Source organism: Benzoatithermus flavus (assembly GCF_037908215.1).
Lineage (GTDB): Bacteria > Pseudomonadota > Alphaproteobacteria > Geminicoccales > Geminicoccaceae > Benzoatithermus > Benzoatithermus flavus.
The window spans coordinates 1-55666 of sequence record NZ_JBBLZC010000016.1 but is presented as its reverse complement, the minus strand read 5'-3'; the positions used below and the strand labels follow the sequence as shown (position 1 = coordinate 55666).

Below are 55666 nucleotides of genomic sequence, written 5' to 3'. Positions count from 1 at the left end.
CGATAAGACCGAGGTGACGATCTACTGCATAGCGCCCAAGGGCGAATCGCCCGAGGCGCGCGCACACCGCATCCGCCAGTACGAGGATTTCTTCAACGCTTCCGGCATGGCAACCCCGGATGATCTCGAGGAATTCCGGGCCTGCCAGTTCTCCTACCACGCGCGGGCAGCGCGCTGGAACGACCTGTCCCGTGGCGCCAAGCACTGGATCCACGGCCCCGACGAGGCGGCGAAGGCGATCGGTCTGAACGCGCTCATGAGCGGGGTCAAGACCGAGGACGAGGGCCTGTTCGTCCTCCAGCACCGCCACTGGCACGAAACCATGCGGCGGGCGCTGGTCGCCGAAGGCAAGAGCAGGACGGCCTGAGGGGGAGCAAAGACCATGACCACGATGCGCACGACGGTCCAGAACCCGGCGGCCGGAGCCATGCTCTCGATCGAGGACGTCCGGCAGTTCCTCTACCGCGAGGCCCGCTGCCTCGACGACAAGGACTGGGACGGCTGGCTCGCCTGCTACGCGCCCGACGCCGAGTTCTGGATGCCCGCCTGGGACGACGACGACCGGCTCACCCAAGACCCGCAGAGCGAGATCTCGCTGATCTGGTACGGCCACAAAGGCGGGCTCGAGGACCGGGTGTTCCGCATCCGCACCGAGCGCTCCAGCGCCACCAGCCTGCCGGAGCCCAGGACCTCGCACAACATCAGCAATGTCGAGATCCTGGAGCAGAGCGAGGGCGTCTGCAGCTTGCGCTTCAACTGGGTGACCTTCAGCTACCGCTACAAGACGACCGACATCTATTACGGCACCTCCTGCTACACGCTCGACACCACCGGGCCGACACCGCTGATCAAGCGCAAGAAGGTAGTGCTCAAGAACGACTACATCCACCACGTCGTCGACATCTACCACATCTGACGGGCGCAAGAGGAAGGAAAGAAAGATGGGCCATACCGTTGCGCTCAACTTCGAGGACGGCGTCACCCGCTTCATCGAGTGCCGCACCGGCGAGACGGTCGCCGACGCCTCCTACCGGGTCGGGATCAACATCCCGCTCGACTGCCGCGACGGAGCGTGCGGCACCTGCAAGTGTCGGGTCGAGTCCGGCACCTATGACCCGGGCGAGTATATCGAGGATGCGCTGAGCGAGGAGGAGGCGGCCGAGGGCCTGGCGCTCGCCTGCCAGATGCGCCCACAGACCGACCTCGTGATCAGCGTCGCGGCCTCCTCCGAGGTCTGCAAGACCCGGGGTCAGAGCTTCGAGGCACGGCTCAAGTCGGTGGAGCGGCTCTCCGCCACCACGATCGCCTTCTCGCTCGAGGGTGCCGGAGCGGTGACCTTCTTGCCCGGCCAGTACGTGAACGTGCAGGTTCCCGGCACGGATCAGCGACGCTCCTACTCCTTCAGCTCGCCGCCCGGGGCCGAGACGCTGTCCTTCCTGGTCCGCGACATCCCGCCCGGGCTGATGAGCTCCTTCCTGCGCGAGCGGGCCGAGCCCGGCATGCCGATGAGCTTCGTCGGTCCCGCCGGCAGCTTCTATCTGCGCGACATCCGGCGCCCGCTCCTGTTTCTCGCGGGCGGCACCGGCCTCGCACCCTTCCTCTCGATGCTGGGGAAGATCGCCGAGACCGGCAGCGCGCATCCGATCCATCTCGTCTACGGTGTCACCAACGACGAGGACTTGGTCGGTGTCGACCGGCTCGAGGACTGCGCCGCCCGGATCCCCGGCTTCACCTTCGCGACCTGCGTCGCGGCCGAGGGCAGCGCGCACCCGCGCAAGGGCTACGTCATGGCCCACACCGAGCCCGAGCGACTCAACGGCGGCGAGGTCGACGTCTACCTGTGCGGCCCGCCCGCGATGGTGGACGCGGTCCGCGTCTGGCTGGGTCAGCAGGGTGTTTCGCCCGCCAACTTCTACTACGAGAAGTTCTCGCCGAGCGGTGCCGTCACCGCCATCGGCGAGAGTCACCGGCCGGCGGCGTGAGGCGGCGATGAGAACCTACGAGGGACGCTTCGCCGGCAAGGTCGCGCTCGTGACCGGGGCGGCGCAGGGGATCGGCCGGGCGGTGGCGCTGCGGCTGGCGCGCGAAGGCGGCAAGGTGGTCCTGGTCGACCGCTCGGAGCTGGTCCTGGAGGTGCAGGGCGAGATCGGGGCGGGCGGCGGCGAGGCGCTCGCGGTCACCGCCGACCTCGAGGCCTTCACCGGCGCTGCCGATGCGGTTGCGCAGGCGCTGCGCCGGTTCGGCCGGATCGACGTCCTGGTCAACAATGTCGGCGGCACGATCTGGGCCAAGCCTTACGCGCGCTACGAAGAAGCGCAGATCGAGGCCGAGGTGCGGCGCTCGCTGTTCCCCACACTCTGGTGCTGCCGCGCCGTGCTGCCGGCTATGCTCGCGGGAGGCGGCGGCGTCATCGTCAACGTCTCCTCGGTGGCGACCCGCGGCATCAACCGCGTGCCCTACGCCGCGGCGAAGGGCGGGGTGAACGCGATCACCGCCTGCCTCGCCTTCGAGCACGCGAAGGACAACATCCGCGTGTGTGGCGTGGCTCCGGGCGGCACCGAGACGCCGCCGCGGCGCATACCGCGCAACGCGACGCCACGCTCGCCCGAGGAGGAGGGCTGGATGCGCGAGGTCGTGGAGCAGACGGTCTCCTCGAGCCTGATGAAGCGCTACGGCACCACCGACGAGCAGGCGGCAGCGATCCTGTTCCTGGCTTCCGACGAGGCCTCCTACATCACGGGCGTCACCTTGCCCGTGGCCGGTGGCGACCTCGGCTGATCGACGGCGGCCGGGCCGTACCCGGCGAACATCCATACTGCCCGCCAAGAGAAGGGGGCAGCCACGGAGAGGCAAGACGATGGACGAGACTCTGTTGAACACCTCGCATGTCCAGGAGCTGCTGACCAGGGTCAGCGGTCTCGACAACGACAAGGGCGACGCGCGCCTGAAACGGATCGTGCACCGCGTCGTCTCCGACCTGTTCCGGACGATCGAGGACTTCGACGTCCAGCCCGACGAGTTCTGGTCGGCAATGAGTTATCTCACCCGGCTCGGCCAAGCCAACGAGGTCGGCCTCCTGGTGCCGGGGCTCGGCATCGAGCACTTCCTGGACCTGCGGCTCGACGAGGCCGAGAAGAAGGCCGGGCTCGAAGGCGGTACGCCGCGCACCATCGAGGGCCCGCTCTACATTGCCGGCGCCCCGCTCTCGAAGGGTGAGGCACGGCTCGACGACGGCAGCGAAGAAGGCGAGATCCTGTTCATGGAAGGGCAGGTCCGCGACACCGAGGGCCGGCCCGTGACCGGCGCCATCGTCGACGTCTGGCACGCCAACACCAAGGGCGGCTACTCGTTCTTCGACCCGTCGCAGCCCAAGTACAACCTGCGCCGGCGCATCGAGACCGATGCGGAAGGCCGCTACCGCTTCCGCTCGATTCTGCCCTCGGGCTATGCCTGCCCGCCGAACGGCGCCACGCAGCAGCTCCTCGACCAGCTCGGGCGCCACGGCAACCGGCCCGCGCACATCCATTTCTTCGTCTCGGCCCCGGGCTACCGGCAGCTCACCACCCAGATCAACATCGAGGGTGACGAGTACCTGCACGACGATTTCGCCTTTGCCACCCGGGACGGGCTGGTGCCGCCCGTGCGCCGCAGCACGGACCCGGCGGCGATACGGGCGCGCGGCGTCGATGCGCCGTTCGTCGAGATCACCTTCGACTTCGTCCTGAACCGGGCCGTCGAGGGTGCGCCCGACACGGTGGTGCACCGTGCGCACGCCGAGGCGGCCTGACGGCCCGTTCCCATCCAGCACATGAAGGCCAGCATGGACCACAGTCCCATCACCGTTCCGGCCGACCTCGGGCGCGACCTCGCGGTCGCCTCGATCCGCAGCACCATCGTCGACGTGCCGACGGTGCGCCGGCACAAGCTCTCCTCCCTCTCCGTGACGGCGCAGAGCTACGTCGTCCTCGAGGTCCGGCTCGCGAATGGTGTGGTAGGTGTCGGCGAGGCGGCGACGCTAGGCGGCCCCCGCTGGAGCGAGGAGAGCGTGGAGGCCATCAAGGCCAACATCGACGCCTATCTCGCACCGGCCCTCCTGGGGTTGCGGGCCGACTGCCTCGAGGTCGCAGGCGCCAGGATGGATGCGGCCGCCAAGCGCAACAGCGCCGCCAAGGCGGCGCTGGAGACGGCGCTTCTCGATGCCGTCGGCCACGCGCTCGGCGTGCCGGCGGCACTCCTCATGGGCGGGATCGTCCGCGACCGGGTCCCTGTGTTCTGGACCCTGGCCTCGGGCGATCCTTCGCAGGAGATCGAGGAGGCGGAAGGGAAGCTCGCCGCCCGGCTCCACGACCGGTTCAAGATCAAGGTCGGTGCGCAAGCGCCCGAGAAGGACCTCGCCCGCCTGCGCCGCCTCACCGCGGCGCTGGCGGGCCGGGCGACGCTGATCGTGGACGCGAACCAGGCCTGGGACGAGACGATGGCGGTGCGCTGTCTGCCGGTGCTCGCCGAGCTCGGCGTGATCCTGGTCGAGCAGCCGCTCCCGGCCTGGAACGTGGCCGGGATGGCACGGGTGCGGGGGCGCTCGACCGTGCCGCTGATGGCGGACGAGTGCGTGTTCACACCCCACGACATGCTGGCCGTAGCGCAGGCCGCAGCGGCCGACGTCGTCTCTCTGAAGCTCGTGAAGCACGGTGGCCTTCTGGGCCTGCGCAAGGTCGCCGCCGTGGCCGAGGCGGCCGGCGTCGGCCTCTATGGCGGCTGCCTGCTCGAGAGCTCGATCGGGGCGGCCGCACATCTCCAGGCCTTCGCTACCTTGCGCGATCTCGGCTGGGGCTGCGAGCATTTCGGGCCGCAGATCCTGACCGACGACCTCGCCGTGGCGCCGCTGCGCTTCGAGAACTTTCACGTGCATCTGCCCCAAGGACCCGGGATCGGCGTCGAGCTCGACCGGGACAAGCTGCGCCGCTACGCGCGCGCGTGAGGATGCCATGCTCTATTGTGTCGAGATGGACGTGCGCGTGCCGCACGACGTGGATCCGCAAGTGTTCGAGCGCCTGAAGGCCGAGGAGAAGGCCAGGGCGCAGGAGCTGCAGCACCAGGGCAAGTGGCGCCATCTCTGGCGGGTGGCCGGCCGCTACGCCAACATCAGCATCTTCGACGTGGAGAGCCACGACGAGCTCCACGCCATCCTCTCGGGGCTGCCGCTGTTCCCGTTCATGGAGATGCGCGTCACCCCGCTAGCCCGCCATCCCTCCGCCATCGACTGAGGCCGAAGAGCCGCCCCGGTGCAGCACGCCTGCGCCGGGACAAGCAGCGGGATCGAAACGTCACCTTCGCATGAGCCGCGCAGGAGGACGGGCCCGGGCGGCCCGGCGCCTTCCTGCGCCCCGGGCAAGGCAGGGAGAGCCAGCATGGTGACAGAGCCGCACCGTCGACGTCCTCGACTTCATCACCGAGCATACCGGCCGCAGGCTGTCGCCGCTCCAGATCCGAACGCTTCTCTTGTGCTTCGCGATCGTCGCGATCGGCGGCTTCGACACCGGGGCCATCGGCTTCGTCGCTCCGGCGCTCGTTCCTGACCACCGTCATGTTCTGCGGCTTCACGCTGGGCTCGGCCTTCGGCGGCCTCGCCGCGGGCCAGCTCGTGGCCGATTACGGCTGGCGCTCGGTTCTGTTTCTGGGTGGCGTCGCCCCCCTGGCCGTGGTACCGGCCCTGTGGCTCTGGCTGCCGGAATCGGTACGCTGCCTCGTCCTCAAGAACGCCCCGCCCGCGCAGGTCGCGGCGATCCTCTCGAGGATCGCTCCCGTGGCCGACCTCGATGGTGCGACCTTCACCGGGGTCGAGCGCGCGGAAGGCTCGCCGGCCGTCCTTGGCGTTCGCGAACGGCCGGCAGCACGACCTCGATACCCGGGCGGCATGGAAATCCATCAAGACGGTCTTGGATCTGCCGTGCGGCATCGGCCATGGATGGAGCGGGCCGGGGCAGGGGGCGACGACGCCCGTCGGCCCGCGGGCAAGCTGTGAGATCAGGGAAGCGGGTGCGCGATGATCGTTTGCATGTGCAACGGACTCAAGGACAGCGTATGCCGGACGACGGCCGCGGATGGGCGCTGTCGTGGGGTGGGGTGCATCTACCGGTTGAACGGTGCGCGTGTCCGCTGCGGGCGGTGCCTGCCGATGATGCGGACCATCTTCGCCGCCTACGCGCCCGAGGGGCTGCAGGCCGAACGTCGGGCCCGAGCCGGAACGGATGAGATGGTGAGGGCTCGAGCATGAGGAAGGTATACGAGGATGCGCAGGCCGCGCTCTTCTCGGGCCTTTTGCGCAACGGGATGACGATCGTGACCGGCGGCTTCGGCCTGTGCGGCATCCCCGAGTGGGGGTGAGCATCGAGGAGGTCGGGGCCAGGGACCGCCGCCCCGGTCGAGGACGCCCGCCAGGCCGCCTAGGGCACATTCGAGGCCGATTCCGGCTTGGCGGCTGCTGCTTCCCCGCTGCGCGCCCGTGCTAGGCGGCGGCGCGCACGGCGTGGACCGCGATCGCGGTGTCCTGGGCGCCGGTGCCGGTGAGATCGCAGACCGTGATCTCGTCCGCCGAGCGGCGGCCCGGCTTCAGCCCGGCTACGATCTCGCCCAGCTCGTCGATGGGACGATCGGAGGATATGGTGCCGGCGGCGAGCGCGGCCCGAAGTTCGCCCAGGCGCTCGCACTGGCTCCGGCGGTCGACGACCACCCGATCGGCGCGGCTCAGGATCTCGGGATCGAGCTCCTGCTTGCCGGGCGCATCGGAGCCCATGGCCGTGACGTGCAGGCCCGGATGCAGCCAGTCGGCCAGGATCACGGGCTCGCGCGCGGCCGTGGTGGTGACCACGATGTCGGCCTCGCGAACCACCTGCTCGGCCGGGGCTGCGGTGACCGGCAGGCCGAAGCCGGCCTTGAGCTCGCCCGCCAAGGCCGCGGCCTTGGCGGGATCGCGGCCCCAGAGCAGCACCCGCTGAATCGGCCGCACCAGCCGGAGCGCTTCGAGCTGGAGGCGCGCCTGCAGCCCGGTGCCGATGATGCCGGCGATCCGGGCATCGGGACGCGCCAGCCGGTCGGCGGCGATGGCGCCGGCGAGCGCCGTGCGCACGTCGGTGAGATAGCCGTTGTCGAGCAGCACCGCCTCGACCCGGCCGGTCTCGGCCGAGAGCAGGGTCATCATGCCCGAGAGGCTCGGCAGGCCGCGCTTCGGGTTGTCGAAGAAGCCGGTCGAGACCTTGAGTGCCATCGACGGCAGGCCGGGCACGTAGGCGGTCTTGACGTCCATCTCGGCGTGGCGCTCGGGCAGGTCCAGGTGCAGGACCGGTGGCATGACCACGCCGCCTCGCCCCAGGGCCGCGAAGGCCGCTTCGACCACGGCCATCGCCTCGTGGCTGATCTTGACCCGAGCGCGCAGTGCCGCCTCGTCGAGCACGACGATATCCATGCCCGTTCCTCCCGATCCTCAGATGGCCGGCGCCGTCAGGAGCAGCTCGTGGCCCTCGCGCCTGAGCTCGTCCGTCACCTTGTCCACGGCGCGCCTGGCGATCGCCACGATCTCCTCGCATTCCGCCGGTGTCACCACGAGCGGCGGCGAGAAGCCCAGAATGTCGCCGTGCGGCATGGCACGTGCGATCAGGCCCTGCTCGAGGGCGGCCGCCGACACGCGGGCACCGATCTTGAGCGCCGGATCGAAGCGCTGCTTCTTGCCCCTGTCGGCCACGAACTCGAGCGCCGCCATCAGGCCCACGCCGCGCACCTCGCCGACGAGCGGATGATCGGCGAAGGTCTCGCGCAGGCATTGCTGGAAGTGGGCGCCGGTCCGCGCCGCGTTGCCGGGCAGGTCCTCGCGCTCGACGATGTCGAGGACGGCGTTGGCCGCGGCAGCACCCAGGGGATGGCCGGAATAGGTGTAGCCGTGGCTGAAGGCGCCGAGCTTGTCGGTCGCCTGCTCGAGCACGCTGCAGACCTTCTCGCCGACGATCACCGCCGACATCGGCACGTAGGCGCTGGTCAGGCCCTTGGCGAGCGTGACCAGATCGGGCTCGATGCCATAGGTGGTGCAGCCGAACATCTCGCCGGTGCGGCCGAAGCCCGTGACCACCTCGTCGGCGATCAGGAGTACGTCGTACTTCTTCAAGACCGCCTGGATCGCCGGCCAATAGCCCTTGGGCGGCGGGATGATGCCACCGGTGCCGAGCACGGGCTCGCCGATGAAGGCCGCTACCGTGTCGGGGCCCTCCTCGAGGATCATCGCCTCGAGCTCGCGCGCGCGGCGCGCCGAGAAGTCCTCCTCGCTCTCGCCGGGCTCGGCACCCCAGTAATGATGCGGCGCGCCGGTGTGCCGGATCGGGCCGAAGGGCAGGTCGAAGGCGGCGTGGTAGAAGGACAGACCGGTGAGCCCGCCGGACATCACCGAGCTGCCGTGATAGCCGCGCTCGCGCGAGATGATTTTCTTCTTCTGCGGCCGGCCCAGGATGTTGTTGTAGTACCAGACCAGCTTGACCTGGGTCTCGTTGGCATCCGAGCCGGAGAGGCCATAGAACACCTTGGCGGGCGTGCCCGGGGCCATCCGCACCAGCCGGTCGGACAGGCGGATCAGCGCCTCGGTCGAGTGTGCCGCGTAGGTGTGGTAGTAGGCCAGCTTTTTGGCCTGGGCGTAGATCGCCTCGGCCACCTCGTCGCGGCCGTAGCCGATGTTGACGCAGTAGAGCCCGGCGAAGCCGTCGATCAGCTCGCGTCCCTTCCGGTCCCGGATGCGGATCCCTTTCCCGCCCGTGACGATGCGGGGATCGCCGAGAGCACCCGAGGCATAGGTCTCGAGCGGCGTGAAGGGATGCAGGACCGTCTGCCGGTCGAGCTCCTCGAGGGAGGGATTGCGCAAGGTCGTGTCGGTCATGGGTCGTCCTTCCCTCAGGCGAGGCCGCCGAGGCAGAGATATTTGAGCTCGCTGTAGTCATCGAGGCCGTGCCGCGAGCCCTCGCGGCCGAGGCCCGACTGCTTGGTGCCGCCGAACGGGATCGGCGCACCGGTGAACTTCGGGGTGTTGATAGCGACCATGCCGTAGTCGAGAGCGCCGGCCACGCGCATCACGTTGCGCAGGCCCGAGCCGTACACATAGGCGGCAAGGCCATAGATCGTGGCATTGGCGCGGGCGATCACCTCGGCCTCGTCCTCGTAGCGCAGGATCGCCGCGACCGGGCCGAAGGTCTCCTCGTGCGCGATCAGCATGCCGTCGGTGACGTCGGCCAGGACCGTCGGCGTGTAGAACCTGCCGCCGAGCGGATGCCGCGTCCCGCCGACCACCAGCCGGGCACCCTTCGCCACCGCGTCGGCGACATGCGCCTCGCACTTTTTAACCGCCTTCTCGTGCATGAGCGGGCCGATCTCCACACCCGGCTCGAGGCCGGGGCCGACCTCGAGCGCGGCCGTCGCCGCCGCGAAGCGCTCGACGAAGGCATCATAGAGCCGGGCCGGTACGTAGATGCGGTTGGCAGCGAGGCAGTCCTGGCCCGAGGTCGCGAACTTGGCGGCGATGGCACCCTTTACGGCCGCATCGAGGTCGGCATCCTCAAGCACGATGAACGGCGCGTGCCCGCCCAGCTCCATCGACATCTTCTTCACCGTGCCGGCACACTGCTCGAGGAGCTTGCGGCCGATCTCGGTCGAGCCCGTGAAGCTCAAGGCGCGCACCATCGGGCTTTTGGTCAGGACGTCGCCGATGGCGATCGGATCGCCGGTGACGATCGAGAGCACGCCCTTGGGCAGCCCGGCCTCCTCGGCGAGCACCGCCAGCGCCAGGGCCGAGAACGGCGTCTCGGAGGCGGGACGGACCACCATGGTGCAGCCCGCGGCGAGCGCTGCGCCGGCCTTGCGGGTGATCATGGCCGAGGGGAAGTTCCAGGGCGTGATCGCGGCGGCGACCCCCACCGGCTCGCGCACCACCAGGAGCGTGCTGCCGGGCAGGTGCGAAGGGATGGTCTCGCCGTAGGCGCGCTTTGCCTCCTCGCCGAACCAGTCGAGGAAGCTCGCGGCATAGTCGATCTCGCCGCGCGATTCGGCGAGCGGCTTGCCCTGCTCCAGGGTCATGATCCGGGCGAGGTCCTCCTTGTGCCGCAGCATCAGCTCGGCCCAGCGGCGCAGGATGGCGCCCCGCTCCCTGGCGGGCGTCGCACGCCAGCCCGGGAAGGCGCGCTCGGCAACCTCCACCGCACGCTCCGTCTCGCGCGTGCCCATGTCGGGCACCGTGCCGATCAGGCTGCCGTCGGCCGGGTTCTCGACCGCGAGACGTCGGCCGTCCGCGGCATCGCACCAGATGCCGCCGATGAAGGCGCGGTCGCGTAAAAGCTCGGGCCGCTGCAGCCCGTCGATCCGCGGCGTGGCCAAGCCCGCCACGCCCGCCCTGGCATCGATACCCGTGATCTCCATCGTTCCGTACATGTTCCGGCCCTCGCGATTCCTTCCTCGCCTGCATCGGAATCTAAGGGCGCGGCCGCCGCAGTTTCGACGCAATCCGAGGGGTGCGGCCGCAGATCCGACGCATGATCACGAGCCGCCCGCAGGATCTTCGGCCTCGGCCAGGAGCACCGCCGCGAGCCCGGCTGGATCGTTCTTGACCGTCTTGGTGACGACGTAGGTGAAGTAGCGGCTGATGCCGATCTCGGCCTCGAGCAGCCGGTCGATCAGCGCCTGGTAGTCCGCCATGCTGCGGGCGGCGACGGTCACGAGGTAGTCGATGCCGCCGCCGATGGCGTCGCAGCGGATGATTTCGGGGATGGACCGGATCGCCCGCTCGAAGCGGGCGAAGTCGCTGGCCTCGTGCCGCTTCAGGCTGACCTCGACATGGACCAGGAGCGGCATGCCGAGCAGTTCGAGCCCGAGCTCGGCACGGTAGCCCTTGATCACCCCGGCCTGCTCGAGCCGCTTCCAGCGCTCGAGGCAGGCGCTGGGCGAGAGATGAACGCGCTCGGCCAGCGCCTGGTTGGTGATGCGGCCCTCGCGCGCCACCACGCAGAGGAGCCGCCGGTCGCGTGCGTCGAGCGGCATGGCAGGCCTCAGCCCTGGTGCCCATAGTCCCCGAGCACCGCGAGGCAGTCGCCGCGCTTGATCAGCCCGGGGAAGTGCCGGCAGTAGAGGAAGCCGCCGCGCGGTGCCGTGTAGGTCCTGGGCTCGCGGTCGATCTCCTCGAAGAAGTGGACGCGGCCCAGAGGCTGGCCCGTCTCGACCGGCGCCCCGAGCTCGACCAGGGGCTCGAACAGGCCGGCATCGTCCGAGACGACGAAGCCGTCCTCGGGCGTGCGGGCGAAGCGCGACGGGCCCGGCGCCGCCGAAGGCGCCTCGTCGAGCACGCGCAGATGGCAGAGCAGGTTGTGCACCGCGCGGTCGGCGATGGCGACACGCTCGGGCGTGGTCGAGCCGCCGCCGCCGAGCTCGGTCGTGACGAACAGCTTGCCCAGCTCTTCCACGGCGCTGTCGAGCATCCCGGCCGTGTCGAGCTCCTTCAGCACGAGCGCGAGCGGAGCGCCCATGGCCAGAATCGCGGCCCTGGTCCGCTCCATGAGATCCTTGTCGTCGAGCTCGTGCATCACCACGGAGGGTACGAAGTCGAGGGTCTTGCCACCCGAGTGCAGGTCGACCACGACGTCGGCCCGCGCCACGAGGTGGTGATAGACGTAGTGCGCCAGCATCGGCGTCTGCGTGCCGTCGCGCCGGCCCGGGAAGGACCGGTTCATGTTGACCCCGTCGATCGGCGAGACGCGCGTGCCGGCCTGGACCGCCGGATGGTTCATGGTCGGGAGCACGATCACCCGGCCGCGGACGCGCGTAGGATCGAGCCGGCGGGCGAGCTTCAGGAGTGCGATCGGCCCCTCGTACTCGTCGCCGTGGTTGGCGCCGGTGAACAGCACGGTCGGCCCGTCGCCACCGCAGATCACGTGGATCGGGATGCGGATTGCCCCCCAGGCACTGTCGTTGCGCGACCAGGGCACGTTGAGATAGCCCGCACGCTTGCCGGGCGCGTCCAGATCGATGGTGCAGGAGACGCGCGATTCCTCGCTCATTTCGAATGCCTTCCAGCATGGGGCCGCGACGGCGCGGGCCGGTCGATGCGACCTGGTCTTGCGTGCGGCCGGTGACGACGCCTCAGTCCTTGACCAGCAGCCTGCGCGGCACGGCGGCCAGGCACTCGACCCCGGTCTGGGTGATGGCGATGCTCTCGGTGATCTCGAGGCCCCAGTCCTCGAGCCATAAGCCCGTCATGAAGTGGAAGGTCATGCCGGGCTCGAGCACGGTGCGGTCGCCCGGGCGCAGGCTCATGGTGCGCTCGCCCCAGTCCGGCGGGTAGCTCAGCCCGATCGGGTAGCCGGTGCGGTTCTCCTTGACGATACCGTGGCGCGCCAGCACCGCGAAGAAGGCGTTGGCGATATCCTCGCAGGTATTGCCGGGCCTGGCCTGCGCCAGGCCGGCCTCCATGCCCTCCAGCACCGCCTGCTCGGCATCGAGGAACTTCTGCGGCGGCTTGCCCAGGAACACGGTGCGCGAGAGCGGGCAGTGGTAGCGCTTGTAGCAGCCGGCGATCTCGAAGAAGGTGCCCTCGCCCGACTGCATCGGCCGGTCGTCCCAGGTCAGGTGCGGGGCGGCCGCATCCGAGCCCGAGGGAAGCAGCGGCACGATCGCCGGGTAGTCGCCGCCGGCACCGGGCACGCCGCGGATGCCGGCATCGTAGATCTCGGCCACGAGATCGCACTTCCTCATGCCGGGCGCGACCTTCTCGGCGATGCGTTCATGCATCGCCTCGACGATCCGCGCCGCCGTGCGCATGTAGGCCAGCTCCTGCGGCGACTTCACCGCCCGCTGCCAGTTCACGAGCGCCGTCGCATCGACGAAGCGCGCGTTCGGCAGGTGTTTTTGCAGCGAGAGATAGGCGGCGGCGCTGAAATAGTAGTTGTCGAGCTCGACGCCGATCCGGGCATTGCCCCAGCCGCGATCCGTGATGAGCCCCGAGAGATGGTCCATCGGGTGGCGTTCGGGGTTCTGCACGTAGTGGTCGGGATAGCCGATGATCCGCTCGGGCGGCAGCCAGGCAGTCCGCAGGGCGCCGTTCGCGTCCTGACCGCGGCCGTACCAGATCGGGTCCTCGTCCGGGCGCACCAGCACGCACTGGTGCACGTAGAACGACCAGCCGTCATAGCCGGTGAGCCAGGCCATGTTGGAGGGGTCGGTGACGATCAGAAGGTCGATGCCGCGCTGCTCCATGGCGGCGCGGGTCTTGGCGAGCCGCTCTGCGTACTCGGCGCGGGTGAAGTCGAGCTGAGGCTCGGGCATGGCGGTCAATCCTGGAAAGAGAACGTCGAAAATGGGCGAAAGCCGCTGGCCTAGCCGGCCGTGGCGTCGAGCTGCACGTCTTCGCCCGCGATCAGGCGCTGGTGCAGGCTCATGTCGATGTTGCGGCCGGAGAGCACGGCCACGGCCGGGCCATGCGGCCGGACCTTTCCGGCGAGCAGGGCGCCGATGCCGACCGCGGCGGCGCCCTCCACCACCTCCTGCTCCTGCCAGTAGGCGTGGCGCACCGCGGCCGCGATCTCGGCCTCGTCCAGGAGCACGATTTCGTCCACGAGCTCGCGCACCATGCGGAAGGTCCAACGGTTGCCGAGACCGATGCCGCCGCCCAGGCTGTCGGCGAGCGTGGGCAGCTCCTCGACCGCGACCGGCCGACCCGCCATCAGGCTCGCGTGCATGGCAGCACCGCGCGCCATGCTGATGCCGACCACGCGTGCATCGGGCTTGGCGGTCTTGACGGCCAGCGCCACCCCTGCGATCAGCCCGCCGCCCGAGAGCGGCACCAGCACGGTCTCGAGCTCGGGGCAGTCCTCGACGAGCTCGAGGCCGAGAGTGCCCTGGCCGGCGATGATGTCGGGATGATCGAAAGGCGGCAGCATGGTGAGGCTCTCCTCGGCCACCAGCCGATCGACCTCCTTCTGCGCGTCGTCCTGCGAGCGGCCGACGATCCGGATCTCCGCCCCCAGCCGGCGGATACCCTCGACCTTGTTGCCGGGGACGAGCCTGGACATGCAGACCACGCAGCGCACGCCCGCTTTCCTGGCGGCATGGGCGAGGGCACGGCCGTGATTGCCGGTCGAGGCCGCGACCACGCCGCGGGCTCGGGCATCCTCGGACAGCGCCAGGAGCGCGTTGGTAGCACCCCTGAGCTTGAAGCTGCCGGTGATCTGGCGCTGCTCCAGCTTCAGATGGACCGGTACCCCGACCCGCTCGGCCAGGCTCGGCGAAGGCACCAGGGCCGTGCGCGCGATCCGGCCGTCGAGCCGGCGGCGCGCCGCGAAGACATCGGCGAGGGTGAGGCGCGCGTCCGTCATCGGCCCGCCTCCGCCGGCAGGTGCAGCAGCCGGCCGTGGCCGTGGAACGGCCGGTCGATCCGGCAATGGCGCAGGCAGCGCCAGACCGTGGCCTGGTTGCTGGTCACCACCGGCCGACCGATCGCGGCTTCGATCGCCTCCGCGATCTCGGCCGAGCGGAGCGCGGTGCAGGAGACGAACAGCGCTTCCGCCCGAGCGTCGGTCGCGGCCACCGCCGCCTCGACCAGTGCTTGCGGGCGGATGCGCGCCATCTCCCGGTCGTCCTCGAAGCCGAGGCAGGTGACGCTCGCGAGCCCGAGCCCGTGGCCGGCGAAGTAGTCGGCCATGGGTGCGGTGGTCGCGCGCGTGTAGGGGGTGAGAAGGCTGATGCGGCCGACGCCGAGGGCGCGAAAGCCGTCTCGCGCCGCCGCGGGCGGTGTCACCACCGGCACGCCCGGCTTCGCCGCCCGGAGCGCCGCTTCGACCGCATCGTCGCCGATGACGACGGAAGCGGAGGTGCAGGAGAAGCACAAGGCGTCGAGCGGCTCGTCCGGCAGAATGAGCGCGGCGGCCTCGGTGAGGCGTGGCTGCATCGCGCGCAGATTCGCAGGATTCGTCGGGTTGGCGTAGGCGACGCGGGTGGCATAGACCCCGACCTCGTCAAAAGGCGTCATCCGGGCGAAATCGCGCTCGGAGGTGTGGTCGGTCGCGAGCACGATGAGGCCGATCCGGCGCGGCACGGGCCGGGCGTCGAGGGCAGGAGCACGCGTCGTTTGCGCGATCTCGGCAGGATGCATGGCTTGGCTCCTTCTCAGCCGATCCGGCCGAAGCGCCGCTCGAGCCAGCGCAGCAGGACGACGGACGGGATGCTGATGGCGAGGAAGAACACGCCTACCAGCGTCATCGGCTCGAGATAGCGGTAGTTGAAGTTGGCGACGCTGCGCGCCTGGCTCATCAGCTCGAGCACGGTGATGGCCGAGAGCAGCGGCGTCTCCTTGAACATGGCGATGAAATAATTGGCGAGTGCCGGGATCATCGGCGGGATCGCCTGCGGGATGATGATGTGGCGCCAGGTCTGGGCCATGGTCAGGTTGCAGGCCTTGGCCGCCTCCCACTGGCCCTTCGGCACGTTGTCGATGCCGGCCCGGTACACGACCGCGGTATAGGTGGCGTAGTGCAGGCCGAGTCCGATCGTGCCCGCGACCAGCGGCGAGAGGGTGATGCCGAGATCGGGCAGGATGTAGAACAGGAAGTAGAGTTGCACTAGAAGCGGCGTGCCGCGGACGAAGTCGAGGAAGAAGCCCACGGTGCGACGGACGGCGGTGTTTCTCGAGCGTGTCAGGACGGCGAAGACGAGGCCCGCCATCATGGCGAGCGCCGAGCCCAGGAGTGTGGCCTCGATCGTGACCACGACGCCGGCGAGCAGTGTCGGCAGGATCTCGGCGACGAACGACCAGTCCCAATCCACGGCGGCGCTCCTCAGGCCCTGGTGACGTCGAGGCCGGCCGCGAGCCGGCGCTCGAGCCGCCGTACACCGCCCGCGATCACGCTCGCGATCAGAAAGTAGAGGACGAGGATGGTGAGGAACGGCACGGCCGTATTCCCGGTCTGGGCACGCACCACCTGAGCCTGGAAGGTCATGTCGGAGAGCGAGATCAAGGAGACGACCGCGGTCGCCTTCAGAAGCTCGATCGCGTTGTTGCCGAAGGTCGGCAGCATGATGACGAAGGCCTGGGGCAGGATCACGTGGCGCAGGCACTGCCAGCGCGTGAGGTTGAGCGCCGTGCAGGCCTCGTGCTGCTCCTTCGGCACGGACTGGACGGCGCCGCGCACGACCTCGGCACCATAGGCGCCGACATTGAGCCCGAGGGCGAGCACCCCGGCCTGCATCGGCGTGATCGGCACGCCCATGAGCGGCAGGACGAAATAGGCCCAGAAGAGCTGCACGAACACCGACGTGCCGCGGAAGAACTCGATGTAGAGCGTGGCCAGCCAGCGTAAGCCCGCATGCCGCGACAGCCGGCCGAGCCCGGCCAGGAACGCCATGACCAGCGCCAGCGCGCAGCCCAGGAGCGTCAGCTCCAGGGTGACGATGGCCCCCTCGAGGATGAGGGTCAGATAGCCCGACCATTGGCTGAAGAACGCTGTCATGGCAGTCGGGGGATTCCGCGTGCTGGATGAAGGTTGCAGCCGTGGCGCGCCACGGCTGCAGCGGGAGTAGCGGTCTAGTTCGGCCCCTCGCAGAGCTTCTCGCGCGTGGTGAGCGAGGCGGCCTCGGCCGGGAAGCCGTAGGGCGCCACGATCTTCGCGAAGTCGCCCGACTTCTTCATCTCGGCCAGGACCTTGTCGTAGGCGTCGCGCAGCGCCTCATCCTGCTTGTTGAAGGCCGCACCGGCGCAGAAGATCGGCGTGTCCTTGACCGGTGTCACCACCTCGAGCTGCGCGTCGTTCGCCCGCTTGACGAGATCGTTGATCGAGAGTGCGGGCAGCGCGTAGGCGTCGATGCGGCCGTCCTGCAGCATCTTGATGCCGCTCTGGCCGTCCGGCACCACGACGACGCGGTCGCGCGGCACGCCCGCCGCCAGCGCCAGCCGCTCCTCGGTGCCGCCGCCGGGGACACCCACCTTCGCGCCGGAGCTGTTGATGTCGGCGTAGCTCACGAGCTTCTTCGGGTTGCCCTGTTTGACCGCGAATGCCTCGGCGTCGCACAGGTTGGGCTCGGAGAAGATCACCGCCCGGCAGCGCTCCGGCTTGATGAACAGGCCGGCATCCACGATGTCGAAGCGGCGCGCCTGCAGGCCCGGGATCATCGCCCCGTACTCGCTCACCGAGGCCTGGATGTCGGGCACGCCCAGACGCTTGAAGATCTCGCGCGCGAGGTCGGGTGCGGCACCGGCCACCTTGCCGTCCGGCTTGATCTCGGTCCAAGGCGGCTCGTTGGCGATCGCGATTCGGGCGAAGCCCTGCTTTCTGACGCGCTCGAGCGCGTCCTCGGCCTTGGCCGGCGCCGTGCCGGCAACAGCCAGGGTCGCTGCGCCGAGTACGGCGAGCGCAACCGATGCCAGAAGCCGGCGAGGCCGCCGGGTAGCCTGTCCTGATCTCATGATCCGTTGTTCCTTTCTCACGAGGCCTCGGGTCCGGGCCGTGGCCCGCCTCACAGGCGATGGCCGGCGGCGAGGATCTTCTTGAGGAACGCCTGGGTGCGCTCGTGCTGCGGCCGAGTGAAGATCTGGTCCGGCGGGCCTTCCTCGACGATCCGCCCGCGGTCGAAGAACAGCACCCGGTCGGCGAAATCGTGGGCGAAGCTCATCTCGTGGGTGACGAGCAGCATGGTCATGTCGGTCGCGCGCGCGAGACGGTGCATGACGTTGAGCACCTCCTCGACCAGCTCGGGGTCGAGGGCCGAGGTGACCTCGTCGAACAGCATGATCTTGGGCTGGAGCGCCAGGGCACGGGCGATGGCGACGCGCTGCTTCTGCCCGCCCGAGAGCTGCGCCGGCTTCGCATCCGCCTTCTGTGCCATGCCGACCATCTCGAGCAGCTCCATGGCCCGACGCTTGGCCTCGGGCTTGGAGGTCCCCTTGGTCAGCATCGGGGCGAGCGTCACGTTCTCGAGCACGGTCATGTGCGGAAACAGGTTGAAGAGCTGGAACACCATGCCGATCTTGGCGCGCATCTTGTGCAGATGCCGCTCGTCGGCCGGCACCAGCGCGCCGTTTCTCGGCATGTGCCAGAGCTCTTCGCCCTCGATACGGATATGACCACCGCTGATGGTCTCGAGGGTCATCAGGATGCGCAGGATCGTGGTCTTGCCCGAGCCCGATGGCCCGATCAGCGCCAGCTTTTCGCCGGGCTTCACCGTGAAGGAGAGCTCGTTCAGGACCTCCAGGTGTCCGAAGCTCTTCGACACCCGGTCGATCTCGATAATCGGTATCGCCATGCCATCCCTGACCCGCTCGAGGCGTCGGTTCAGACATTGGTATGTTTAATGCCCAAAATCAGGTCAATTCAAAAATAATATCATGACAATTATTGGGCTCTTTGGCTCAGCCCGATGTCAGCCGGTTCAGATGGCGAGCAGCGTCGGCTCCGGCCTGCTGCGGTGGAGGTCGGCGACGATGCCGAGGCCCGTGCGCAGCTCGGCTTCGCTGGTCGCGCCGATCGCGATACGCACTGCCGGCCAGCCTGGTCCGGGGCTGGTGGCGAACGAAACCCCGGGCGCGATCGCGACCCCGTGCAGCCGGGCCTGGGCGACGAACTGGTCCTCGCGCATTCCCGGCGGTAGCGGCAGCCAGACCTGCAGGCCCTCGGGGTGCGCGCTGTAGGGCAGGTCGCGGAGGATATCGGCGGCGATCTTCTGTCGTTGCCGCAGGGCCGTGCGCTGCCAGCCGACCAACGAGAGCGCCGTGCCGTTTTCGATCCAGCGCGCGGCGATCTCGGCCAGGAGCGCCGTCGCCATCCAGTTCGTGACGAGATGGCGGTTGGCGGCGGCCGGGATCAGTTGGTCGGGAACGACCAGAAAGCCGGTGCGAAGGCCGGGCATCACGCATTTGGTGAGACTCGTGAGGTAGAGCGTGCGCTCCGGCGCCAGTGCCGCCAGCGGCGGCAGGTCGCTCTCGATCAGCGGTCCCCAGGCGTCGTTCTCGATGATCTGCACCTGGTGGCGTCGCGCCAGCTCGACCAGCTCGGCCCGGCGAGCGGCGCCCATCAGCGCCGAGGTGGGGCTGGCCGCATTGGGGTGAACAAAAAGCGCGTTCACCTCGCCCTCGCGACACGCCCGTTCGAAGGCCTCGGGCAGCACACCTTCGCGATCGATCGCCAAGCCCGCGAGCCGCAGACCGAGATAGGAGCACAAAGGGACCAGCGTGTGATGGCCAATCTCCTCGGTGACCACCATGCCGCCCGGACGAGCGACCGTCATCAGCGCCATGGTCATGGCCGAGGTGGCGCCGTTGGTGACGATCACGTTCTTGGCCGCGGTCTCGAGCCGGCAGTGACAGAGCCAGTCCACCGCCAGGGCTCGGTGGCGGGCCAGCGCGATGTTGGGCCGGAACGCGAGCGCCACGCTGGCTGGCAAGTCGGCGGCGAGTTCCGCAAGTGCCGCCTGCATCCGCTCACGGTGCATCGCCTCGCTCACCGGCTTCAGGATCGAGAGATCGACGATCTCGCGGATCCGCTCGGGAATGAAGGGCGGCTCGGGTTCGGCCTTGAGCGGACGCACGAAGGTGCCACGGCCGACCTCGCCTACCAGCAGGCCCTGGCGGATCAGCTCCGCATAGGCCCGGCTCACCGTCTGTACGCTGATGCCGAGCCGATCCGCCAGGGCGCGATGCGTCGGCATTGGGCTGCCCGCCTGCAGCGTGCCATCGGCGATGGCCCGGCTGATCTGGCCGGCCAGTGAGAGATAGACCGGGCGATGGAGGTCGGCAGGATTGGGCATCCATTTTGTCATGAGAGTTGCATGAGCAAAATCACGCCAATTGACAACAATTTTTCCGCCTCCCGCCGACCAGGCGAAGCTGCCACGAAGGGGAAGGCTGCCAACCTCTCGATCCGTAGAGGCCGCGAAACAGTGCCGCCGGCCGGCAGTAGGTTTGAACCATGCCGGGATTTCCGGAGGCTCCAAGATTGGGAAGGATGGAGCCGTGGGAACGAGGGAGCCAGCAAGACCGAGCTCGGTGGAGCGGCGCGAGTGCCGGGAAGGGCGACCGTCATCCGGTGGCATCGCGGCATGTTCGACGGGTGCACCGGGCCGCCCCGGGACGAGCGGGAGCGCCCGAAGGCGGGCGCACACGAGGTTCGGTGCAGCTGCTGTGGAGGGTATCGGCGTCAGCCAGACCGGCAGTCCGCGAGCGCACTCCCACCGAGAGCAGCGTGACCTGCCGGATGAACCGCTAAGCCTGCAGCCCGGTGCGGAAGGTTCGCAACAGCCAATCGCGGAGCAGCAGCACGTCGGCCGATGGGTGTCGGCCGCGGCGCGGCGTCAGCAGGAAATGGCGCTGGTCGTGGCGCAGCGCGATACCCGGCGGAACCATCACCCGGCCCGCGGCGGCATGGAGCAGCGTGAGATCGCGCGAGATCATGGCCGAGCCGATCCCGGCCGCCACCATCTCGAGCGCGATCACGGAGGTGTCGACCGAGACCCCGCCATCGATGCTGCCTTCCGGCCAGCCCAGCTTGCGCGACAGGTCGATCCACAGGTTCTCGCAGCCGAGGATGTGGATCGGCCGCCGCGCGACGATCGGCAGGAGGTCGGATGCCGGGTCGTCGCCGAACCGGGTGTCCGGCGGACAGACCGGCACCGAGACGGGTGCGGACAGCGGCTCGACGTCGAAGCCGTCCCATCTTCCGTCGCCGTAACGGATGTCGAGGTCGATCCGATCGTCGTCGAGATCGTCGCTCCAGATCGAGGAATAGACCCTCAAGCCGATGTCGGGGTGCGCCGTACGGAAGGCCTCGAGCCTGGGCGACAGGCATAGCGCCGCGAAGCTGACCGAGCAGCGGATCGTCAGGCTGCGCCTGCCGCTCGAGCCGAACAGCCCGACGGTGGCGACCGACAGCTCGTCGAGCGCCTTGCGCACCGCGGGGGCATAAGCCCGCCCGACCGTCGTCAGGCGTACGCCACGCGGCAGCCGTTCGAACAGCGCGAACCCGAGATGGGACTCGAGCGCCTTGATCTGCTGGCTCACCGTTGCGGGGGTGAGCCCCAGCTCCTGCGCCGCCTGGGCGAAGCTCAGATGGCGCGCGGATGCCTCGAAGGTGCGCAGCCAGACGAGAAGGGCAAGCGGGTAAGCCATGGCCCATGGCTAAAGCAGAATACCCCCTTTGGCTACTTTGATATTGATTGTCTGCAACGATCCCGGGCGGCAGCCTGCTCGACGCGAAGGCCGCGGCGGCGGTTCCGGGGAGGCAACCCGGTGGGCGAGTTCGACTACATCATCGTCGGTGCGGGGTCGGCGGGCTGCGTGCTCGCGGAGCGGCTCAGCGCCGACCGCTCGAAGCGGGTGCTCCTGCTCGAGGCCGGCGGCAGCGACCGCCGTTTCCGGATCCGGATGCCGATCGGCTACGGCAGGACCTTCCACGATCCCGCCGTCAACTGGCGCTACACGACCGAACCCGACCCCGGCCTCGGCGGCCGGGCCGCCTACTGGCCGCGTGGCAAGGTGGTCGGCGGCTCGAGCTCGATCAATGCCATGGTCTATTGCCGCGGACTGCCCGGCGATTACGACGACTGGCGCGACGCCGGCAATCCGGGCTGGGGCTGGACCGACGTCGAGCCCGTGTTCCGCTCCTTCGAGCGCCGCATCCGCCGCGACGGGTCGCAGCACGGCGACGGCCCTTTGTGGGTGTCCGATCGCGAGCCCGAATACCATCCGATCAAGCGCCACTTCTATGCTGCCGCACGGGAGCTCGGCCTGCCCGTCGTCGACGACCTCGACGGCAGCGCACCCGAGGGGGGCATCGGCGCTTACGCGGTCAACACACGCAAGGGGCTGCGCTGCTCGGCCGCAGACGCGTTCCTGCGCCCGGCTCTGGCCCGATCCAACCTCGTGCTGGCGATCCACGCCCGGGTCGAGCGCGTGGCCATCCGTGGCTGCCGGGCGGTCGGGGTCGACTACGTCCAGGGCGGCCGGCGCCGCCAGGCCACGGCGCGGGGAGAGGTCGTGCTCTGCGCCGGTGCCGTCAACACGCCGCAGCTCCTCCAGCTCTCCGGCATCGGGCCGGGCGACCTGCTCCAGCGGCTGGGCATTCCCGTGGTCCACGCCAATGCCGCGGTCGGTGGAGGGCTGCAGGATCATCTCGGCATCAGCTACTTCTATCGGGCAACCGAACCCACCTTGAACCAGGTGCTCGGGACCTGGCCCGGCCGGCTCGCCGCCGGCCTGCGCTATCTGCTGACGCGCTCCGGTCCGCTCAGCCTCGGTGTCAACCAGCTCGGCGGCCTGGTCCGCACCTCGCCCGGGGCGAGCCGGCCGAACACCCAGCTCTATTTCAACCCGGTCAGCTATTCGATCGAGCATGCCGGCAAGCGGCCGCTCCTGAAGCCCGACCCTTACCCGGGCTTCATCATCGGTTTCAACACCTGCCGGCCGACCAGCGTCGGCCGGATCGACATCGCGTCGCCCGAGCCCGAGCGGCCGCCCCGCATCACGCCGAACTATCTCTCGACCGACCGGGACATCGAGGACGTGATCGCGTCGGCACGCCTGATCGGGCGCATCCAGGAAACCGAGGCCATGCGGGCCCTGGTCGCCGACCGGCCGGTATTCGACCCGGCGCGGGCGAGCGACGAGGAGATCCTCGCGGATTTCCGCGCCCGCAGCGGGAGCGTGTTCCACGCCTGCGGTACCTGCCGGATGGCCCCCGAGTCGGCCGGCGGCGTGGTCGACGGCGAGCTGCGCGTGCACGGTATTCGGGCCTTGCGTGTCGTGGACGCGTCCGTGTTCCCGAACATCACTTCCGCCAACACCCACGCGCCGACCCTCATGGTCGCCCACAAGGCGGCCCGGCTCATCGCGGCCGGATGACGGGAGAACGAAGCCGATGATGCGGATCGCCAGGCTCGAGACATTCTCCAACGAGTTCGTCTGCTTCGTCCGGCTGACCACCGACACCGGTGCCGTCGGCTGGGGCCAGACCTCGACCTACAACGCCGACATCACGGCGACCATCTTCCATCGCCAGGTGGCGCCCTGGGCGCTCGGCGCCGACGTGTCCGACGTCGACGCGCTGGTCGATCGCATCGAGGAGCGCGAGCACAAGTTCCCGGGCAGCTATCGTTGCCGCGCCATCGCCGGCCTCGACACGGCGCTGTGGGATCTGCGCGGCAAGCTCGAGGGCAAGCCGGTGGTCGAGCTTCTGGGCGGCACGCCCCGGCGGCTCCGGGCCTATGCCTCGTCGATGAAGCGCGACATCACCCCGGCCGAGGAGGCGGCACGCTTCGTCCGCCTGCGCGACGAGCAGGGGTTCGATGCCTTCAAGTGGCGGATCGGTGCCGAATGCGGCCGCGATGTCGACGAATGGCCCGGGCGCACGGAGGCGATCGTGCCGATCGTGGCGCGAGCGCTCGGCCCGAACGTCGCGAAGCTGGTCGACGCCAACAGCGGCTTCTCGCCGAAGCGTGCGATCGAGGTAGGCCGGCTCCTGGAGGCCGAAGGCATCGGCCACTTCGAGGAGCCCTGCCCCTACTGGAAGCTCGAGGAGACCAGGCAGGTCGCGGACGCGCTCGCGATCGACGTCACCGGCGGCGAGCAGGACTGGGATCTCGGGACCTGGGCACGGATGATCGAGATGCGGGCGGTCGACGTCGTGCAGCCCGACATCATGTACATGGGCGGGCTCGCGCGCACGCTCCGCGTCGTGCGGATGGCCGCTGCCGCCGGACTGCCCTGCACCCCGCACAGCGCCAACCTCTCGCTCGTGACGATCTGCACGATGCACCTCCTCGGCGCCATCCCGAACGCGGGCAGGTATCTCGAGCTTTCGATCGAGGGTCCCGACTATTATCCCTGGCAGCAGGGGCTGTTCCTGGGCGACCCCTTCGCGGTTCGCGACGGGCAGGTCGAGATCCCGTCGGGGCCGGGCTGGGGGGTGGAAATCTCGCCGGTCTGGCTCGACCGGGCAGCCTACCAGGTCAGCGAGCTGACCTCGTGACGAGCGCTGCCGCCTTCGCTGCCGCCCATGTCGAGGACGGGTCGGTGCCGCGGCTGGTCGTCCGGGGATCGGCTCGCGACCCGCTGATCGGCCCGCTCACCTCGCAGGCCGAACGGCGCCGCGTCGGCCATCTTACGAATCTGGCGCCGATCGATGCCGATCTGGCACGGCCGGCTCCGGTCGGATAGACTGACCTCTTGGGCCGGTCCGAGACGAAGGCTGCCTGCGCAGCCCGTGACCTCGGTGAGGAGCTCCGGCCATAGCTCCCTGGGGGCGGCGCATGACCATCGGCACGGCCGGACGGGGCAGGATCGCTTCATGAGCCCGCAGCCCGAGCCTTTCACGCTTCGCGTGCCCGAGGATGCGATCACCGATCTGCGCGAGCGCCTCGCGCGCACGCGCTTCCCCGACCAGACGCCGGGACCGCCCTGGACCTACGGCACGGACGTCGGCTACATGCGCGGGCTGGTCGCGTACTGGCGGGATGGCTTCGACTGGCGGGGCCAGGAGGCGCGGCTGAACGCCTTCCCCCAGTTCAAGGTTCCCCTGCACGGCATCGACCTCCATTTCCTCCACGTTCCCGGCAACGGGCCGGCACCTTTGCCGCTCCTGCTTCTGCATGGCTGGCCGGGCTCGGTGTTCGAGTTCCTCGAGCTGATCCCGCGCCTTGCCGACCCGGCCCGCTTCGGCGGCGATCCGGCCGATACGTTCACGGTGGTGGCACCCTCGTTGCCCGGCTTCGGCCTGTCGTTCGCGCCCGGACAGCCGCGCTTCTCGGTGGAGGCGATGGCGGACTGCCTCATCGGGCTGATGACCGACGTCCTGGGCTACCGGCGCTTCGGCGCACAGGGCGGCGACTGGGGCTCGTTCGTCGCATCGCGGCTCGGCTGGGCCTATCCCGCGCACCTCGTCGGCATCCACCTCAACCTCCTCCCTTTGCGCCGCGATCCCGCGATGGTCGCGGACCCTGCACCCGAGGAGCATCGCTATCTCGGCGAGCTCGCGATCTGGCTCAAGGAGGAGACGGGCTATCAGTGGATCCAGGGCACCCGACCGCAGACCCTCGCCTTTGCCCTCACCGATTCGCCGGCGGGGCTCGCCGCCTGGATCGTCGAGAAATTCCGCGCCTGGTCCGACTGCGGCGGCAATGTGGAGGCGGTGTTCACGAGGGACCAGCTTCTGGCCAACATCGGCCTCTATTGGTTCACAGGAGCGATCGGCTCCTCGTTCTGGCCTTACTACGCGCGCCTGCATGGGCCGTGGCCGATCCCGGAGGGGGCTGCGATCGGCGTGCCGACCGGCTACGCCGAATTCCCGCGCGAGATCCTGCGTCCGCCACGCTCGCTGGCAGCGCGCACCTTCATCGACATCCGCCGCTGGAGCGCCATGCCGCGCGGCGGGCATTTCGCGGCGATGGAGCAGCCCGAAGCACTGGCGGACGAGATCCGGGCGTTCTTCCGCCCGCTGCGCGGTCAGGGCTGAGCCCGGTGCGCCGAAGCGATCCGGAAAGGGAAGTCGTCATGAAAGACACACCAGCGCGACCGGTGCGGGAAGCGTGGGCTGCCGGCCGGCCGGCGCGCAATGCGTGGCTGACCATTCCCGACGCACATCTCGCCGAGATGGTCGCTGCGCGCGGCAGCGTCGAGGCCGTCACCCTCGACCTCCAGCACGGTCTTTTCGACCTCGGCACCGCGGTCCATGCGCTCCGTGCCGTCGCGGCCCATGGCAGGGCCCCTCTGGTCCGTCTGCCGGACATCGATGCGGCCGTGACCGGGTACGTGCTCGACGCGGGGGCCGCCGGTGTCATCGCCCCCATGGTCGAGAGCCCCGCCGAGGCCGAGGCGCTGGTGGCGGCCTGCCGCTATCCGCCCCGTGGCCGGCGCTCGCACGGGCCGACCCGTGCCGCGCTGCGCCCCGATGCGGATGTATTCGCTGCGGCCGAGCAGGTGGTGGCGTTTGCGATGATCGAGACGCGGACGGGACTCGAGCGTTGCGAGGAACTCGCCGCGGTGGACGGCCTCGACGGCCTGTTCGTCGGCCCCGGAGACCTCGGCCTGTTGCTCGGGCTCGGGGCCGGCCAGGACCGCGATGAGCCCGAGCTCCAAGAAGCCTTCGCCCGCGTCCTCGCCGCCTGCCGCCGGGCCGGGAAACGGATCGGGATTCATGCCGCTAGTGCGCGCTATGCGGCGCGGATGGCCGCCTCGGGCTTCGATCTCGTGACCCTGTGGGTCGATGCCGTCGCGATCTCCGCGACGCTCGCCGCGGCAGCCGAGACCTGGGCGCAGCAGGCCCGATCGTCGTCGGGCAGCGGCAGCTAGCGCGGCGCGTGGGCGGCGGGGCGGCGGCCGGTGAGCCAGCCGGTCCAGCGGTCGAACGTGGAGCGGGCGCGGCCGATGCGCATGACGTCCTCGATGCGGCGGTCGAGGAACGCCCAGGTGTCGGCGCTACCCTCCGAGTGGTCCTCGAGCCAGTAGAGGAAGGTCGCGATCAGCACGGCCGCGAGGCTCGCCCGGCGCGAGTAGTAACTGAAGCCCTCCGCGGGCTCGCCGCCCAGGCCCGCCGCCTGCCACATGCGATCCACCGTCCGCCACAAGGCTCGCCCGGCCTCGGCGACGTTGGTCGGAAAGCCGTGTGCCACCGCGGCGCGACGCATGGCCTCGCGGTGCGGAGCCAGGAGCTCGAGCCTCGTGCGCACGAGAAGGGCGATGCGCCGGCGCACGGGCAGCCGCTCCAGCTCTTGCGCCGATACCGCCTCCAGCATCCGGCGATCGGCCCAGTCGTCGAGCCAGGCGAGCAGGCTGTCGCCGCCCTGCGGGAACAGACGCCGGGCGGTCGCCGGATCGAGGCCGGCATCGGCCGCCGCGTTGATCAGCGTCCGCCGGCTCCAGCCATCGAAGGCGGCATGCAGGAGCGCCGCCTCCAGAACACGATCCTTGAGCGCGCGGCGCTCGGCGACGGCGTCGGTCATCTCCGGTCTCCACCGCGTTCCAGCCACTCGGAGAGATGGGGAACCTCGTCCGTGAAGGCGAGGGCCCGCAGGTCCGTCATGCGCATGGGATAGAGAATGCCGTCGAGGTGATCGACCTCATGCTGCAGGACCCGGGCGAAGAGCCCTTCCGCCTCGCCGGCGACGGGAGCGCCGTGCCGGTCGAGCGCCCGATAGGCGACGCGACGCCAGCGCGGGACGAGGCCGCGCAGATCCGGAATGGAGAGGCAGCCCTCGAAGGCGAGTTCGCGCTCCTCGCCCAAGGGGGTGAGTTCCGGGTTGATCAGGACATGGGCGCGAGCGCTGCCGCGCTCGCTGCGGTCGAGGATCTCGAGTGCTGTGATGACCCGGACGCTCTCGTGGACCTGGGGGGCAGCGAGGCCGATCCCATCGGCGTCCGCCATGGTCTCGAGCATGTCCTCGATCAGGGTCTGCAGCTCGGGCCTGTCGACCTCGAGCACGGGTTCGGCCCTGGTCAGCAGCACGGGCTGGCCGAGGCGGGCGATCTTGCGCAGCGTCATGCCGCTCTGATAGCCCAGAGCAGCGGAAAGGAACAGGTGCGCGGTCCCGCTTGGCGAGCCGCCGCGGCCGTGCTATATCCGCGCTCAGCCCTCGGCCGAGGGAACAGTTTTTGTCGTCCTGTTGTCATCAGCTTGGGAGTACGAGCCATCGTCGAGGTTCAGGTTCGCGACAACAATGTCGATCAGGCGCTGCGCGCGCTGAAGAAGAAGATGCAGCGCGAAGGCCTCTACCGCGAGATGCGTATGCGGCGGCACTACGAGAAGCCGTCCGAGCGCCGGGCGCGCGAGAAGGCGGAAGCCGTGCGACGGTACCGCAAGCTCCTGCGCAAGCGGGCCGAGCGCGACGAGCTTTAGGCTCCTCGCGCAGGTGGCAAGCGATGACAACGACGCCCGGGTCGCTTCGGCCCGGGCGTTGCTGTTATTCGGGGTCGTCCAGCGCAGGCCACTCCACCTCGTCCTCACTCACGAGGCAGCCGCGCATCGAGGGGCCCACCGTGTGGACCCGTTCGGGATCGCCGCAGACGAGATGGTGCCAGCGCGGCAGATCGTGGCCGAAGGCGACGAGTCGGTAGGCGCAGGTGTGCGGCAGCCAATTCAGCGAGCGGACGTTCTCGGGCGTCACCTTGACGCAGTCGGGCACGCGCTCCTGACGGTGCTCGTAGTCCTTGCAGCGGTGCGTGCAGAGGTCGAGCAGCCGGCAGGCGGCGTCCGACAGCGCTATCTCGCCGGTATCCACGTCCTCGACCCGGATCTGGCAGCACAGCCCGCAACCGTCGCAAAGCGACTCCCATTCGGCCTCGGTCATCTGCTCGATCGGCTTCTCGCGCCAGAAATAGGAACGCTGCTTGCGATTCGTCCGGCAGGTCAAGGGTAGTCTCTCGACGGTCAGGTGTGCCCCGAGACGGGGCGGGGCCGGTAGGGTTCTTCGAGGAAGGCGCGGGTCTCGGCGTCGAGCGTGATCTCGAGCGCTCCCAAGGCGTCCTTCAGATGGTGCGGCTTGGAGGCGCCGACGATCGGCGCGGTGACGCCCGGAACACCCAGAACCCAGGCGAGCGCCACCTGGGCCGGCTTGACGCCGAGTCGGCGCGCGATCTCCTCGACACGCTCCAGGATCGTGTAGTCCTGCTCGGAGCCGAGGCCAAGCGCTTGCTGGTAGGAATCGGTGCGGGCACGGGTGGTGGAAGCTCCCTCCCTGGGCTTGCTGCCGGCGAGAAAGCCGCGGGCCAGAGGGCTCCAGGGTGTGACCGCGATCCCCTCGGACCGGCAGAGAGGAAGCATCTCGCGCTCCTCCTCGCGGTAGACGAGGTTCAGATAGTTCTGCATCGAGACGAAGGGGGCGAGGCCTCTGGCGCGCTGCAGGCCCAGCATCTTCATGAACTGCCAGGCCCACATCGAGGAGGCGCCGAGATAGAGCGCCTTGCCGGCCTTCACCACGTCCGAGAGCGCTTCCACCGTCTCCTCGACCGGGGTCGCGTAGTCGAAGCGGTGGATGATCCAGAGATCGACATAATCGGTGCCGAGGCGCTTCAAGGACGCGTCGATCGCCTCCATGACGTGCTTGCGCGAGAGCCCTCTTTGCGTCGGCTTCGGGCCCATCGGGTTGTAGAGCTTGGTCGCGATCACCACCTCGTCGCGCCGCGCCATGTCTTTGAGCGCTCGGCCCAGGATCTCCTCGCTGCGCCCGAGGCTGTACATGTCGGCCGTGTCGAAGAAGTTGATGCCGGCCTCCAGCGCCTCCTTGATGAAGGGACGGCTCGCCGCCTCGTCCAGGACCCACTCGCGCCAGCCCGGATCGCCGTAGGTCATGCAGCCGAGGCACAGCCGCGATACCTGCAGGCCCGTATTGCCGAGACGGACATACTCCATGGCCTATCCCTCCTCCTCGCTGTCCGGCCGCATCGGCCGTTCCGGCCGACAGCGCTGAGATAGGCCGACGGCGGGACGGGAGAAACCCTCATTCGTGCAGCGAAGCCTCGCGAAGAGCGCTCATGCTCACCATCCGAGGCACGGCAGAGGTGCCGGCGGGGACTGCATCTCGCAAGGTGACGGCTCGAGCAATGGATAACGCGCCAGTTGAGGGAATCGGGTGCGACAATTACCATGACAACGAGGTGATACCCCGAGATGGATTTGAAATAATTCCAAGAAGAATATCTCTCTGAAATTGTTCCAAATTGACTGCGGCAAAGTTTCGTTTGCCCCGGATGCATCCGGATGCTACAGGCTGGCCGGACCGCGAGAGTGAGTGCCTGATGATCGTCTGCGTGTGCAACGGCTTGCGCGACAAGGTCTGCCGCGAGACCGCCGCGAGCGGGGAGGCTCGCAACGTCGGTTGCATCTACCGGCTGAACGGCTGTCAGGTCCGCTGCGGCCGCTGCGTGCCGATGATGCGCGAGATCTTCGCGGCCCACGCCCCACAGCCGCCGGTCTCCGGAAGCTGCGCCGCCTGTGCTCGCGAGGAGACCGTCGCCGTCCCGACCGCGGCTGCCGCTTGACAGACCGGAACTTCGGGTTAGCTCCTAGCTTCCTCAGCGCAGCAGCCAGGGAAGCTCGGCATGGTAAGAAAAGCGCTCACCGGTGACCCGAAGGTGCTGGCCGCCCTGAACGAGGGCCTCAAGGGCGAGCTGACCGCGATCAACCAGTACTTTCTGCATGCGCGCATGCTCCAGGACTGGGGCTTCCACAAGCGCGGCAAGGCCGAGTACGAGGAATCGATCGAGGAGATGCGGCACGCCGACCGGCTGATCCAGCGCATCCTGCTCCTGGGCGGCCTGCCGAACCTCCAGGACCTGGGCAAGCTCTACATCGGCGAGAATCTCAAGGAGGTCATCGAGTGCGATCTCCGCCTCGAGCTCGAGGGGATCGCCCAATATCGAGCCGCGATCAAGATTTGCGAGGACGCCAACGATTTCGTCACGCGCGATCTCCTGATCGACATCCTCGAGGACGAGGAGAGGCACCAGGACAACTACCGCACCGACCTCGACCTCATCGATCAGATCGGCATCGAGAACTTCGGCCAGAGCCAGGTCTGAGCCGGTCCGGCGTTGCGTCGCCTGCGGAGCTTCTGCGCGTTCGGTGGCCTTGAGCGACCCCTCATCCTGGTTCAGCCTAGCCCGGATCCGAGGAGGAGTTGAGGCATGCACAAGGTCAACGGCAACGGCGCTCCGATTCCCGCGCTCGGCTTCGGCACCTGGGAGCTGCGCGACGCTCAGGCGCGGCACATGGTCGAGGCGGCGCTCGAGATCGGCTATCGCCACATCGACACGGCGCAGATGTACGGCAACGAGGCCGAGGTCGGGGCAGCGCTCCGCGCTTCGGGGTTGAAGCGGGACGAGCTGTTCGTCACCACCAAGATCTGGCCCGACCGCTTTCGGAGCGGTGATCTGCAGCGCTCGGTCGTAGAAAGCCTCGAGAAGCTTCAGCTCGACGCGGTCGATCTCCTGCTTCTCCACTGGCCCAACCCCGATGTGCCGCTGCCCGAGACCATGGTGGCGCTGAACGATTGCGCCGAGCGCGGCTGGGCCCGGCACATCGGCGTCAGCAACTTCACCGCCGCCATGCTCGTCGAGGCGATGCGGCTCAGCAGCCACCCGCTCGCGACCAACCAGGTCGAATACCATCCTTTCCTGAGCCAGCGCACGGTGCTCGAGGCCTGCCGGACGAACGGCATGGCGCTCACCGCCTATTGTCCCCTCGCCCGAGGCCGGGTGTTCGAGGACCCGACCCTCGCCCGGATCGCGCAGCGTCATGGCAAGACGGCGGGGCAGGTGGCGCTGCGCTGGCTCGTGCAGCAGGAGGGAGTCGTGGCGATCCCGCGCTCCTCGCGCGTCGAGCACGCCCGTGCGAACTTCCAGATCTTCGACTTCAGCTTGAGCGAGCCCGAGATGGTCGAGATCGCGGCTTTGGGCAAGCCGGAGGGCCGGATCGTCGCCGTCGGCGGTTCCGTGCCGGCATGGGATCCCACCTGAGCGGATCCACCGGCTGGGTGCTCCAGACGGCGGCACGGCTTGCTGCGCCGTTCCGGAGCGCTCGCCCCGGAGGCATACGGCATCTTCTCAACCTTTGGGCGATTGAGGCGCCCAAGCCACAGATTCGAACCGGCACGATCGGCGGAATGGCTAGGTGTTCACCTCTAGCGTGGTCACAGCGACACAATATCCGTGTTGATTAAGCAACGAAAAATGCAAGAGCCTCTGCCTGAGGCAAGTTGACGCAGGTCGGCGATATACCGGTCGTCCCGGGTTGTGCATGTGGCTGCTGTGGTTAACGTCCCGCGCACGTCGGAGAACGACAACAACCACAGGAGACCCTCTGCATGCGACGGCCTCTCGCCGCTGCTCTGGCCTGCGTGTTCGCGATCGTCGCCCCGATGGCCGCCCGCGCCGGCGCTGACGAGCCCGATCCTCGCGCGGTTCAGGCTCTTGCATTGACCATGTACCACGAGGCCAAAGGGGAGGGGCGCAAGGGCATGCTCGCCGTCGGCTGGGTGGTTCTCAATCGCATGGCCGACGAGAGCTTTCCCAAGACGGTGCAGGAGATCGTCTACCAGGGCTGCCAGTTCAGCTGGGTGTGCAACGGCGAGGCCGGACCGCCGACCGAGCGCGGAGCCTGGCGGCAGGCTCTGGCACTCGCGGAGCGGCTCCTGAAGGAGCCGCCGGCCGATCCGACGCATGGGGCGTTGTGGTTCAACGGCGCCGATGTCGGCCACACCGTTCTCGGCGACAAGATCGCCGCCTCGACGCAGATCGGCCGTCACCTCTTCTATGCCCGGGCCGATCGGCTGCCCAGGCCGCAGCGCAAGCCCTATGGCGCCGTCATGTGGGCCAGTCGCTGATACGGAGCCGGCGGCACCCGGACCCCGTGCTGCGTCGGCGACGACCGACGCAGCAGAAGCGCCGACCCCTCGGAGTCCGGACGCGAGAGATCAGCTCGTGGGTCCCCAAAGGGCCTTGTACCGGGCCGAGGACAGCGGGTTCGCATCCGCCGGGTAGAGCTGATACGAGCCCGTCGGCGACGTCCCGTTGAAGTAGGCCTCGTAGGCGATCGAGGCGGCATTGGCCCGGAAGAACCGGAACATGTTCTCGACGAACAGCGGATTGTCGACGCCGGGCCTGGCGCAGGCGGTGCTGGGACCACCGATACCCCACTCGGGCACGGAGAGCCTCTTGCCCTTGGACCTGGCGTAGGCCAGCCACTTGCCGAGCCCGTACGGGCTGCCGGTCGTGGTGTTGTACGAGTTGTAGCGCTTGTCCCAGTCGGCCTGGGTCAAAGCCGGCGGGCAGCGGTCGTAGTACTGCACGCCGATGATGTCGACGTAGTCGTTGCCGGGATAGATCTGGTCGACGTGGTAGGGCAGGTTGCCCTGTGCTCCCATGTTCCAGTCGAAGCTGAAGGACTGCCCCGGCACCGTGCGCAGGACTTGGACCCAGCGGCGGAAGCAGCCCTTGAAGGGACCAGCATCGCCCGCGACTCGAATCGCCCAGGGGAAGTCGCCCATGCGGTTGGCCTCCCAGCCCAGCCGCAGGATGGCGTTGCCGGCCCCTTCCATGACGATATCCTGGCCGATCTCGCGGATGTGGGCGTCGAAGGCGCCGTTGGCGCACTGGGCGAGCTGGCCGCGCGCGCTCTCGGGCAGGAGGCCGACCGCGAGCACCGGCTGGGCACCGGCGGCCACATAGCCGCTGACCCAGGCGAGCTGGGTCATCTCGGTCCAGCCGTAGCGGATGGTGAGATAGCCCGTGCGCACGTCGAGGCGGCGGCCGCGATAGGCCTCGAAGGCGTCGGGGCTGCCGGTGCCGCCCGAGGCCCACGGCAGGCCGGAGAGGCTGCCCTTGTAGGCGAACTTCGGTAGGGTGGATACTTTCGTCGCGGACGCGACCGCCGCCATGATCACTGTCGGGCCGTTAGCCTCCGACGAGCTGCTGCCGGCCAATTCGGGCAGCGCGAGGGTAGATGAGGCCGGCGGTCTCGGGTCGAGGAGCGCCGGAGCCGTCGGCTGGCCGCCGGTTGCCGCCAGAGCAGCCGTGGCAGTACTGGCCAACAGCAAGGTCGAGAGCAGGGCCGACACGCGTGTGCGACTGCCCTCGCTGGGGAGTTTTCTCCCCCGCAGCATGCATGGCATTGTTTCTTTTCCTTGAGGCGTTTCTTCGCTTGCGCCCGGTTTCTTTCAGGCGAACACGCGCGATTCATACATCAACCAAAAGGCGCTGACGAGTCGAAATTCGCATCGAGGTAGAATAACATCTAACGTCTTGCTCGTTTCGAGAGGGGCGGGACGGGAGAGCCCATCACCTCGAGCGGCTGTGGCGGCTCTGGCAGCCGCGGATGCGCGAGCACGTTACGCACGCGCGTGCCCTGCCCCGAATCGCGGGGGAGGCCAGACTCCGGGGTTGACAAAAGGTCGGGCCGGCGTGCTTGAGCGCGCATGACCTTGCTCGTCCTCACCGTCTTCGTCGCCGTGTATCTCGGCATGGCGCTCGGTCGCTGGCCTGGGCTCATGATCGACCGCACCGGCATCGCGCTCCTCGGCGCCATCGTGCTCGTCCTCGCTGGCGCCATCAGCCCGGAGGAGGCGCGAAACGCGATCGACGTGCCCACGCTCGTCGTCCTGTTCGGGCTCATGGTGCTCTCCTCGCAGTTCGCGGCCTGCGGCTTCTATGCCTGGTGCTCGCGACGGCTGGCGCTGAGCCCTGCTGGCCCGAAACAGCTGCTCCTGCTCACCGTGACAACAGCAGGCCTGCTATCGGCCGTGCTCGCGAACGACGTGGTCGTGTTCGCCATGACGCCGATGCTGGCCACGGGCCTGCTCAGGCGTGGGCTCGATCCGCGACCGTTCCTGATAGCGCTCGCCGCGGCCGCCAATGCCGGCTCGGCCGCCACGATCATCGGCAATCCGCAGAACATCCTGATCGGCCAGCGCGGCCATCTCGACTTCTGGGCATTCCTCGCCGCCTGCGGTCCGCCCGCAGCGGTCGGCATGGCCGTCAGCTACCTCGTGGTGCTCGCGGTCTGGCGCAGGCGCTTCGTCCTCCAGGACCCGCGCTCGCGCCACGGCCTGCCGGAGCAGGTGCCCGCTCCCGACCGTGGCGGGCTCCTGAAGGCGCTCGTCGCCACGGCAGCGCTTCTCGTTCTGTTCGCGACGCCATTGCCGCAGGCGGAAGGGGTGCTGCTGGTCGCCGGCGTGCTCCTGGTGAGCCGCCGCCTCTCGACCAAGCGTATCTTGGCCCTGGTCGACTGGCACCTCCTGATCCTGTTCGGCGGCCTGTTCGTGGTGACGCACGCCCTGCAAGCGACCGGCCTGCCGGCATGGCTGGTCGAGATGCTGGCGCGCGCCGGAGCTCCACTCGCCGAGCCCTGGCTGCTCGGCCCGCTCACGGTGCTGGGCTCGAACACGATCGGCAACGTACCGCTCGTGGTGCTGCTCTTGAAGGTGCTGCCGGCCCCGACCCCCGACCTGCTCCATTTCCTCGCCGTGGTCTCCACGCTCGCCGGCAACCTGCTCGTGGTCGGCAGCCTCGCCAACATCATCACGGTCGAGCGGGCGAAGGAGGTCGGCGTCGAGCTGGGCTTTCTCGAGCATGCGCGCTGCGGCGTGCCGATCACCCTCCTCTCGCTGATCGCGGCCTCGGGGTGGCTGGCGCTGATCGCGAGCGGCTGAGGTCCGGATCCCGCTCCGTGCTCATTTCCAGCGCGCCGGCCAGCGCCGCTTGGCGCACAGCCACTGCTCGGGCGTCTCCCTGATCCAGCGCTCGAACATCCGGTTGACCTTGAGGATCATGTCCCGCGCCGTCTCGTCCGGAGGAAGGTCGGGCTCGGGCCGGATCGGCTGGAAAAAGGTGATGACGAACCGGGCCCCCTGCAGCCGCTGCACCCGGACCGGGATCAGCGGCAGACCCAGATGCAGCGCCAGCTTCGCGGGTCCCACGCTCGTCGTCGCCGGTATGCCGAAGAACGGGATCTCCTCGCCCCTGTCGTAGCGCTGGTCCATGAGGATGCCGAGGCTCCGGCCCCGCTGCAGCTCGCGCAGCATCTGCCGTCCCGCCTGCCGGACCTCGAGGAAGCTGCAGCCGATCGCGGCGCGCCACTGCTCGATCTTGGCCTCGAGCGTGGTGTTCTTCTGCCTGGCGTAGATGACGGTGAGCGGCAGGCCGGACCAGGCCAGGGCCACGGGCGACACGTTCCAGTTGGCGAGGTGCGCCGAGACGAAGATGCCGGGCTTTCCTGTGCGGCGGACCAGATCGAGGCCGCCCAGGTCGACGACCCGGATCCGCCCTTCGGCAGGGTCGCAGATCCGTGGCAGGTATGGGTACTCGGCGATGGTCCGGCCAATCTGCCTCCAGGTGTGCAGCGCCATATCCTCGATCCGGTGCGGCAGCCAATGCGGGAAGGCGATGCGGAGGTTGCGCGTGATCTGCTTGTGCTTGACCGTGTGCGGCCCGATCAGCCGGCCGATCTGGGCACCCAGGTCCGATGCCTTGTCCGGATCGCGCGCCTCGGCCAGGCGCCAGATCCGCTCGAGCAGGCCGGCTTCGATGCCCCAGAGCGCATCGCGCAGCGCCGGCACGTGGCCGAGTGGCCGGGAGAGCGCCTTCATGAGAAAGAGCTGCGTCACACGCAACCTCCATCGACGATGCTGGAAGGCAGCCGACCGGTCGGGAACTGGCTGGCCCTCCGGCTAGATAAGGATCGCGCACCCGCCCGAGGATGCGACGGAAGTCACACGCCCGTGTACGAACCGTGCCCCGTCAGGCCGCGGCCGTCGCGAACCGCGGCGCTGGCTCCTCGATGATCGGCATGTGGACCAGAGCCGCGAACAGGCCGAGCGCCACGCCCATCCACCAGACCGCGTCGTAGGAGCCGTAGCGCTCGTAGAACAGACCGCCCAGCCAGATGCCGAGGAACGAGCCGATCTGATGGCTGAAGAACACGATTCCGAACAGCATCGCCATGTAGCGGGTGCCGAACATGACCGCGACCAGACCCGAAGTGGGCGGCACGGTCGAGAGCCACAAGAGCCCCATGGCGACCGCGAACAGGATCACACTTGCGGGTGTCACCGGCAGGAGCACGAACAGCACTATCACGAGCGCGCGCAGCCCGTAGATTCCGGTGAGCAGCCAGCGCTTGCTGAAGCGGCCGCCGAGCACGCCCGAGACATAAGAGCCCATGATATTGCCGAGCCCGATGATCGCGATCGACCAGGCCGCGAGTTGCGGGCTGACGCCGGCGTCGGTAAGGTAGGGCGGCAGGTGGACGGTGATGAAGGCGACGTGGAAGCCGCAGACGAAGAAGCCCGCGACCAGGAGCTGGTAACTCCTGTGGCCGAAAGCGTGTGCGAGCGTTCTTTTGAAGCCGAGATCGACCTCGCCCCTGGCGGTCCCTTGGGCCGGACCCGACGCCATGGCAGTCGCGAGGAGCGGCACCACCACCACGCCGGCCGCGAGCAGGAAGAGAGCGGTCTGCCAGCCGTAGGCCAGGATGAAGGCCTGTCCCAGGGGCGCCATCAGGAACTGACCGAGGCTGCCGGACGCCGTGGCGATGCCCGTAGCCCAGGAGCGCTGCTCGGGCGGGACACGGCGAGCCAAGGCCGCTATGACGATGGTGAAGGAGGCACCAGCGAGCCCGAGGCCGATCAGCACGCCGGCCGAGAGATGCATCGCGAGCGGCGTGCCGGCCACCGCCATCAGCGCCACGCCTGCGGCATAGAGCAGGCTGCCCGCGGCCAGCACGCGAGCGCTGCCGAACCGGTCGGCCAAGGCACCGGCGAAGGGCTGGCCCGCACCCCAGAGCAGGTTCTGAATCGCGATCGCGAGCGCGAACACCTCCCGGCCCCAGCCATGAGCTGCGGAGATCGGGGCTGTGAACAAGCCGAAGCTCGCCCGGATGCCGAAGGTGAGCAGTGCGATGAGGCAGCCGCAGACGACCACGACGGCAGGTGTGCGCCAGCCCGCTCCGGAACCGATCACAGAAGACGACGACGGCATACCAACCTCTCTCCTCACTGCGCCGCGACAGGCACCAGCGTGGCGGAACCTAGCCCACCCGCGGGTGCAAGGCGATGCCGATTACCGCATGACCTCGCGCGGCCGCCTGCAACGATCGGGGGGCGGCGCGAGGCGGCCGGGGCAGGAAGCAGCGAGCGATCTCGAGGGGAGAGATGATGGTCCCGCTCGATCCTATCCTGCGCGCCGCCGTGATGACCCGTGCCGCTGCCTGTCGGGCACGCATCCCCGCCTTCACGGCCCGGCATTTCGGCCTCGCCGGCGCGTGGCGGCTGCATCGGGAGGCGCTGGGGCTCGATCTCCTGCGGGCCCCGCTCAACGTGCTCCTGGTCGGTCCGGCCCTGTTCCTGCGCATCGCCGCCATGCTCCTGCGGCGGCTCGGTTTCGCCCGGTCGGGCACTCGGCTCGAGCGCCGCAACCCGTTTCTCGAGACGCGCCTCGCGCGCCGGATCGCGGACCTCGTGCTGAGCGAGCTCCTGCGGATCGACGAGGCGACCGTGGACGCGCCCGCTTCGCGGGAGCGTGCGCATCATCTGATCGCCGAGTACGTCGCGGCGCGTCACGCCGTGGCGGAGTTCGCGGCAGCACTCGTGGCGCTGGCGGCGGGGCTCGTCCTCGTGCAGGCGCTCACACCCGGCGCCATCTCGCTCGGGCCAATACTGGCCAAGGAGATGGCGCAGCGCGAGGCGGTCGAAGGTTTCTGGCTCGGATCTGCCTTGGGCGGCCTCTATCATGCCTGGTTTCCAGCAGATGTGAGCTGGACCCGGACCGTGGCGACGACGTTCGCGGTCATGATCGGCTTCGCGCTCCTCGCCACCTTCACGGGCCTCGTCACCGACCCGCTGCAGGAGCTCTTGGGTCTGCATCGACGGCGGCTCCGGCGGCTGGTCGACACGCTCGAGCGCGTGGCGCTGGGCGAGAGCGAAGCCAGCCTCGCTCTGCCCGATCCCTGGGTCGCCCGCCTCGTCGACCTCGCCGACGCGGTGCTGATGGCGATGCGTCTCACGCGCTAGACCTGTCGGGCGCGATCTGCTCATCTCTCGGTAGCGAGACGCGAGGAGGGAGGAGCGGATGGCCGAGGATGTGCCCGGCGCACTTCGGCGCTGCGGGCGATGCACGGCCCGGTCCATTCCTCGGCGATGGACGAAATCATGCCGCGGCTCGACCGGCACTGCCGCGCCTTCGTCGAGCTGTCGCCCTTCCTGGTGCCGGGCACCTCGGCGGGACGAGCAGCCAGGACGTCTCGACACGCGGAACCCCTATCGAGTAGCCGCCCATGCTCACCGTCTATTCCGAGGATCACGCGCTCCAGGACGGCAAGGCCGAGCTGATCGATGGTCAGCTCCTGCCTTGCTTCGAGATGCCCCGCCGCGCCTTTTTGATCCGCGACCGCGTGCGCGAGGTGGGCCTGGGCGAGATCGTTCCGCCCGAGGATTTCGGTCGGGCGCCCATCGAGCGCGTGCACGACCCGGATTTCGTCGCGTTCCTTGCCGGAGCTTGGGACGAGTGGGCCGCGACGGGACGCACCTGCGACGCGCTTCCCTGGACCTGGCCCATGCGCACGCTGCGGCAGATCCGACCCCGGCGGATCGATGGCCTGATGGGCTATTACAGCTTCGATGCCGGCACGCCGATCACGGCCGGCACCTGGCGCGCGGCCTATGCCAGCGCGCAAACGGCGCTTACGGGTGCGAGGCTGATCGCCACCGGCGAGCAGCGGGCCGTGTTCGCCTTGTGCCGCCCGCCCGGTCACCATGCCGCCGCCGATCTCTATGGCGGCTACTGCTTCCTCAACAACGCCGCGATCGCGGCGCAATTCCTGATCGACGGCGGGGCCGAGCGGGTCGCGATCCTGGACGTGGACTATCACCACGGCAACGGCACCCAGGCCATCTTCTACGACCGGCCCGACGTGCTGTTCCTCTCGCTCCACGGCGACCCCGCCCAGGAGTTCCCCTATTATCTCGGCTGGGGCGACGAGCGCGGGGCGGGAGCCGGCGAGGGCTTCAACGTCAACTATCCGCTGCCTTGGGGCACCGGTTTTCCGGCCTGGGGCGAAGCATTCGAGGATGCGTGCCGGAAGGTGGCCGCTTATGCGCCCGACGTGCTTCTGGTTTCTCTCGGTGTGGACACCTACAAGGACGACCCGATCTCGAAGTTCAGGCTCGAGAGCGAAGATTTCGCCACCTACGGCGCCAGGATCGCGCGGCTGGGCCTGCCGACGCTGTTCGTCATGGAGGGCGGCTACGCCGTCGAGCAGATCGGCATCAACGTCGTCAACGTGCTGACCGGCTTCGAGGAGGCCCGAGCCCGCTAGCCCTCGAGATCGAGGACCCGCCCCCGCCACGCCTCGCCCGAGAGGATCCGCGGCCGCCTGCGGCGGTCGCCGCCCATGGCCGGCAGCCCGCGCTGCAGGCGGGTGAGCACCGGCGCGTAGCTCGTCGGGCGCATGGTTGCGAACCGGCCGGCGAGCAGACGGTCGATCAGCCACTGGGGCAAGACGGAGAGCGGATCATGGGTCGGTGCCATGGCAACCCTCGAGAGCTGCGGTCGGCGCTGTCCTGAGGGCAGTCTGCCCACACCGGCGGCAGACGCCAAGGTGACCCTGCTGGCGAGCGTAGCCAGCTATGTGTTGCCGCCATCGATCCTCGCGACCATCCAACATCTGCCGCGAGCCGGAAAAGCCTTCTATGTTGGGTCGAGAACGCTATCGGGCTGGGGCAAGGGTTCGCCCGAGACATTCGCGACGTTAGGAGATTTCGCAGCATGGAACGCCGGCTTTTCGGCACCGACGGCATTCGCGGCCTCGCCAATACCCATCCGATGACCGCCGAGGTGGCGCTTGCGCTGGGCAAGGCGGCCGGGCGGCTGTTCCAGCGCGGGGATCACCGCCATCGCGTGGTGATCGGCAAGGATACCCGCCTTTCGGGCTACATGCTGGAGCCGGCGCTCACCGCGGGTTTCATCTCGGCCGGCATGGACGTGATGCTGGTGGGGCCGATGCCCACGCCGGGCGTGGCATTCCTCACCCGCTCCTTGCGCGCCGATCTGGGCGTGGTGATCTCGGCCTCGCACAATCCCTACCACGACAACGGCATCAAGCTGTTCGGGCCGGACGGCTTCAAGCTCTCCGACGAGGCCGAGCTCGAGATCGAGCGGCTCGTGGACTCCGGCTCGACCGAAGGTCTCGCCGCACCGGCCGATCTCGGCCGAGCCAAGCGGATCGACGATGCGCGCGGCCGTTACATCGAGAACCTGAAGAGCAGCTTCCCCAAGGGCCTCACACTCGCGGGCCTCAAGATCGTGGTCGACAGCGCCCATGGCGCCGCCTACCAGCTCGCCGGCACGCTCCTGTTCGAGCTCGGGGCGGAGGTGATCCGCCTGGGCGTGCAGCCCAACGGGCTCAACATCAACGAGAATTGCGGCTCGAACCACCCCGAATCCCTGCGCGAGGCCGTGCTGCGCGAGAGGGCCGATCTCGGCGTGGCCCTGGATGGCGATGCCGACCGGGTGGTTCTGGTCGACAACGAGGGCAGCCTGATCGACGGCGATCAGGTACTGGCGCTCATCGCCCGGAGCTGGCACGGTGAGGGGCGGCTCAAGGGCAGAGGCGTCGTCGCCACCGTGATGTCCAATCTCGGCCTCGAGAAGCACGTCCGGAGCCTCGGCCTCGAGCTTCTGCGCACCAAGGTCGGCGACCGCTACGTCGTCGAACGGATGCGGGCCGAGGGCTGCAACGTGGGCGGCGAGCAGTCCGGCCACATCATCCTCTCGGACTTCGCCACCACCGGCGACGGCCTCCTCGCCGCGCTCCAGGTCCTAGCCGTGATCCGCCAGCAGGACCGCCCCGCTGCCGAGGTCGGTCGCGTCTTCACGCCGCTGCCGCAGCAGCTCAAGAACATCCGCGTCGCGCGGCGGATTGATCTCACCGCACCCGAAATCGCCGGCTTTCTCGACCGCGAGCAGGCGCGCCTCGACGGCATCGGCCGACTCCTCGTGCGTGCGTCCGGCACCGAGCCCGTGATCCGCGTCATGGTGGAAGCCGAGGACGAAGCGCTTCTGAAGGACGTGCTCGAGACCGTGAGCGAGCGGATCGCCGCTTACTCGCAAGAGGCCGCCTGAGCCGTCTCCCCGATCCGGCGGAAATGTGCCCGTGCAGGCGAGACGCTGCAGGTCTCGCCTGCTGCGGCGCTTTTTCGTTGCAGGTCACCCGGTTGTAGGTGCTTGGGCCGGTTCTTATATGAGCGGCACGCTGGGCGCCTCCGCTGCCTCTGACCGGTCCGAGTTCTCTCGCCGGCTGCGCCCTCCCCAAGACGAGGTTCATTCGCGTCTCACGCGAGAGGTTGGTTGGAATGAGCAAGATAATCGGTATCGATCTCGGCACGACGAACAGTTGCGTTGCCATCATGGAAGGCAAGAATGTTCGCGTGATCGAGAACGAGGAGGGCATGCGGACGACCCCCTCGATGGTGGCCTACACCGAGGATGGCGAGATCCTGGTTGGCATGCCCGCCAAGCGTCAGGCGGTGACCAATCCCGAGAACACGCTCTTCGCCGTCAAGCGCCTGATCGGTCGTCGCTTCGACGACCCCATCGTCCGCAAGGACATGGACATGGTCCCCTACAAGATCGTGCGCGCCGACAACGGCGACGCCTGGGTCGAGGTCCGGGGCGAGAAGAAAGCACCCTCGCAGATCTCGGCCGAGGTGCTGAAGAAGATGAAGCAGACGGCGGAGCGCTATCTCGGCCAGCCGGTCGAGAAGGCGGTCATCACCGTTCCGGCCTACTTCAACGACAGCCAGCGCCAGGCGACCAAGGACGCAGGCAAGATCGCGGGCCTCGACGTGGTCCGGATCATCAACGAGCCCACGGCGGCGGCGCTCGCCTATGGCCTGGAGAAGGGCCACAATCAGACGATCGCGGTCTACGACCTCGGCGGCGGCACGTTCGACATCTCGATCCTCGAGATCGGCGACGGCGTGTTCGAGGTGAAGTCCACGAATGGTGACACCTTCCTGGGCGGTGAGGACTTCGACAAGCGCCTCATCGACTACATGGCCGACGAGTTCAAGAAGGAGCACGGCATCGATCTCAGGAACGACCGTCTGGCGCTCCAGCGCCTGAAGGAGGCGGCCGAGAAGGCGAAGATCGAGCTGTCCTCGACGATGCAGACCGAGGTCAACTTGCCGTTCATCACGGCCGATGCCTCGGGCCCGAAGCATTTGACGATGAAGATCACCCGGGCGAAGCTCGAACAGCTCGTCGACGACCTGATCCAGCGCACGATCGAGCCCTGCAAGAAGGCGCTTGCCGATGCAGGCCTCAAGCCCGGCGACGTCAACGAGGTGATCCTCGTCGGTGGCATGACCCGCATGCCCAAGGTCATCGAGACCGTGAGGCAGTTTTTCGGCAAGGAGCCGCACAAGGGTGTGAACCCCGACGAAGTCGTGGCGATCGGTGCCGCGATCCAGGGTGCGGTGCTGGCCGGCGAGGTGAAGGACGTCCTGCTGCTCGACGTCACCCCGCTCTCGCTCGGCATCGAGACCCTGGGCGGTGTGTTCACCCGGATCATCGACCGCAACACCACGATTCCGACCAAGAAGAGCCAGGTGTTCTCGACCGCCGAGGACAACCAGTCGGCCGTGACCATCCGGGTCTTCCAGGGCGAGCGCGAGATCGCGGCGCAGAACAAGCTTCTGGGCCAGTTCGATCTCGTGGGCATTCCGCCCGCACCCCGCGGCGTGCCGCAGATCGAGGTCACCTTCGACATCGACGCCAACGGCATCGTCAACGTCTCGGCCAAGGACAAGGCCACGGGCAAGGAGCAGCAGATCCGTATCCAGGCCTCGGGCGGCCTCAGCGAGGCCGAGATCGAGCGCATGGTGAAGGAGGCGGCCGAGCACGCCGAGGAGGACAAGAAGCGCAAGGCGGCGATCGAGGCCAAGAACCACGCCGACAGCCTGATCTACTCCACCGAGAAGAGCCTCAAGGAGTATGGCGACAAGGTGTCGGCTGCGGACAAGGCTGCGATCGAGCAGGCGATCGCCGACCTCAAGAGTGTCCTCGACAGCGAGGACGCCGAGCGCATCCGCGGCAAGACCGATGCGCTGGCGCAGGCCGCGATGAAGCTGGGCGAGGCCATGTACAAGGCGCAGGCCGCCGGGGGCGGAGGTGCGGGGCAGCAGGCCCAGCAGGGCGGCTCCGAGGGCGTGGTCGATGCCGACTTCGAGGAGGTCGACGACGACCGCAAGCGGTCGGCCTGATCGCGCGCCGATCGGTCGATGTGAAAAAGGCGAGCGTGGGCCGGTCGGGCGGGAACCCGGCCGGCCCCGCCTTGTAGCGAGACGAGATAGCGGCCTCGAGGGTAGCGGGTTCCCGGCATGGCGAAGCGTGACTTCTATGATGTTCTGGGCGTGAGCCGCTCCGCCAGCGAAGCGGAGATCAAGCGCGCCTACCGGACGTTGGCCATGAAGTATCACCCGGACCGCAACCCGGGCGATGCTTCTGCCGAGGCCAAGTTCAAGGAGATCAACGAAGCCTACGAGGTCCTCAAGGATCCGCAGAAGAAAGCGGCCTACGATCAGTTCGGCCATCAGGCCTTCGAGGCGGGCATGGGCCGTGGCGGCGCGGGCGCCGCGGGCTTCGACTTTACGAGCTTCGCCGACGTGTTCGACGACCTGTTCGGCGATTTCATGGGTGGGGCCGGACGGCGGCGCTCGGCCGCCACGCGCGGTGCCGATCTCCGCTACAACCTCACCATCACTCTCGAGGAGGCGTTCAGCGGCAAGCGTGCCCAGATCCGCGTGCCCACCACCGTGGCCTGCGAGGCCTGCAGCGGCTCGGGCAGCGAGGGCGGCAGCGAGCCTGCCGTGTGCCCCGGCTGCCGGGGGGCCGGGCGGATTCGCGCCCAGCAAGGCTTCTTCACCGTCGAACGCACCTGCCCGACATGCCAGGGCACTGGCCGGGTGATCAAGAACCCGTGCAAGGTCTGCGCCGGCAGCGGCGTGCAGCAGCGCGAGAAGACGCTCGCGGTCAACATTCCTGCCGGCGTCGAGGACGGCACGCGCATCCGCCTCTCGGGCGAGGGCGAGGCCGGCATTCGCGGTGGGCAGCCGGGCGACCTCTACATCTTCGTAAGCGTGGCCCCGCATCGCCTGTTCCGGCGCGAAGGCGCCAACATCTTCTGCCGGGTGCCGATCCCGATGACGACGGCAGCCTTGGGTGGCCAGGTCGAGGTGCCGACGATCGAGGGCCGGCGCGTGCGGATCGCGGTGCCAGCCGGAACCCAGACCGGTAAGCAGATCCGGCTCCGGGGCAAGGGCATGACCGAGCTCCACGGTCACAATCGTGGCGACATGTTCGTCGAGATCGTGGTCGAGACCCCGGTGAATCTCACCAAACGGCAGCAGGAGCTCTTGCGCGAGTTCGAGAAGGCGGGTGGTGACAGCCAGGAGCATCAGCCGGAATCAGAGGGCTTCTTCGCCAAGGTGAAGGAGCTCTGGGACGATCTGCGCGACTGACGGGCCGGCGGGCCGCGGAGGCGAATGGACGATGAGCGACCCGATTCTGGCACGTCTGCAAGCGCTGCTCGAGGAAGCGCGCCGCGAGGCCTACGAGCGCGGCTATGCCGACGCCATCAAGCGCGTGCTCTCGGTCGCGGCTGAGCTGCCGCCCCATGCGCGGACTTTCGGGGAACTGCCGCAGGCGCTGGCCCCGAGCACGGCTGCTTCGGCTGCTCCAAGGGAGAACGGTGCAGCCGGCCGGCGGTCGCGAGCGCCACGCGGCTCGGTCGAGCGGCGGGTCCTGACCCTGCTGCAGTCGGCCCCGGCGGGCCTTACCGTGCCCGAGATCGAGAATCTGGCGAGCGCCAACGACGAGCCGATCAAGGCCGCGTCGATCCGGGTGACGCTGCAGCGGCTGCTCGCTGGCGGTCAGGTCGAACATGTCGGGCGGCGCTGGCTCGTGCGCTCCACTGTAGGCGAGATGGCTGTGGCTGCGCCATCGGCCGACGGCGACCTGCAGACGGAAGCGGACGAGACAGAGGAAAAGGCCATGGAGCAAGCAGCCGATTGAACTGAATGGCCCGGGACGTCATCATCCGCCGGAGCATCCGGCCGAAGGCTCGGGCAGACGACGGGCGGAGCGAACGCCGCAGCGAGACAGCGGCGCAGGAACGAGGTCGGGAGAGGTGGATCGATGGCATCGGTCGAGATCAGGAGCGTCGACAAGTATTTCGGCAGCGTGCACGTGCTGCACGGGGTCAGCATCGACATCCGCGACGGCGAGTTCGTGGTCCTCGTAGGCCCTTCGGGCTGCGGCAAGTCCACGCTGCTCCGGATGATCGCCGGGCTCGAGGAGATCACGAAGGGGGAGATCCTGATCGGCGGCCGGGTGGTGAACCAGGTTCCACCGAAGGACCGGGACATCGCCATGGTGTTCCAGAACTACGCGCTCTATCCGCACATGACCGTGCGCCAGAACATGGCGTTCTCGCTCAAGCTCGCGAAGGCGCCGCAGAGCATGATCGACGAGCGGGTCGGGCGCGCCGCCGCCATCCTGGGTCTCGAGAGCCTGCTCGACCGCTATCCGCGCCAGCTCTCGGGCGGCCAACGCCAGCGCGTCGCCATGGGCCGCGCCATCGTCCGCAATCCACAGGTGTTCCTGTTCGACGAGCCTCTCTCCAATCTCGACGCCAAGCTGCGCGTGCAGATGCGCACCGAGATCAAGGAGCTGCACCAGCGGCTCAAGACCACGGCGATCTACGTCACCCACGACCAGATCGAGGCCATGACCATGGCCGATCGGATCGTGGTCATGCAGGGCGGCAACATCGAGCAGATCGGCGCCCCGCTCGAGCTCTACGACCGGCCGGCCAACCTGTTCGTCGCGGGCTTCATCGGCTCGCCGGCCATGAACTTCATCGACGCCACGGTGCGGCGCGACGGCAGCGCTCCCGTCGCCGTGACCAGGGACGGCACGCGCCTGCCGCTGCCGGCCGAAGCGCCTGTGCGCGAGGGCAGCGAGATCGTCTACGGCATCCGGCCCGAGCATCTGCATCTGCGGACCAACGGCAGCGCGCTTCCGGCCGAGGTCGTGGTGGTCGAGCCCACCGGGGCCGAGACCCTGGTCGTGACCCAGCTCGCCGGCATGGAGTGCAAGGCCGTGTTCCGCGAGCGTCATCCGCTCCGGCCGGGCGAGCGGATTCCACTCGAGCCGCAGCTCGATCAGGTGCACCTGTTCGACCGCGTTACGGGCCGTCGGCTGCAATAGTGTATGGCTGGCTTCCACTTCGGAATAATGTGAGTTTTCTCACGATCGAAGGTATCGCAGCGTTCTAGCGTGTCCGTGGATCTCTCGATGCCGAGCGGAGAAGCCATGGCGGAGACGGGTGAAACGCGCGCTGCGGTGCTGAAACGTCTGCGGGCGAGGATCGACCGACTCGAAGGTCTCCTCGCCGGCAGCTTCTCCTTGCCTTCGCCATCGACATACAAGGAGGAGCGCGGCGGCAAGGATAAGAAGGACACGCCCTCGCGCCCACAGACATGCGAGAGCAGAGGCATTCTGGCCGGCCTGCTGCTCGGGATTCTCGCGGACCTCCTCCTCTAGAGGCTGCTATGGACTGAAAATCGAGGCGTTCCAGGGTAGCGGGGTGACGACCCGCAAGCCCTACCCCTCCGACGTCCTCGGACGCTGGTCGCGCCCTATCCGACACTCCCGGCCGGGAGCGCCGGCCCACCGCCGCCATCCTCGACCGTCGCGCCCGCTCGAGCGTCGGCATCGCTGCTCGCCATCGCAAGCTGTGGCCGACCGTCGCCGATAACTTTGCCGCCGTCCGCCGGCAGTTCTGGCGCGAGCATGGGTTGCTTCCGTCGGGGCGGCAGGCCGAGGCGAGGAAACTCCGCCCCGCGCTCCGCCGGACGGCCAAAGTCGAGCTGAGAGCGGGCTGGACAGATCTCGTGATGTAACCCTACGCTCGACCCCAAATTCAAAGATACGGCTGGGAGGGGTCTATGCGAGCGCCGCTCAAGGAGCAGCTCTTCTCCGTTCCCGAGAACGATCGGACGATCATGTCCTATTGGGAGAAATTCATGGCGGGTGGCGGCGAAAGGCCGCCCCTCGTCCGCAGCATCATCGATCAGTCCTGGCAGCGCTGCCAACGCGGCAAGGTCGATCACGGCCGCCACCAGGCGCCGCCGCCAATGCCCGAGGAAAGGCTGCGCGAGCTGCAGAACCAGTGCCGGGACCTGATCGACGCCAGCACGCCCGTGATGGCGCTGGCGCGCGACTTTCTGCTCGAGACTGGCACCGTCATGGTTCTGACGGATGCGAATGGCATCGTCCTGAGCATGGAAGGCGACAGGTCCCTCTCGCTCAGCAACGCGATCGAGGCGATTCACCTGCTTCCGGGTGCGGACTGGAGCGAGCTCACGTGCGGCACGAACGCGATCGGAACGGCGCTCCAGACCAATCTGCCCATCCAGGTCCATTCTACCGAGCATTTCTGCTTCGGCATCAAGCAATGGTCCTGCTCGGCCAGTATCATTCGGGACCCATTCGACCAATCCATTCTGGGCGTCATCGACATTTCCGGTCTTCGCGGCTCCTACAGCCGGCACAGCATGGCGCTCGTCGTGGCGGCGGCCTCGCGCATCGAGAACCATTTCGCCCAGATCGAGATGGAGTATCGCTACCGGCTGCTCGAACGCTGTCTCTGGGAGGCCCCGAGGGGCATGGGCGATCACGTCGTCGTCCTCGATCGCCATGGCCGCGCCATCAAGGCCAACGGCGACATCGACGCGGTGCTGCGCGATCTCGCCGCCGCGGCGAGCGAGCATGGCCTGCTCGCGCCTTGCGCGAGTGGGCGCGCGCGAGGCCGCCGCCTCGACCGGATCGACTGGGCACCCGAGGAGTGGCTCACGCCGGTCTTCGACGGCAGCGAGCGGCTCGGCGCCATCCTGGTTGCCCCGAAGAGAGGCGCTGCCGCCCGGCCGAGACCACGGCCGGCGTCGCCACTTGCCGACGCTGCACCGTCCCAGCCCTTCGCCGAGATCATCGGCGACGATCCGCAACTACGGCAGACCGTGAGCAAGGCACGGCGCGTCGCGGCGACCACCGCGCCGGTCCTGCTGCTCGGCGAGACCGGGGTCGGCAAGGAGCTGTTCGCCCGCAGCATCCATGAGGCGTCCGATCACGCGAGCGGGCCGTTCATCGCCCTCAACTGCGGCGGCCTGCCTCGCGATCTGCTGGCGAGCGAGCTGTTCGGCTATGCGGAGGGTTCCTTCACCGGGGCCCGCAAGGGCGGGATGATCGGGAAGATAGAGGCGGCCGACGGCGGCACGCTCTTTCTGGACGAGATCGGCGAGATGCCGATCGATCTTCAGCCCTTGTTCCTGCGCGTGCTCGAGCAGCGCGAGGTCTGCCGGATCGGCGAGGTCAAGGCGCGCCGCGTGAACTTCCGCCTCGTTGCGGCGACCAACCGCGACCTGCGTGCGGAGGTCGAGAAGCACCGCTTCCGCGCCGATTTGTTCTACCGGATCTCGGTCGTGTCGATCACCATCCCCTCTCTGCGGGAGCGGGCCGCCGAGATCCCGCGGCTCGTGGAGCATTTCTCTCGTCAGATATCACAGCGATACGGCCTGCGTCCCGCGAGGTTCTCCACGAGCGCCTTGCAGCGCCTGATGGCGCACGACTGGCCGGGAAACGTGCGCGAGCTGCGCAACGTGGTCGAGAGCGTGCTCCTCACCGCCACGGACGATCCGATAACCGAAGCCGACCTTCCGCCCGAGCTCTCGGGGGCGTTCGAGCACCGCAGTGCGCTCGACAGGTCGAACGCGGGATTGACGCCGATCGAGGTAGCCGAGCGTGAGGAGATCAGGCGCGCCCTCCAGGATTGCCGGGGAAACGTCACGGCCGCCGCACGAGAGCTCGGCATCGCCAAGAGCACCGTCTACGCCAAGATGAAGCGCTACGGGCTCGGCCGTCGCATGCTCGAGCCGACCGCGTGACGGCGCGCGGTCGCAGGCAGGACGATGCCGGCCGGTCGAGCGTTCGTTTTTCGAACCGTACCGGACCAGCTCCGACCGATTTTCGTCCGCTCTCGTGGCACCAACCAGGCATCGCGGTAAAAAAACATTTCGTATCAATAGCTTGATGCCTTGCGCGTCGGCGCTGCGCGACTGGCGCGTCCCTTGCTAGTCGGCCTTCGTGCCGCCGCTCGGCATTGGCAGGAGCGCTCGGCTCGCATGTCCGGCAGGAGGCTGCGGCGGCTGCGAAACGAAGAGATTTCCCTGCCATGCCGGGCCAGGATCGCCTTTCGGGCAAGACAGGGCTCAATCAGGGAGAGAATCATGACGATCAAGGCTGCAGATGGCGAAGGAAAGCCAGGGTCGCAAGCGACGAGAAAGCTGGATGCGCTGATCATCGGCGCCGGCGTGGCCGGGCTCTACCAGCTCTACCTGCTCCGGAACCAGGGACTCGAGGTGAGAGCCTACGACACCGCGTCGAATGTCGGCGGGACCTGGTACTGGAACCGCTATCCGGGCGCCAAGTTCGATTCCGAGGCCTACATCTACCAGTATCTCTTTTCCGAGGATCTCTACAAAGGCTGGAGCTGGAGCGAGAAGTTCCCCGGCCAGCCGGAGATCGAGCGCTGGCTGAACTACGTCGCCGACCGTCTCGACCTGCGCAAGGACATCCAGTTCAACACCACGATCACCAGCGCGCACTACAATGAGGCGACGGGGCGCTGGTCGATCGCGACCGATGGCGGCGAGATCATCGATGCGCAGTTTCTGATCACCTGCTGCGGGATGCTCTCCGCGCCCCTGGCCGATGTGTTCCCCGGCCAGGAAACGTTCAAGGGGAGGATCTTTCACACGGCGCGTTGGCCGAAGGAGCCGATCGATCTCGCCGGGAAGCGGGTCGGCGTCGTCGGCATCGGCGCCACGGGCATCCAGGTCATCCAGACCATCGCCAGCCAAGTCGGGCATCTGAAGGTGTTCGTCCGCACACCACAATACGTGCTGCCGATGAAGAGCCCGAAATACGGCCAGAAGGAGGTGGAGGCCTATAAGGCACGGTTCGACGAGCTGAGGCGCACGCTTCCCCACACGTTCAGCGGGTTCGAGTACGACTTCGAGCACAAGTGGGCCGACCTCACGCCAGAGCAGCGCCGCGAGGTGCTGGAGGAGATCTACAACGACGGCTCGCTGAAGCTGTGGCTCGCCTCGTTCGTCGAGATGTTCTTCGACGAGAAGGTCAACGAGGAGATCTCCGAGTTCGTGCGCGAGAAGATGCGTGCGCGCCTCAAGGACCCCCGCTTGTGCGAGATGCTGATCCCGACCGACTACGGATTCGGCACGCATCGCGTGCCCTTGGAGAGCAGCTACCTCGAGGTCTATCACCGGTCGAACGTCGAGGCCGTCAGCGTCAAGAACAACCCGATCGAGCGCGTGACGCCGGAGGGTATCCAGACGGCCGACGGCACGGTTCACGAGCTCGACATCATCATTCTCGCTACCGGCTTCGACGCCGGGACGGGCGCGCTCACGCGCATCGACATCCGTGGCAGAGGCGGGCGGTCGCTGAAGGAGGACTGGGGCAAGGACATCCGCACCACCATGGGCCTGCAGGTGCACGGCTATCCGAACCTGTTCACGACGGCGGTACCGCTGGCGCCCTCGGCGGCGCTTTGCAACATGACCACCTGCCTGCAGCAGCAGGTCGAGTGGATCAGCAACTGCATCAGGTACATGCGGAGTGCCGGCAAGACGGTCTGCGAGCCCACAAAGGAGGCGGAAGACCGCTGGGTGGCGCATCACGACGAGATCGCCGAGGCGACCCTCATCGCCAGGACCAATTCCTGGTATCTGGGCTCGAACGTGAAGGGCAAGCCGCGCCGGGTTCTGTCCTATACGGGTGGTGTCGGCACGTATCGCAGGAAATGCGACGAGGTCGCGGCGAGCGGCTATCAGGGTTTCGCGATACGGTAGTCGCGGCGCTCACGAGCGTTGCGTCGCCGGCCCGGCTGCACGAGGCTTCGAACGGTCACGTGCGGCAGGTGGCGGCCGGGGCGATCGCCCCGGCCGCCGCTCCGGGCCGGCATGTCCGAGAAACTGGGAGGGAAAAGCATGAGCACCGATTTCAAGGCGGCGGCCGATGCCATCCTGAACCGCGTCGTCACGGCCGATCCGCGCGTTCCGGGCGTCGTCGCGATGGTAACGGATCGTCACCACAACATCTACGAGGGCGCTGGTGGCGTGCGTCGGCTCGACCGGGGCGACGTCATGACGACCGATACCGTCTTCGCCATCTTCTCGACCACCAAGGCCATCACCGGCACGGCGGTACTGCAGCTCGTCGAGGAGGGCAGACTCGATCTCGATGCGCCGGCCAAGACTTACGCCCCCGACATCGGCAGGCTCCAGGTCATCGAAGGGTTCGACGAGAAAGGCGAGCCGAAGCTGCGCCCGCCCAAGCGCGACGTCACCACGCGCATGCTGCTGCTGCACACCGCCGGGTTCGGTTACGACTTCTTCAACGAGACCTACAACCGCCTGGCGCAGGAGAAGGGCCAGCCGAGCGTCGTCACCTCCTCCAAGGCCTCGCTGATGACGCCTCTGCTCTTCGACCCCGGCGACCGGTGGGAGTACGGGTCGAACATCGACTGGTGTGGCCTGGTGGTCGAGGGGATCACCGGCAAGCGGCTGGGCGAGGTCTTCGAGACGCGCATCTTCGAGCCGCTCGGCATGACCGACACGACGTTCGAGCTCACCGATGCGCTGCGCGGCCGGCTCGCCGGCATGCACGCCCGGAACGCAGACGGCTCGCTGACGCCGATGGACTTCGAGTTGCCCGCGAAGCCGGAGGTCCACATGGGCGGCCACGGCCTCTACAGTACCGTCGGCGACTACATGAAGTTCATCCGGATGTGGCTGAACGACGGCGCGGGCGAGCACGGTCGCGTCCTCCGGGTCGAGACCGTGCGGATGGCCGAGAAGAACCATCTCGGGGAGAAGAAGATCACGATGCTTCCCGGGGTCATCAAGGCCCTGTCCAACGACGCCGAGTTCTTCCCCGGCCTGTCGAAGTCCTGGTCCTTCACCTTCATGGTGAACGACGAGGAGGCCCCGACCGGGCGCCCGGCCGGGGCCCTCGGCTGGGCGGGGCTGGCGAACCTGTTCTACTGGATCGATCGCCGGAACGGCTTCGGTGGGTTCTGGGCGACGCAGATCCTGCCGTTCGGCGACCCGGTCTCCTTCGGGGGCTATCTCGACTTCGAGACGGCGTTCTACCGGAACCTGAAGCAGAGCAAGGCCGCCTGAGCAACGCGGCCCGGGCTTCTTGGGAGCCCGGGCCACATCGGCCGCCCCGGATGCTTGTCCTCGCGGCACGGCTGGGTCGGCCTCTTGCGCTCGATCGCAGGAAGCGGGGGCTGCATCGCCTGCCGACCGCCTCGGCGACCTGTCGAGGACGGCATCGTCGACCGGATGGCCTGGACGGAATACTAGGGCATCCTCCGCGGCGGTCTTTGTGCGAAGGGAGCCGGGGCGCATCTGACCGGGATGCGCCCGCCCATCTTCGTTCGTGAGCCGCGCGCGGCCAGCCGGCGCAGCGAGAGCGCGTTCACCATGCGCCGAGCCCAGATCGTGCTGTGGAGCGTGTCGGGGCAGCCGCCGCGGGCGATCGCCGCCGGCCTGGGCTGCGCCCGCCAGACCGTGGGCGACAACGCCTCCTGGCACGTCAGCCAGAAGGTCCGTTCCTGGCGGAGCGCGAGCGCGCCGCGGTCGAGCGCAGCAGCGCCTGTGCGAGCACGACCGCGTGCCGCTCCTCCAGCCCCTCGCACCCTCGGTCGCCGGAAGATGCACGAGGGCGTCCGAGTGCGGACGATCGAGTACCGGCTGGCGGGCGTCGCCGATGCCGAGCCACTCTACCGGCTGGTAACGACGATCTTGGATCCTGCGCAGGCACCGGCCACCGACTTGGCCGCCCTTCATCACGAGCGGTGAAAGATCGAAGGGGCGCTGGACGCGTTGAAGACGCACCTGCGCGGTGTGCGCATCGTCCTGCGCCGCAAGACGCCCGAGCCGGTGCGGCAGGAGTTCTGGGGCCTGCTCCCAGGCCGTGTCCCGCGTCGTGGTGTAGCTCGGTAGAGCGAAGCCGCTCGCGAAGCGCGCGCCCATGGCGCTGTAGCGAGCGAGCGGCTTCGCGGGTGGTCATCGATGATTCGCCGGTAGGGTCGGGTTGCCGAACCAACCTGATTCGAGGAACCACCGATGGCCGACGAGAGATGACCCTTCGCGCGCTTGTCGAGAAGAGCCCCGACGCCGATCTGCTGCGCGAGATGATCGGCTTTGCCGCCCAGCGGCTCATGGAGCTGGAGGTCGAGGGGCTGACCGGGGCGGCTTACGGCGAGAAGAGCCCCGAGCGCCGTGTTCAGCGCAACGGCTGCCGTGACCGTGATTGGGAGACCGCGCGGGCACGGTCGAGCTGCGCAGCCCCAAGCTGCGCCAGGGCAGCTGCTTCCCAGCCTTTCTGGAGCCGCGCCGCATGGCCGGGAAGGCGCTCCCCGCGGTGGTGCAGGAAGCCTGTGTTCAGGGCGTCTCCACCCGTGCGGTCGACGATCTCGTCCAGGCGATGGCGATGAGCGGCATCTCCAAGAGCCAGGTCAGCCGGCTGTGCGCGGAGATCGACGAGAAGGGCAAAGCCTTCCTCGGCCGCCCGATCGAGGGCGACTGGCCCTACCTGTGGATCGACGCCACCTATGTGAAGGTGCGCCAGAACGGCCGCATCGTCTCGGTGGCGGTGATCGTCGCGGTCGGCGTCAACAGCGACGGCCGGCGCGAGGTTCTCGGCATGGACATCGGCCCTTCCGAGGCCGAGACGTTCTGGACCGCCTTCCTGCGCAAGCTGGCGCGGCGTCAAGCTGGTCGTCTCCGACGCCCCTGAGGGCATCAAGGCCGCCGTCACCAAGGTGCTCAACGCCACTTGGCAGCGCTGTCGTGTGCACTTCATGCGCAACGCGCTGGCGCATGCCGGCAAGAGCGGGCGCCGCGTCGTCTCGGCCTTCATCGGCACCGCGTTCGCGCAGGATGATGCTGAAGCGCCAGGCTGCAGTGGCGGCGCGTTGCCGATCAGTTGCGGCCCAAGCTGCCGAAGCTCGCCAGCTTCCTCGACGAGGCCGAGACGGACGCGCTCGCCTACATGAGCTTCCCGGCTGCGCACCGGGCCAAGCTGCACTCGACCAATCCGCTCGAACGCCTCACCGGCGAGAGCAAGCGCCGCACCGAGGGGGGCGGCATCTTCCCGAATGAGGATGCCATCGTCCGCCTCGTCGGTGCGATCCTGCTCGAGCAGAACGACGAGTGGGCCGTCCCGCGCGCCCGTTACATGACCCTGGAAACCATCGCCCCTTGAGCGATGATCCCGCCGCCAGCCTTCCGGCGATCGCCGGCTGACCTGCCCGGCCCAGGCCGGTGAACGCGCTGCCCCGACGCCAGTTACACCACGCTCAGGGACACGATCCTGCTGCCTGGCGCACTTCGCTGTGCGCGGGCTGATGCACGCGGCGGCGCTGCGGGCCGGCGAGGATCCGGACCGGCTCTCCTTCCTGCATCCGGTGCGGGTGGTCCGGCGGCAAGCTGCCGCAGTTCGCCGCGCCTTTCCCCTCGGGCCAGGCGCGCCCTGCATGAGGCGGTCTTGGCCGAGATCCTGGAGGAGCGCGTGGAGAGCCGCCGCGGCTGGTGGGTACCACGCGGGGTCAAGCGCAAGACGAGTGGCTACAAGCTGCGGTCCCGAACCCCGCAGCCGACCGTCCGGATCGACTTCGCCGCTGTCATCAAGATCATCGTAAAGTGAACGGTATTGGGGCTCATACCGACCGGACGAATTGGTGACGGATCAACCGGGCGCCCGAGGCGTTGCGGCGGCATTGTCCTCGGAGAGGCTGCCGTGCCCGCACCCTCGTCGATCCGCACCGACCATGACGCGGCCGAGCTGCGCCGCCTTGCCCGCCGCGAGCACGACGGGCGCGTCAGCGCTCGCCTGCTGGCGCTCGCCGACGCGCTCGACGGCCTGCCGCGGGAAGAGGCCGCACGGCTCGCCGGCCTGACCGGCCAGACGCTCGGCGACCGGGTC

General features: G+C 68.5%; 54 protein-coding genes and 4 pseudogenes (1 of these 58 cut by a window edge). 36 read left to right on the top strand and 22 right to left on the bottom strand.

Annotated features, from left to right (window positions below):
- The 9 genes and pseudogenes from benA to U1T56_RS15815 all read left to right on the top strand — a co-directional run.
- Nucleotides 1-367: the end of a benzoate 1,2-dioxygenase large subunit gene (benA, locus tag U1T56_RS15855; RefSeq protein ID WP_418160459.1), read on the top strand. The gene continues 986 nt to the left of window position 1, outside the view; 367 of the gene's 1353 nt are visible here — the last part of the coding sequence; its start codon lies beyond the left edge, outside the window; it ends in the stop codon at nt 365-367.
- Between the two features lie 15 nt (nt 368-382).
- Nucleotides 383-916 (top strand): benzoate 1,2-dioxygenase small subunit, encoded by a 534-nt coding sequence (gene benB, locus U1T56_RS15850; protein WP_418160458.1) that lies wholly within the window; start codon nt 383-385, stop codon nt 914-916.
- A gap of 25 nt (nt 917-941) precedes the next feature.
- On the top strand, nt 942-1982 hold the full coding sequence (gene benC / locus U1T56_RS15845; protein ID WP_418160457.1) for a benzoate 1,2-dioxygenase electron transfer component BenC: 1041 nt from the start codon (nt 942-944) through the stop codon (nt 1980-1982).
- 7 nt (nt 1983-1989) lie between these two features.
- On the top strand, nt 1990-2778 hold the full coding sequence (locus tag U1T56_RS15840; protein WP_418160456.1) for a 1,6-dihydroxycyclohexa-2,4-diene-1-carboxylate dehydrogenase: 789 nt from the start codon (nt 1990-1992) through the stop codon (nt 2776-2778).
- A gap of 79 nt (nt 2779-2857) precedes the next feature.
- Nucleotides 2858-3787, top strand: coding sequence for a catechol 1,2-dioxygenase (catA, locus tag U1T56_RS15835; RefSeq protein WP_418160455.1), 930 nt, complete (start codon nt 2858-2860; stop codon nt 3785-3787).
- A 33-nt stretch (nt 3788-3820) separates the two neighbouring features.
- The gene (locus U1T56_RS15830) at nt 3821-4978 is read left to right on the top strand and encodes a muconate/chloromuconate family cycloisomerase (RefSeq protein WP_418160454.1); all 1158 of its coding nucleotides are present in this window, start codon (nt 3821-3823) and stop codon (nt 4976-4978) included.
- A gap of 7 nt (nt 4979-4985) precedes the next feature.
- Nucleotides 4986-5264, top strand: coding sequence for a muconolactone Delta-isomerase (catC, locus tag U1T56_RS15825; protein ID WP_418160453.1), 279 nt, complete (start codon nt 4986-4988; stop codon nt 5262-5264).
- Nucleotides 5265-5584: 320 nt separating this feature from the next.
- Nucleotides 5585-6022: a hypothetical protein gene (locus tag U1T56_RS15820; RefSeq protein WP_418160452.1), complete on the top strand. Its 438-nt coding sequence runs from the start codon at nt 5585-5587 to the stop codon at nt 6020-6022.
- Nucleotides 6023-6270: 248 nt separating this feature from the next.
- Nucleotides 6271-6375, top strand: a pseudogene (locus U1T56_RS15815) (succinyl-CoA--3-ketoacid-CoA transferase); the annotation flags it as partial.
- Nucleotides 6376-6505: 130 nt separating this feature from the next.
- On the opposite strand, the gene U1T56_RS15810 reads toward U1T56_RS15815, so the two are convergent.
- The 14 genes from U1T56_RS15810 to U1T56_RS15745 all read right to left on the bottom strand — a co-directional run bounded on the left by U1T56_RS15810 (nt 6506) and on the right by U1T56_RS15745 (nt 21163).
- Entirely contained in the window at nt 6506-7462 is a 957-nt protein-coding gene (locus U1T56_RS15810) for a cyclodeaminase (protein WP_418160451.1), read from the bottom strand.
- A gap of 18 nt (nt 7463-7480) precedes the next feature.
- Complete coding sequence (locus U1T56_RS15805) at nt 7481-8914, bottom strand: aminotransferase (RefSeq protein ID WP_418160450.1); 1434 nt, start codon at nt 8912-8914, stop codon at nt 7481-7483.
- A 14-nt stretch (nt 8915-8928) separates the two neighbouring features.
- Nucleotides 8929-10455, bottom strand: a complete 1527-nt coding sequence (locus U1T56_RS15800) for an NAD-dependent succinate-semialdehyde dehydrogenase (protein WP_418160449.1) — start codon at nt 10453-10455, stop codon at nt 8929-8931.
- Nucleotides 10456-10560: 105 nt separating this feature from the next.
- Nucleotides 10561-11061, bottom strand: a complete 501-nt coding sequence (locus U1T56_RS15795; protein ID WP_418160448.1) for an Lrp/AsnC family transcriptional regulator — start codon at nt 11059-11061, stop codon at nt 10561-10563.
- A gap of 8 nt (nt 11062-11069) precedes the next feature.
- Nucleotides 11070-12074 carry an N-alpha-acetyl diaminobutyric acid deacetylase DoeB gene (locus tag U1T56_RS15790; protein WP_418160447.1) on the bottom strand — a complete coding sequence of 335 codons (1005 nt, stop codon included), beginning with the start codon at nt 12072-12074 and terminating at the stop codon, nt 11070-11072.
- 82 nt (nt 12075-12156) lie between these two features.
- Nucleotides 12157-13338 carry an ectoine hydrolase DoeA gene (gene doeA, locus U1T56_RS15785; protein ID WP_418160446.1) on the bottom strand — a complete coding sequence of 394 codons (1182 nt, stop codon included), beginning with the start codon at nt 13336-13338 and terminating at the stop codon, nt 12157-12159.
- A 50-nt stretch (nt 13339-13388) separates the two neighbouring features.
- On the bottom strand, nt 13389-14387 hold the full coding sequence (gene eutB / locus U1T56_RS15780; RefSeq protein WP_418160445.1) for a hydroxyectoine utilization dehydratase EutB: 999 nt from the start codon (nt 14385-14387) through the stop codon (nt 13389-13391).
- The gene (eutA, locus tag U1T56_RS15775; protein ID WP_418160444.1) at nt 14384-15163 is read right to left on the bottom strand and encodes an ectoine utilization protein EutA; all 780 of its coding nucleotides are present in this window, start codon (nt 15161-15163) and stop codon (nt 14384-14386) included. Before eutA ends, eutB begins: the two co-directional genes overlap by 4 nt.
- Before the next feature lie 14 nt (nt 15164-15177).
- On the bottom strand, nt 15178-15834 hold the full coding sequence (ehuD, locus tag U1T56_RS15770; protein WP_418160443.1) for an ectoine/hydroxyectoine ABC transporter permease subunit EhuD: 657 nt from the start codon (nt 15832-15834) through the stop codon (nt 15178-15180).
- An 11-nt stretch (nt 15835-15845) separates the two neighbouring features.
- Nucleotides 15846-16517 carry an ectoine/hydroxyectoine ABC transporter permease subunit EhuC gene (gene ehuC, locus U1T56_RS15765; RefSeq protein ID WP_418160442.1) on the bottom strand — a complete coding sequence of 224 codons (672 nt, stop codon included), beginning with the start codon at nt 16515-16517 and terminating at the stop codon, nt 15846-15848.
- A gap of 74 nt (nt 16518-16591) precedes the next feature.
- The gene (gene ehuB, locus U1T56_RS15760; RefSeq protein ID WP_418160441.1) at nt 16592-17470 is read right to left on the bottom strand and encodes an ectoine/hydroxyectoine ABC transporter substrate-binding protein EhuB; all 879 of its coding nucleotides are present in this window, start codon (nt 17468-17470) and stop codon (nt 16592-16594) included.
- A 50-nt stretch (nt 17471-17520) separates the two neighbouring features.
- The gene (gene ehuA, locus U1T56_RS15755) at nt 17521-18306 is read right to left on the bottom strand and encodes an ectoine/hydroxyectoine ABC transporter ATP-binding protein EhuA (protein WP_418160440.1); all 786 of its coding nucleotides are present in this window, start codon (nt 18304-18306) and stop codon (nt 17521-17523) included.
- Nucleotides 18307-18432: 126 nt separating this feature from the next.
- On the bottom strand, nt 18433-19818 hold the full coding sequence (gene ehuR / locus U1T56_RS15750) for a MocR-like ectoine utilization transcription factor EhuR (protein ID WP_418160505.1): 1386 nt from the start codon (nt 19816-19818) through the stop codon (nt 18433-18435).
- Between the two features lie 442 nt (nt 19819-20260).
- A complete protein-coding gene (locus U1T56_RS15745) occupies nt 20261-21163 on the bottom strand; it encodes a LysR family transcriptional regulator (protein ID WP_418160439.1) in 903 nt (300 codons plus the stop codon).
- Between the two features lie 120 nt (nt 21164-21283).
- Here U1T56_RS15745 and U1T56_RS15740 point away from each other — a divergent pair, with 120 nt between their 5' ends.
- The 5 genes from U1T56_RS15740 to U1T56_RS15720 all read left to right on the top strand — a co-directional run bounded on the left by U1T56_RS15740 (nt 21284) and on the right by U1T56_RS15720 (nt 26338).
- Nucleotides 21284-22894, top strand: a complete 1611-nt coding sequence (locus tag U1T56_RS15740) for a GMC family oxidoreductase (RefSeq protein ID WP_418160438.1) — start codon at nt 21284-21286, stop codon at nt 22892-22894.
- A gap of 19 nt (nt 22895-22913) precedes the next feature.
- The gene (locus tag U1T56_RS15735) at nt 22914-24020 is read left to right on the top strand and encodes a mandelate racemase/muconate lactonizing enzyme family protein (RefSeq protein WP_418160504.1); all 1107 of its coding nucleotides are present in this window, start codon (nt 22914-22916) and stop codon (nt 24018-24020) included.
- Nucleotides 24017-24208, top strand: coding sequence for a hypothetical protein (locus U1T56_RS15730; protein WP_418160437.1), 192 nt, complete (start codon nt 24017-24019; stop codon nt 24206-24208). The genes U1T56_RS15735 and U1T56_RS15730 overlap by 4 nt, the downstream gene beginning before the upstream one ends.
- Nucleotides 24209-24338: 130 nt before the next feature.
- Entirely contained in the window at nt 24339-25502 is a 1164-nt protein-coding gene (locus tag U1T56_RS15725; protein WP_418160436.1) for an epoxide hydrolase family protein, read from the top strand.
- A 38-nt stretch (nt 25503-25540) separates the two neighbouring features.
- A complete protein-coding gene (locus tag U1T56_RS15720) occupies nt 25541-26338 on the top strand; it encodes an HpcH/HpaI aldolase family protein (protein ID WP_418160435.1) in 798 nt (265 codons plus the stop codon).
- Here the strand turns inward: U1T56_RS15720 and U1T56_RS15715 are convergent.
- Nucleotides 26335-26988, bottom strand: a complete 654-nt coding sequence (locus tag U1T56_RS15715) for a COQ9 family protein (RefSeq protein WP_418160434.1) — start codon at nt 26986-26988, stop codon at nt 26335-26337. The genes U1T56_RS15720 and U1T56_RS15715 overlap by 4 nt on opposite strands.
- Nucleotides 26985-27527, bottom strand: a complete 543-nt coding sequence (gene def / locus U1T56_RS15710) for a peptide deformylase (protein ID WP_418160433.1) — start codon at nt 27525-27527, stop codon at nt 26985-26987. The genes U1T56_RS15715 and def overlap by 4 nt, the downstream gene beginning before the upstream one ends.
- Before the next feature lie 147 nt (nt 27528-27674).
- Between def and rpsU the strand changes: the two genes are divergently transcribed.
- A complete protein-coding gene (rpsU, locus tag U1T56_RS15705) occupies nt 27675-27881 on the top strand; it encodes a 30S ribosomal protein S21 (protein WP_418160503.1) in 207 nt (68 codons plus the stop codon).
- Between the two features lie 64 nt (nt 27882-27945).
- On the opposite strand, the gene U1T56_RS15700 is transcribed toward rpsU, so the two are convergent.
- Both U1T56_RS15700 and U1T56_RS15695 read right to left on the bottom strand, forming a co-directional pair.
- Entirely contained in the window at nt 27946-28395 is a 450-nt protein-coding gene (locus U1T56_RS15700; protein WP_418160432.1) for a YcgN family cysteine cluster protein, read from the bottom strand.
- A gap of 17 nt (nt 28396-28412) precedes the next feature.
- On the bottom strand, nt 28413-29393 hold the full coding sequence (locus tag U1T56_RS15695) for an aldo/keto reductase (RefSeq protein WP_418160431.1): 981 nt from the start codon (nt 29391-29393) through the stop codon (nt 28413-28415).
- A gap of 386 nt (nt 29394-29779) precedes the next feature.
- On the opposite strand from U1T56_RS15695, the gene U1T56_RS15690 reads away from it, so the two are divergent.
- The 4 genes from U1T56_RS15690 (at nt 29780) to U1T56_RS15675 (ending at nt 32364) form a co-directional block, all read left to right on the top strand.
- Nucleotides 29780-30022, top strand: coding sequence for a (2Fe-2S)-binding protein (locus U1T56_RS15690; protein WP_418160430.1), 243 nt, complete (start codon nt 29780-29782; stop codon nt 30020-30022).
- Between the two features lie 60 nt (nt 30023-30082).
- Nucleotides 30083-30562 (top strand): bacterioferritin, encoded by a 480-nt coding sequence (gene bfr, locus U1T56_RS15685; protein WP_418160429.1) that lies wholly within the window; start codon nt 30083-30085, stop codon nt 30560-30562.
- 105 nt (nt 30563-30667) lie between these two features.
- Nucleotides 30668-31498 carry an aldo/keto reductase gene (locus tag U1T56_RS15680; RefSeq protein WP_418160428.1) on the top strand — a complete coding sequence of 277 codons (831 nt, stop codon included), beginning with the start codon at nt 30668-30670 and terminating at the stop codon, nt 31496-31498.
- 347 nt (nt 31499-31845) lie between these two features.
- Nucleotides 31846-32364: a cell wall hydrolase gene (locus tag U1T56_RS15675; protein WP_418160427.1), complete on the top strand. Its 519-nt coding sequence runs from the start codon at nt 31846-31848 to the stop codon at nt 32362-32364.
- Nucleotides 32365-32454: 90 nt separating this feature from the next.
- On the opposite strand, the gene U1T56_RS15670 is transcribed toward U1T56_RS15675, so the two are convergent.
- Entirely contained in the window at nt 32455-33417 is a 963-nt protein-coding gene (locus tag U1T56_RS15670) for a glycoside hydrolase family 26 protein (protein ID WP_418160426.1), read from the bottom strand.
- A 537-nt stretch (nt 33418-33954) separates the two neighbouring features.
- On the opposite strand from U1T56_RS15670, the gene U1T56_RS15665 reads away from it, so the two are divergent.
- Nucleotides 33955-35187: an ArsB/NhaD family transporter gene (locus U1T56_RS15665; RefSeq protein WP_418160425.1), complete on the top strand. Its 1233-nt coding sequence runs from the start codon at nt 33955-33957 to the stop codon at nt 35185-35187.
- Nucleotides 35188-35208: 21 nt separating this feature from the next.
- Here the strand turns inward: U1T56_RS15665 and U1T56_RS15660 are convergent, their stop codons facing one another.
- Nucleotides 35209-36141, bottom strand: a complete 933-nt coding sequence (locus U1T56_RS15660) for a lysophospholipid acyltransferase family protein (protein WP_418160424.1) — start codon at nt 36139-36141, stop codon at nt 35209-35211.
- A 133-nt stretch (nt 36142-36274) separates the two neighbouring features.
- Nucleotides 36275-37513, bottom strand: coding sequence for an MFS transporter (locus U1T56_RS15655; RefSeq protein WP_418160423.1), 1239 nt, complete (start codon nt 37511-37513; stop codon nt 36275-36277).
- A gap of 173 nt (nt 37514-37686) precedes the next feature.
- Here U1T56_RS15655 and U1T56_RS15650 point away from each other — a divergent pair, with 173 nt between their 5' ends.
- Together U1T56_RS15650 and U1T56_RS15645 are read left to right on the top strand one after the other, a co-directional pair.
- Nucleotides 37687-38544, top strand: a complete 858-nt coding sequence (locus tag U1T56_RS15650) for a DUF6635 family protein (protein ID WP_418160422.1) — start codon at nt 37687-37689, stop codon at nt 38542-38544.
- 263 nt (nt 38545-38807) lie between these two features.
- Entirely contained in the window at nt 38808-39848 is a 1041-nt protein-coding gene (locus U1T56_RS15645; protein WP_418160421.1) for a histone deacetylase family protein, read from the top strand.
- Here the strand turns inward: U1T56_RS15645 and U1T56_RS15640 are convergent.
- On the bottom strand, nt 39845-40060 hold the full coding sequence (locus tag U1T56_RS15640) for a hypothetical protein (protein ID WP_418160420.1): 216 nt from the start codon (nt 40058-40060) through the stop codon (nt 39845-39847). The genes U1T56_RS15645 and U1T56_RS15640 overlap by 4 nt on opposite strands.
- A gap of 237 nt (nt 40061-40297) precedes the next feature.
- On the opposite strand from U1T56_RS15640, the gene glmM reads away from it, so the two are divergent.
- From glmM to U1T56_RS15570, 14 genes and pseudogenes are all read left to right on the top strand, one after another.
- Nucleotides 40298-41653, top strand: coding sequence for a phosphoglucosamine mutase (glmM, locus tag U1T56_RS15635; protein WP_418160419.1), 1356 nt, complete (start codon nt 40298-40300; stop codon nt 41651-41653).
- Nucleotides 41654-41883: 230 nt separating this feature from the next.
- On the top strand, nt 41884-43794 hold the full coding sequence (gene dnaK, locus U1T56_RS15630) for a molecular chaperone DnaK (RefSeq protein WP_418160418.1): 1911 nt from the start codon (nt 41884-41886) through the stop codon (nt 43792-43794).
- A gap of 117 nt (nt 43795-43911) precedes the next feature.
- Nucleotides 43912-45051 (top strand): molecular chaperone DnaJ, encoded by a 1140-nt coding sequence (dnaJ, locus tag U1T56_RS15625; protein WP_418160417.1) that lies wholly within the window; start codon nt 43912-43914, stop codon nt 45049-45051.
- Nucleotides 45052-45082: 31 nt separating this feature from the next.
- Nucleotides 45083-45604 (top strand): hypothetical protein, encoded by a 522-nt coding sequence (locus U1T56_RS15620; RefSeq protein ID WP_418160416.1) that lies wholly within the window; start codon nt 45083-45085, stop codon nt 45602-45604.
- A 123-nt stretch (nt 45605-45727) separates the two neighbouring features.
- Nucleotides 45728-46801 (top strand): ABC transporter ATP-binding protein, encoded by a 1074-nt coding sequence (locus U1T56_RS15615; protein WP_418160415.1) that lies wholly within the window; start codon nt 45728-45730, stop codon nt 46799-46801.
- A 105-nt stretch (nt 46802-46906) separates the two neighbouring features.
- Nucleotides 46907-47137 (top strand): hypothetical protein, encoded by a 231-nt coding sequence (locus U1T56_RS15610; RefSeq protein WP_418160414.1) that lies wholly within the window; start codon nt 46907-46909, stop codon nt 47135-47137.
- 404 nt (nt 47138-47541) lie between these two features.
- The gene (locus U1T56_RS15605) at nt 47542-49536 is read left to right on the top strand and encodes a sigma-54-dependent Fis family transcriptional regulator (protein ID WP_418160413.1); all 1995 of its coding nucleotides are present in this window, start codon (nt 47542-47544) and stop codon (nt 49534-49536) included.
- Nucleotides 49537-49878: 342 nt separating this feature from the next.
- The gene (locus U1T56_RS15600; protein ID WP_418160412.1) at nt 49879-51522 is read left to right on the top strand and encodes a flavin-containing monooxygenase; all 1644 of its coding nucleotides are present in this window, start codon (nt 49879-49881) and stop codon (nt 51520-51522) included.
- A 138-nt stretch (nt 51523-51660) separates the two neighbouring features.
- Nucleotides 51661-52854 carry a methyl acetate hydrolase AcmB gene (gene acmB / locus U1T56_RS15595; RefSeq protein ID WP_418160411.1) on the top strand — a complete coding sequence of 398 codons (1194 nt, stop codon included), beginning with the start codon at nt 51661-51663 and terminating at the stop codon, nt 52852-52854.
- A 555-nt stretch (nt 52855-53409) separates the two neighbouring features.
- Nucleotides 53410-53538, top strand: a complete 129-nt coding sequence (locus U1T56_RS15590) for a hypothetical protein (protein ID WP_418160410.1) — start codon at nt 53410-53412, stop codon at nt 53536-53538.
- A gap of 281 nt (nt 53539-53819) precedes the next feature.
- Nucleotides 53820-54987: pseudogene (locus U1T56_RS15585) on the top strand (IS256 family transposase).
- 74 nt (nt 54988-55061) lie between these two features.
- Nucleotides 55062-55221, top strand: a pseudogene (locus U1T56_RS15580) (IS4 family transposase); the annotation flags it as partial.
- Between the two features lie 7 nt (nt 55222-55228).
- A complete protein-coding gene (locus U1T56_RS15575; RefSeq protein ID WP_418160409.1) occupies nt 55229-55387 on the top strand; it encodes a hypothetical protein in 159 nt (52 codons plus the stop codon).
- 93 nt (nt 55388-55480) lie between these two features.
- Nucleotides 55481-55666, top strand: a pseudogene (locus U1T56_RS15570) (IS630 family transposase); the annotation flags it as partial.

Excerpts from the sequence above, each read along its gene's own strand:
- benB (WP_418160458.1), top strand. The coding sequence starts at position 383 with ATGACCACGATGCGCACGACGGTCCAGAACCCGGCGGCCGGAGCCATG.
- benC (WP_418160457.1), top strand. The coding sequence starts at position 942 with ATGGGCCATACCGTTGCGCTCAACTTCGAGGACGGCGTCACCCGCTTC.
- U1T56_RS15840 (WP_418160456.1), top strand. The coding sequence starts at position 1,990 with ATGAGAACCTACGAGGGACGCTTCGCCGGCAAGGTCGCGCTCGTGACC.
- catA (WP_418160455.1), top strand. The coding sequence starts at position 2,858 with ATGGACGAGACTCTGTTGAACACCTCGCATGTCCAGGAGCTGCTGACC.
- U1T56_RS15830 (WP_418160454.1), top strand. The coding sequence starts at position 3,821 with ATGGACCACAGTCCCATCACCGTTCCGGCCGACCTCGGGCGCGACCTC.
- catC (WP_418160453.1), top strand. The coding sequence starts at position 4,986 with ATGCTCTATTGTGTCGAGATGGACGTGCGCGTGCCGCACGACGTGGAT.
- U1T56_RS15820 (WP_418160452.1), top strand. The coding sequence starts at position 5,585 with ATGTTCTGCGGCTTCACGCTGGGCTCGGCCTTCGGCGGCCTCGCCGCG.
- U1T56_RS15810 (WP_418160451.1), bottom strand. The coding sequence starts at position 7,462 with ATGGATATCGTCGTGCTCGACGAGGCGGCACTGCGCGCTCGGGTCAAG.
- U1T56_RS15805 (WP_418160450.1), bottom strand. The coding sequence starts at position 8,914 with ATGACCGACACGACCTTGCGCAATCCCTCCCTCGAGGAGCTCGACCGG.
- U1T56_RS15800 (WP_418160449.1), bottom strand. The coding sequence starts at position 10,455 with ATGTACGGAACGATGGAGATCACGGGTATCGATGCCAGGGCGGGCGTG.
- U1T56_RS15795 (WP_418160448.1), bottom strand. The coding sequence starts at position 11,061 with ATGCCGCTCGACGCACGCGACCGGCGGCTCCTCTGCGTGGTGGCGCGC.
- U1T56_RS15790 (WP_418160447.1), bottom strand. The coding sequence starts at position 12,074 with ATGAGCGAGGAATCGCGCGTCTCCTGCACCATCGATCTGGACGCGCCC.
- doeA (WP_418160446.1), bottom strand. The coding sequence starts at position 13,338 with ATGCCCGAGCCTCAGCTCGACTTCACCCGCGCCGAGTACGCAGAGCGG.
- eutB (WP_418160445.1), bottom strand. The coding sequence starts at position 14,387 with ATGACGGACGCGCGCCTCACCCTCGCCGATGTCTTCGCGGCGCGCCGC.
- eutA (WP_418160444.1), bottom strand. The coding sequence starts at position 15,163 with ATGCATCCTGCCGAGATCGCGCAAACGACGCGTGCTCCTGCCCTCGAC.
- ehuC (WP_418160442.1), bottom strand. The coding sequence starts at position 16,517 with ATGACAGCGTTCTTCAGCCAATGGTCGGGCTATCTGACCCTCATCCTC.
- ehuB (WP_418160441.1), bottom strand. The coding sequence starts at position 17,470 with ATGAGATCAGGACAGGCTACCCGGCGGCCTCGCCGGCTTCTGGCATCG.
- ehuA (WP_418160440.1), bottom strand. The coding sequence starts at position 18,306 with ATGGCGATACCGATTATCGAGATCGACCGGGTGTCGAAGAGCTTCGGA.
- ehuR (WP_418160505.1), bottom strand. The coding sequence starts at position 19,818 with ATGACAAAATGGATGCCCAATCCTGCCGACCTCCATCGCCCGGTCTAT.
- U1T56_RS15745 (WP_418160439.1), bottom strand. The coding sequence starts at position 21,163 with ATGGCTTACCCGCTTGCCCTTCTCGTCTGGCTGCGCACCTTCGAGGCA.
- U1T56_RS15735 (WP_418160504.1), top strand. The coding sequence starts at position 22,914 with ATGCGGATCGCCAGGCTCGAGACATTCTCCAACGAGTTCGTCTGCTTC.
- U1T56_RS15725 (WP_418160436.1), top strand. The coding sequence starts at position 24,339 with ATGAGCCCGCAGCCCGAGCCTTTCACGCTTCGCGTGCCCGAGGATGCG.
- U1T56_RS15720 (WP_418160435.1), top strand. The coding sequence starts at position 25,541 with ATGAAAGACACACCAGCGCGACCGGTGCGGGAAGCGTGGGCTGCCGGC.
- U1T56_RS15715 (WP_418160434.1), bottom strand. The coding sequence starts at position 26,988 with ATGACCGACGCCGTCGCCGAGCGCCGCGCGCTCAAGGATCGTGTTCTG.
- def (WP_418160433.1), bottom strand. The coding sequence starts at position 27,527 with ATGACGCTGCGCAAGATCGCCCGCCTCGGCCAGCCCGTGCTGCTGACC.
- U1T56_RS15695 (WP_418160431.1), bottom strand. The coding sequence starts at position 29,393 with ATGGAGTATGTCCGTCTCGGCAATACGGGCCTGCAGGTATCGCGGCTG.
- U1T56_RS15690 (WP_418160430.1), top strand. The coding sequence starts at position 29,780 with ATGATCGTCTGCGTGTGCAACGGCTTGCGCGACAAGGTCTGCCGCGAG.
- bfr (WP_418160429.1), top strand. The coding sequence starts at position 30,083 with ATGGTAAGAAAAGCGCTCACCGGTGACCCGAAGGTGCTGGCCGCCCTG.
- U1T56_RS15680 (WP_418160428.1), top strand. The coding sequence starts at position 30,668 with ATGCACAAGGTCAACGGCAACGGCGCTCCGATTCCCGCGCTCGGCTTC.
- U1T56_RS15675 (WP_418160427.1), top strand. The coding sequence starts at position 31,846 with ATGCGACGGCCTCTCGCCGCTGCTCTGGCCTGCGTGTTCGCGATCGTC.
- U1T56_RS15670 (WP_418160426.1), bottom strand. The coding sequence starts at position 33,417 with ATGGCGGCGGTCGCGTCCGCGACGAAAGTATCCACCCTACCGAAGTTC.
- U1T56_RS15665 (WP_418160425.1), top strand. The coding sequence starts at position 33,955 with ATGACCTTGCTCGTCCTCACCGTCTTCGTCGCCGTGTATCTCGGCATG.
- U1T56_RS15655 (WP_418160423.1), bottom strand. The coding sequence starts at position 37,513 with ATGCCGTCGTCGTCTTCTGTGATCGGTTCCGGAGCGGGCTGGCGCACA.
- U1T56_RS15650 (WP_418160422.1), top strand. The coding sequence starts at position 37,687 with ATGATGGTCCCGCTCGATCCTATCCTGCGCGCCGCCGTGATGACCCGT.
- U1T56_RS15645 (WP_418160421.1), top strand. The coding sequence starts at position 38,808 with ATGCTCACCGTCTATTCCGAGGATCACGCGCTCCAGGACGGCAAGGCC.
- U1T56_RS15640 (WP_418160420.1), bottom strand. The coding sequence starts at position 40,060 with ATGGCACCGACCCATGATCCGCTCTCCGTCTTGCCCCAGTGGCTGATC.
- glmM (WP_418160419.1), top strand. The coding sequence starts at position 40,298 with ATGGAACGCCGGCTTTTCGGCACCGACGGCATTCGCGGCCTCGCCAAT.
- dnaK (WP_418160418.1), top strand. The coding sequence starts at position 41,884 with ATGAGCAAGATAATCGGTATCGATCTCGGCACGACGAACAGTTGCGTT.
- dnaJ (WP_418160417.1), top strand. The coding sequence starts at position 43,912 with ATGGCGAAGCGTGACTTCTATGATGTTCTGGGCGTGAGCCGCTCCGCC.
- U1T56_RS15620 (WP_418160416.1), top strand. The coding sequence starts at position 45,083 with ATGAGCGACCCGATTCTGGCACGTCTGCAAGCGCTGCTCGAGGAAGCG.
- U1T56_RS15615 (WP_418160415.1), top strand. The coding sequence starts at position 45,728 with ATGGCATCGGTCGAGATCAGGAGCGTCGACAAGTATTTCGGCAGCGTG.
- U1T56_RS15610 (WP_418160414.1), top strand. The coding sequence starts at position 46,907 with ATGGCGGAGACGGGTGAAACGCGCGCTGCGGTGCTGAAACGTCTGCGG.
- U1T56_RS15605 (WP_418160413.1), top strand. The coding sequence starts at position 47,542 with ATGCGAGCGCCGCTCAAGGAGCAGCTCTTCTCCGTTCCCGAGAACGAT.
- U1T56_RS15600 (WP_418160412.1), top strand. The coding sequence starts at position 49,879 with ATGACGATCAAGGCTGCAGATGGCGAAGGAAAGCCAGGGTCGCAAGCG.
- acmB (WP_418160411.1), top strand. The coding sequence starts at position 51,661 with ATGAGCACCGATTTCAAGGCGGCGGCCGATGCCATCCTGAACCGCGTC.